Here is a 50611-nt window from a genome sequence, read left to right on the forward strand (position 1 = left end):
GACCAAGCCGCCGTACGATCTGTGGTATTGGCCCGGCATTCAGGGGCGCGGCGAATTCGTCCGCCTGTTCCTCGCCGCTATGGACCTTCGCTGGCGCGACCGTGCGCGCGATGCCGATGCGCAGGCGCTGGTCGAGGATATGGAAGCGCGCGCCGAAAACGGCTTCGCCCCTTATGCCCCCCCCCCTATCTCGTCGAGCGGGAGAGCGATTTCGCCATCGCGCAGGTCGCCCATATCGTAACCTGGTTGAACGAGAAGCATGGCCGCAGCACCGGCGATGCGGCGACCGACCTGCACCTCGTCCAGCTGCAGCTGACCATCACCGACATCGTCGCCGAAGTGCATGACGTTCACCATCCGATTGCGGGCAGCCTCTACTACGACGACCAGAAGGACGCGGCCAAAATCGCAGCGGAGAAATTCCGCGCGGAACGCATTCCCAAATATTTCGACCATTTCGAACAGGCCTTGGGCGTGATGGACGGCCCCTTCATGGCGGGCGAGAGCTGGAGCCATGTCGATACCTCGCTGTTCCAGCTGATCGAGGGACTGCGCTACGCTTTTCCTCAGCGGATGAAGGCGATCGAGGCCGATTATCCACGCCTTGTCGCCTGCCGCGACGCAGTCGCCAAGATCGAAGGCGTCGCCCGCTATCTGGACAGCGAGCGCCGGATCGCCTTCAACGAAGACGGTATCTTCCGTCACTATCCGGAGCTCGACGCCTCATGAGCAATATCGTCCAGACCCTCACACCGACCACTCACGATCTGGGCCAGTTTCAGGTGCGCCGCGTGCTTCCGTCGCGGGCGCGGAGCATGGTGGGGCCGTTCATCTTCGTCGACCAGTTCGGCCCCGCACAGCTCGACCTGGGATCGGGAATGGACGTGCGCCCGCACCCGCATATCGACCTCGCCACAGTGACCTGGCTGTTCGAAGGAGCGATCGACCATCGCGACAGTCTGGGCAGTTTTTCCACCATCCGGCCCGGCCAGGTCAATCTGATGACCGCCGGGCGCGGGATCGTGCATTCGGAACGCTCCCCTCAGGAAGAGCGCGATGCCGGGCCGAAGCTTTACGGCATGCAGACCTGGCTGGCCCTGCCCGATGGCCGCGAAGAAATCGACCCCGCGTTCGAAGCGATCAGCGACCTGCCCGTGATCGAAGACGGGCGCAGCAAGGCGATCGTGATCATGGGTGAATTATGGGGCGAACGGGCTGCAACCACCACTCACGCGGCCACGATCTACGCCAAAATCCTGCTGCAACCGGGCGGGGCGATCCCGATCGAAGACGAAGCGGACGAGCGTGCCGTAATGCTGGTCGGCGGCGAGGCGCGGATCGACGGTATCGCGCTGAAACTCTATGAATTGTCCGTGCTGAAGCCGGGCCGCGAGATGACGCTGGAAAGCGCTGGCGGAGCGCGGGTCATGCTGCTCGGCGGAGAGGCTTTCGCCACACGTCGTCATGCCTGGTGGAATTTCGTCAGTTCCAGCCGGGAGCGGATCGAACAGGCGAAGCAGGACTGGCGCGAAGGCCGCTTTCCGGCGGTTCCGGGCGATGCCGAGGAATTCATTCCGTTGCCCGAGGGCGCCCCCAAGACCGTGACCTATCCCTGAGGACGAATTTATGAGTTTCGACGACAAGACCGTGTGGATCACCGGCGCGAGCAGCGGCATCGGCGCGGCGCTGGCGCGCGACTGGGCCGGACGCGGGGCGCGGCTGATCCTGTCGGGGCGCGACGAGGCGCGGCTTGGCGAGGTCGCCCAATCGCTGGACACGGAAACACTCGTGCTTCCCTTCGACGTACGCGACGAGGCCGCGATGCAGCGGGCGAGCGAAGAAGCGGTGGCATGGCACGGCGTCGATATCTTCGTCGCCAATGCGGGGATTTCCCAGCGCAGCCCTGCCGTCGATACGGACTTCAAGGTCTATCGCGACATCGTCGAAATCGACCTCCTCGCTCAGATCGCCGCGACCCAGGCCTTGCTGCCCCATCTGGTCGAGCGCGGATCGGGAAAGCTGGTCTTCATTTCCAGCATCGCAGGCAAGGTCGGCGTGCCGTTGCGAACCGCCTATTGCGCCGCGAAGTTCGGCCTGATCGGCTATGCTGACGCGCTGCGGGCCGAATTGTCGCAGAGCGGTGTGGACGTCCATGTCGTGTGCCCCGGATCGGTCGCCACCGATGTCAGCCGCAATGCGCTGACGGGCCAGGGGGAACGGCGCGGCAAAAGCGACAAGGCGATCGACGACGGCATTCCGCCCAAGGAAGCAGCGAAGCGGATCGTCGATGCGATCGCATTGAACCAACGCGAGATCATCGTCGCCGAGGGAATGGAAGAAGCGATGGGCGAGTTACGCCGCACGCCGGACCAATTGCTCGATCAGGTCGCCGCGATGGTGGCGAAGGGATACATGGAGAAGATGCAGGGCGAGTGATTGCGCTCTAGGCGACCCACTCCACCCATTCCCCGTGCGGATGGGCGGTGGCAAGCTTCACCCAGGCATCGCCACCCGGCCAATACCGCACCCACAATTCGTGGCGGTGCGTGTCGCGATTGGCCTCGAGCGAAATCCATGCCAGCGGAGCCTCTGCGGTCGCCGAGGCGCCAGCCTCCACAATCGTCGCTTCGATCCGCTCGCGCTCTTCCTGCGGCACGTATTGCCATACCACCGAGTGCACCAGCGCGCGCGTGACACCGGGCTGCGTTTCGCCCGAGAGCATGTCCGCGACGAAGTCGCGGCCGCGCTGCCTTGCGATCTCGGGCGGGAAGCGGTTGGCCGCCTCGATCGCAGCGTCCATCCGCATGAACCGCGTGGTGAATTCGGGCCAGATATAGGCCTTGAGACGCAGGGCCTGGTCCGGGTCGGTCAAATCGACCGGCGCCAAGTCGCACCCCTTGGAACCGACGATGTCGAAATGCGCGTCGGGAGGGGGCGCGCCGCGCCATTCGGGCTTCAACTGCATGCCGGAGGTCGCCGGTCCCACGGTCACTCCGCCAAGGTCGAAACGATAGCGGCGCATCATCAGATTGATTCCCGCGCTGGAGCCGATCTCGAACAGGGAGAAATCTGCCGGCAATCCCTTGTCGGCGAGCCACAGCATCGCCGCAGCGTAGCCCCAACTGCGGCCCGCTTCGTTCGTCTGCGGCGGCCCGTCCAGCCATGGCAGCAGGAAGGCCTCGTTCCGCTCGATCGCATCGGCAACCAATGCGGTCGCATCGTTGGGGCCGAGCCCGTCGTAAATCGGGGCGAGCGCGGGTTCCTCCCCCGTAAGGTGCAAGGCGTGAAGCCCGCCAGCCAGCCGCAGCGGCAGCGCATCGGCAAGCGGCGGCCCGGCCCATTTACGCACGCGCAGCATCACCGTGCCGCCGCGATCCGTCTCGATCAGTTCGCGTAAGGCCTGATTGACGCTGGCAGTGATCGGCGCGCCGTTGTCGCGGCAATAGGCCACCTGGTTTTCGAAGGCGCGCTCGATTGCCTCCGGTCCGCGCGCCTGCGGATCCATCACTTTGTATTCCGCGTCGGCCATTCGTGTTGCCCTTTGTCCCACCGCTGCCTATCTGCCCGCACCATGCCGCAAAAGCTTACCTTCGCCGTGCCCAAAGGGCGCATCCTCGACGAGGCGCTGCCCGTTATGGCGCGCGCAGGCGTGGTGCCGGAAGACGCCTTCCACGACAAGGCGAACCGGTCGCTTACCTTCGCGACCACGCGGGAGGACATGCGCCTGATCCGCGTGCGCGCCTTCGACGTGGCGACCTTCGTGGCGCATGGCGCGGCGCAATTGGGCATTGTGGGATCGGACGTGATCGAGGAGTTCGACTATGCGGAGCTATACGCTCCGGTCGACCTCGATTTCGGCCATTGCCATCTTGCCGTCGCGGAACCGAAGGATGGCGCGCGCGATGTGTCGGGCGCGAGCCATCTGCGCGTAGCCACCAAATACCCCAACCTCACCCGCCGCCATTTCGAGCGTCAGGGTATCCAGGCCGAATGCGTCAAGCTGAACGGAGCCATGGAGATCGCGCCGGAGCTGGGCCTTGCCGGGCGCATCGTGGACCTGGTCTCGACCGGCACCACCCTGCGCGAAAACGGCCTGGTCGAGACCAGCCGCATTCTCGACATCTCCGCCCGCCTGATTGTCAATCGCGCCGCACTCAAGACCGACAGCCGCGTCGGCGCGCTGGTCGAAGCGTTCCGCGCCGATGCCGCGAAAAGGAAAGCCGCCTGATGCAATTCCTGACCCATGGAGAAGACGGCTTCGAGCGGGCGTTCGAACGCGTGGTGCGCGACCGGCGCGAAAGCGATGCCGACGTGGCGCGCGATGTCGGCCGCATCCTCAACGAAGTGCGCGAGCGGGGTGACAAGGCGCTGGTGGAATACACCATGCGCTTCGACGACCATCGCCTGACCGAGGATTCCGACTGGCGGATCACGGCGGAAGAATGCGCCGCGGCCCACGCCGCGCTGGACCCCGACCTGCGCGATGCGCTCCAGCTCGCCGCCGATCGCATCCGCGCCTATCACGAAGGCCAGCTGCCCCAGAACCGCGACTATACCGACGATATCGGGATGCGGATCGGCGCGCGCTGGAACGCAGTCGAGGCGGCAGGGCTTTACGTGCCCGGAGGCCGCGCGGCCTATCCCTCCTCGCTGCTGATGAACGCCATTCCCGCCAAGGTCGCGGGCGTCGACCGGCTGGTCGTGACGACGCCCACGCCCAAGGGCGAAAGCAATCCGCTGGTGCTCGCTGCGGCGCATATCGCCGGGGTGGACGAGATTTGGCGGGTCGGCGGGGCGCAGGCCGTGGCCTCACTCGCCTACGGGACGGACAGGATCGCCCGCGTCGACGTCGTGACCGGACCCGGCAATGCCTGGGTCGCGGAGGCCAAGCGCCAGCTCTACGGCGTGGTCGGCATCGACATGGTCGCGGGCCCAAGCGAAATCCTCGTCATCGCCGACAAGGACAACGATCCCGACTGGATCGCCGCCGATCTTTTGAGTCAGGCGGAACACGATCCCACCAGCCAGTCGATCCTCATCACCGACGACCGCAGCTTCGCGAAACTGGTCGAAGATGCAGTGGACCTGCAATTGATGAGCTTGCCGACTGCAAAGACCGCGCGAACGAGTTGGGAGGCGAACGGGTTGATCGTGGTGGTCGACACGCTCGACGATGCGATCCCGCTCGCCGATCGCCTCGCCGCCGAACACGTTCAGCTCGCCGTGGCCGATCCCGAACCGCTATTCGCGAAGCTGCGCCATGCGGGCAGCGTGTTCCTGGGGCGGACCACGCCAGAAGCCGTCGGCGATTACGTTGCCGGGCCAAATCACGTCCTTCCCACCGGGCGCCGCGCGCGCTTTGCCAGCGGATTGTCGGTGCTCGACTTCATGAAGCGCACCAGCTTCATCGACGCGAACCCCGAGGCACTCGCTGCGATCGGGCCGGCAGCCGTCGCGCTCGCCCATGCCGAGGGCCTGCCCGCCCACGCCAAATCCATCGAATTGAGACTGAAATGAGCCGCAACTCCCGCTCTCAGGCCCGCAGCGCCGCGCGCCTTGCCGCCGTCCAGGCGCTGTATCAGCGCCACATGGAAAAGACCCCGCTTCCCCGCCTGCTCGACGAATTCCATCAGCATCGGCTTGGACGAGAAATCGAAGGCGACGAATATGCCGATGCCGAGGTCGCCTTTTTCGACGATATCGTCGGCGGCGTGGACGCGCGGCGCGAGGAGATCGACGACAAGCTGACCGCGCGACTGGCGCAAGGGTGGACGCTCGCCCGGCTCGACAAGACCATGCTCCAGATCCTGCGCGCGGGCACATACGAACTGATCGCGCGCCCGGACATCAGCAAAGCCACCGCGATCAGCGAATATGTCGATGTGGCCAAGGCCTTCTTCGACGATCGCGAGGCGAAATTCGTCAACGGCGTGCTGGATGCGGTCGCCAAGGATGCCGGGCGCTGACGGAAGGCGATTTCATCGCCGCGCTCGGCTCGCTCGCCAGCCATCCGGCGGCGCGCGAGTTCAGGGACGACGCGGCGATCATCGCTGTCGGAGGCGAGCGCCTGATCTTCACGCACGATACGCTCGTCCAAGGTGTGCATGTTCGCGAAGGCGAAGATCCGGCGGATATCGCCTGGAAGCTTATCGCCGTGAATCTGTCCGATCTGGCGGCCAAGGGCGCGGAGCCGGTGGGTGTTCTCGTCGGCCACATGCTCGGCGAAGGCGATGACCGTTTCGTCGAAGGCCTAAGCCAGATACTTACCGAATACGACGTGCCCCTGCTTGGCGGAGACACAGTCCGCGCGGAGGGGCGCAGAGTGTGGGGCTGCACCGCGATCGGGCGCGCAACGTCGGACCCGGTGCCAGACCGGCGCGGCGCGCAGGTGGGCGATGCGGTCTATGTCACCGGCACCCTCGGGTGTGCCATGCTCGGCTTCGAGAGACCCGAAGGAGAGCACGATCTCGCCTATCGCCGCCCGCGCCCACGGCTGTGCGAAGGGCGCGCTCTCGCGCCGATCGTCACCGCGATGATGGACGTCTCCGACGGGTTGCTGCTCGATTGCTGGCGGCTGGCCGAAGCGAGCGGGACGCGCATCGAAGTCGACAGCTCAACAATACCCGTCGCCAATCCGACGCGCCGCGACGAGTGCCTGCGCTGGGGCGACGATTACGAATTGCTGTTCACCGCGCCCGCCGATGTCGAGCTTCCGATCGCAGCCAGCCGGATCGGCACGGTCGTGGCGGAGGGGCCGGCCCTCATCCTCGACGGAGAGGCGCTCTCCCGCTCCGACGGGCTCGGGTACAGCCATTAGGAAAATTGCGCGGCGCGGGCCCGACGACGCATAAAAGCCCGCGCGATTGCGCCTTGCCACGCAATCCTCCCCGCTTATACCTTTCCCCTATGTGCACCGGCGTTCCCTCGCCGGGAGACACGATAAAAACAAATGTGGGAGGGGAACTTGGAACTCATCTGGATAGCCATCGTGCTTGGCCTGCTCGCGGTCGTGTACGGTTTCGTCACCAGCCGACAGGTGCTGGCATCGGGTACGGGCAATGCCCGTATGCAGGAAATCGCCGCCGCCATTCAGGAAGGGGCGCAAGCCTATCTGAAGCGGCAATATATCACGATCGCCTTCGTCGGCGTGGTCGTGGCCATTCTCGTCGGCGTGTTTCTGGGCGCGATCCCGGCGGTCGGCTTCGTCATCGGAGCCATCCTGTCGGGCGTGGCGGGCTTTATCGGGATGAACATCTCGGTGCGGTCCAACGTCCGCACCGCCGCCGCCGCGCAAAGCGGGCTGCAACAGGGCCTCACCCTCGCCTTCCGTGCGGGCGCGATCACCGGCATGCTCGTGGCGGGCCTAGCCCTCCTCGCGATCGCGGTGTTTTTCTGGTATCTCGTCGGTCCGGCGGGCTACGCCGCGAACGACCGTGCGGTGATCGACGGGCTGGTCGGGCTCGCCTTCGGCGCTTCGCTGATTTCGATCTTCGCGCGCCTCGGCGGCGGAATCTTCACCAAGGCCGCCGATGTCGGCGCCGACCTCGTTGGCAAGGTCGAGGCCGGTATTCCGGAGGACGATCCCCGCAACCCCGCCGTCATCGCGGACAATGTCGGCGACAATGTGGGCGATTGCGCAGGCATGGCCGCCGATCTGTTCGAAACCTACGTCGTCACGGTGGGCGCCACCATGGTCTTGACCGCGCTGCTGTTCGGCGAGCGGCTGGGCGATGCGCTGCTGCCGATGATGGCCCTGCCGCTGCTCATCGGGGGTGCCTGCATCCTCACCAGCATCATCGGCACCTATTTCGTCAAGCTCGGCAAGAGCCAGAACGTGATGGGCGCGATGTACAAGGGCTTCACCGTCACCGCCGTGCTTTCGATCCCGCTGATCTGGCTGGTCATGAATTACGCACTGGGCGGGATGGACGCCGTCATCGGGGCGGAGGCAACCGGAGTCGATCCGGGCGCGCCGTTGGCCGAAGAGGGAGTCACCGAACAGGTCGTGACGCTGACCGGCTGGGCGCTGTTCTGGTGCTCGGTCATCGGGCTCGCCATCACCGGGCTCATCATCTGGATCACCGAATATTACACCGGCACCAATTACCGCCCGGTGAAATCGATCGCCAAGGCTTCGGAAACGGGCCACGGCACCAATGTGATCCAAGGCCTGGCCATCAGCCTGGAATCGACCGCGCTGCCCACTCTGCTGATCGTGGCGGGAATCATCTCCACCTTCCAGCTCGCCGGCCTGATGGGCATCGCCTATGCGGCCACCGCGATGCTGGCGCTGGCAGGTATGGTCGTGGCGCTCGATGCATACGGGCCGGTCACGGACAATGCCGGGGGCATCGCCGAAATGGCGGGCCTCGACGACAGCGTGCGTGAAAAGACCGACCTGCTCGATGCAGTGGGCAACACGACCAAGGCGGTGACCAAGGGGTATGCGATCGGATCGGCGGGCCTCGCCGCTCTCGTCCTGTTCGCCGCCTACACCACCGATTTGGCCGAGTTCTTCCCGAATGCGGACGTCGATTTCTCTCTTGAGAACCCATACGTCATCGTCGGGCTGCTGCTCGGCGCGCTACTGCCCTATCTGTTCGGGGCGATGGGGATGACCGCCGTGGGCCGCGCGGCGGGCGATGTGGTCAAGGACGTGCGCGAACAGTTCGCGGGCGACTCCGGCATCATGGCGGGCACCAGCAAGCCCGATTACGCCCGCACGGTGGACCTGGTGACGAAGGCCGCGATCAAGGAGATGATCGTGCCCTCGATGCTGCCGGTTTTGGCGCCGATCGTGGTCTATTTCGTCATCACACTGATCGCGGGGCAGGAAAACGGCTTCGCGGCTCTCGGCGCCCTGCTGCTCGGCGTAATCGTGGGCGGCCTGTTCGTCGCGCTGTCGATGACGGCAGGCGGCGGCGCGTGGGACAACGCCAAGAAATACATCGAGGACGGCAATCACGGCGGCAAGGGCTCCGAAGCCCACAAGGCCGCGGTGACGGGCGATACGGTCGGCGATCCCTACAAGGATACGGCCGGTCCGGCGGTCAATCCGATGATCAAGATTACCAATATCGTCGCTCTGCTTTTGCTGGCAGCCTTGGCTGCCGGCTGATCGTCTCAATTCGCAGTGAAAGCGAACCCCGTCGGAAGCGATTCCGGCGGGGTTTTTCCTTGCAAGAGGTCCTCGTATCCGTATTATTTCGCTCCGGAGCGGGGCCTTTAAGAAAAACATTGTGTTTGTTTCAGTTCGCCCCGTGGCAGCGCCTTTGTTGGCGCGCCTTGGACAAGACGGATTTCGACTGGAGGGACGCATATGACTATTTTTGGAAAAGCCGCACGACGGGGTTCTAGCCGCCTCGCCATGGCGCTCGCGATCGGGGCGCTGGGTACTGTAGGCATCGCGAATTCGGCACCGGCGGTGGCGCAGGCCGCTGCGCAGGAACACAAGCGCATGCCGATTTCGGAGATCGGCACCCTGCCGAATACGCAGCAGGTTCGCATTTCGCCCGAAGGCAATCGCCTCGCGATGACCATCAACAATGACGGTCAGGAAGTCTACGCGGTCCTCAATCTGGATGAAGCAAATCCGACGCCGAAGATCTTCGCTTCGTCCGGCGAATTCATGGAAGCCGGGGATCGTACCGTGGGCTTCTATCGCTGGATCGGGAACGATCATATCGTCTTCCAGCTGGTCAGCCGCGAAAATTTCGGCGGCCAGCGGGGCGACATGGCGCGCCTCGTGTCGTTCAACGTAAACACTGGCAAGATGGAACCGCTGGTCTGGCGGGACAGTGGCGGTAATGCCAGCACCATCCTCCATGTCGATCATTCGACCGGCAAGTTCCTGCTCGAACGACAGAATCTGAGCTACGATAGCGGCGCGGACCGGAATCGCCCCGAAGTGGTCGAAGTCGATGTCGCGACCGGCAAGTTCCAGCGCGTGCAGCGCCCCAACCTCGCCGTTTACGGCTGGTTCGCTGATGGCGACGGCAACATCCGCGGCGGATCGAGCTATGATGGCGATACCGGACAGGACCGGCTGCTTTACCGTTCCGATGGCAGCGGAAACTTCAAGACTGTCCAGAAGGTGAAGGACGAGGACTTCACCGGAGCCGGGATCAGCCCCTCGATCTTCCTCGACGAACCGGACATGGCGATCGCGACCAGCAATCACGACGGTTTTACCAAGGTCTACAAGGTCAATATGCAGACCATGGAAATCGTGGAGGAAATCTTCGGTGTCGAAGGCTACGATGTCGGCGGCACGAGCGCGAACAAGGACGGGAACGCCCTCGGAAGCGTTTCGTATGTGACCGATCGCAGCCGCGTCAAATATTTCGACCCGCAGCTGAAGGCCGTGCAGGAGCAGATCCTCGACGATTCCTTTGGCAAGGATAACGCCCGCATCATTTCGACCAGCGAAGACATGACCAAGCTGGTCATCTATGTCGCGGAAACCAATCAGGCCGGTGGATTCTACTATTACGATATCCAGTCGGGCGATTTCCGCCAGATCGGCTGGTCGAACAACGTTCTGAAGGATGCAAAGCTCAACCCGGTGGAAATGGTGCGCTATCGGGCGAGCGACGGCGAAATGATCGAAGCGGCGGTGACCATGCCGCGCCATCGGATGGGCCAGAAGAACCTGCCGGTCGTGATGATCACGCATGGCGGCCCGTTCGGCCCTCGCGACAATGCCGAGTTCGAACCCTGGGCGCAGGCGATGGCGGAACAGGGCTATGTCGTGGTGCAGCCGAACTATCGTGGCTCGGGCGGCTATGGCAGCGAATGGATCAAGAAGGGCCGTGACGATGGGTTCGGCCTGCGTATGCAGGACGATCTCAACGACGCGATCACCCACCTTGCACAGCAGGGCGTGGTGGACGCGGACCGCGCCTGCATGATGGGCTGGTCCTATGGCGGCTATGCCTCGGCTCGTGCGGCCCAGCGCGATCCCGACAAGTGGAACTGCACGATCGCCGGCGCTGGCGTCTACGATCTCGGCCTGATGCGGCGTTACGATGTTGGATATCTCGGCAAGTTCGGCTCGAATTATCTGGCAAAGGGTGCGGCAGATCTCGATTCCGTCAGCCCCGCGAAAAACGCATCGGGTGACTGGGCGCCGATCCTGATCGTCCATGGCGTGCGCGACGCGCGCGTTCCGGTCGAACAGGCTCGCACGCTCGTCAGCGCGCTCAAGAGTGCGGGCAAGCAGGAAGGCAAGGATTTCGTGTATCTCGAACAGCCGAAGAACACGCATAACCTTCCCTACGACTATACTCGCATCGAATGGCTGGGCGCGGCTGCGGCCTGGCTGGAAAAGCACAATCCGGCCTATGTTTCGTCCGATCCCGATTTCGCATCGAAACCGGCCCTGGACGCTTCGGCGGTCAAGATGGCCAAGGAGTTGGACATCACGATCTGAACTGAGCCATTCGAACTATCTTCGTAAGGGAGCGGCGGGCCGAGCGTCCGCCGCTCCCTTATTCGTTCGGCAGGGTTCGGCCTCCAGCCTTAAGCAAGTTTAAGCGCTTGGGCTGCTAAGGGCCTTGCAACTTCCATGCGGGGAGGGAGCATGGGATGGCAATGACGCAAGTCGATCGACCGGGGGCCGGCAAATGGCGAAGCGAAGGGCGCGGTGCACCGGCGCTCGGCGCGGTCGGGCATCTGGATAATGGCTTTTCCGCCCTGCCCTGGCCCGAATGCCAAGGGCAGGCCTTTATCGAACAATGGAAGGAATTGGGGCGGACCTCTGTCTCTCCCAACCCGTTCAACGAAGACTGGTTCATCCTTTCCGGCCTGCGCGCGTTCGATCCTGAAGGCCGTGTCAGGCTCGCGACGCTGGTCAGCGGCGGTCGGCTCGTTGGCCTGTTGCCGATCCTCGCTGCACGTACATATCATGGGCGGCCCCTCCCGCATCTCGCAGGCTGGCAGCACGCCAACAGCTTCTGCGGCGAACCGCTGATCCGTGTCGGTTTCGAACACGAATTCTGGACCGCGCTGCTTGCATGGGCCGACGCGCAAAGCGGCTTGTCGACCTTTCTGCATCTTGGCGGATGCCCTGCGGCCAGCCCCGCCCTCGCCACTCTGAATTCGGTCTGCGCGCGGACGAATCGTGCTCCTTCCATCGTGCATCGCGAAGAACGAGCGGTGCTGCACCATGGCCCGTCTCCCGAAGCGCATCTCGTCGCTGCCGCCAGCAAGAAACGTCGCAAGGATTGGGCACGCCGCCGCCGACGGCTCGAGGAAGAGGGCGAACTCCAATTCGGTTGTCGCGACGATGCAGAAGGCCTGGAAAGCTGGATCGACGAATTTCTCCGGCTGGAACGGGCCGGATGGAAGGGCGATGAAGGATCGGCCCTTGCCAGCGACCACCGGACCGAGGCCATGTTCCGCGCCAGCCTGACCGGTGCCGCCGGGGCCGGGCGTCTCCAGCGCCTCGCCTTTCATCTCGATGGCCGGCCCGTGGTGATGCTCGCCAATTTCCTGGCACCCCCGCACGCCTTCAGCTTCAAGACCGCTTATGACGAAGACCTCGCTCGCTTTTCGCCCGGCGTCTTGCTTCAACTCGAAAACCTTGCCCTTCTCGATCGCGACGACATCGCGCTGACCGATAGCTGCGCCGCGCCCGATCATCCCATGATCGATCACATCTGGCGCGATCGGCGGGAAATCGTCAAAGTCTCGATCCCGATCGGCGGCCGACTGCGCAGGATCGCAGGATCCATTCTGACCGGTATCGAGGGTCGCCGCCTGGAGAAACGCCCATGACCGTACACGACATGTCGCTCGCCCAGACCTTTCCGCGTTCCGCCCGCGAAACCTTTGCAAGGAATTATCCGGAAACGCCGCACAAGCTGACGCACAGCTTGACCGCCGATGCGCGCCTGTCGCTCGAAGGGCTCGCATCGCTCGCGGAAAGCCTTCCCGAAACGTCGATCGAATATAATCGCGGCGATCTTCCGGTCGGCATCGATGGGAAGCCGGGCGGGACAGGACTTTCGATCGGCGAGACCATACGCCGCATCGCCTCAAGCAATAGCTGGGCGGTGCTGAAGAATATCGAACAGGTCGCCGAATACCGATCGCTGCTGATGGAATTGCTGGAGCAGTTGCGGCCCCAGATCGAATCGGCAACCGGTGAGTTGCTTACTCCCCAGGCATTCGTCTTCATTTCCAGTCCGAACGCGGTCACGCCCTATCACTTCGATCCGGAGCACAATATTCTGCTCCAGCTGACCGGTAACAAGGCCATGACGCAATTTCCCGCAGGCGATCCGCGCTACGCCCCGGACCGCGTGCACGAAAGCTATCACCTGGGCGGTCCGCGCGAATTGCCGTGGGCCGAAGACCTGCTCGAAGGCGGCACCGAATTTTCGCTGGCGCCCGGCGAAGCGCTCTACGTGCCCGTGATGGCGCCGCATTTCGTCCGCAACGGTCCGGAAAGCTCCATCTCGCTCTCCGTTACCTGGCGTTCGGAATGGAGCTATGGTGAATCGGACGCGCGCTGTTTCAACGGGATCGCGCGGCGCTATGGCTTCAATCTCCGCGCGCCGAAACGCTGGCCGCATGCGAACCGTGCGAAATCCTTTTCCTATCGCGCCTATCGCAGCCTGTTCGGCGCGGGTTGACCGAAGCGAATCGGGGCGCGTAGGCGCGAGAGGTGACCGACCCTGCCCCAGACTCCTCGCCCCAGGCCCTGAACGACAGCCTCGTCCGTCTCCTCACTGTCGAGCGATCGGGCGAGACGGACCATTTCGACGGACCGTGCCAGCCCGGTGGCGTGGGGCGGGTCTTTGGCGGGCAGGTCATCGCACAGGCATTACAGGCCGCGCAGGCGTGTGCGCCTGACGGGTTCGAAGCGCATTCGCTGCATGCCTATTTTCTGCGAGGCGGGATCGAAGGCAGTCCGCTTGGCTACGATGTTTCCGCCGACTTCACCGGTCGCAGCTTCGCCAATCGCAGAGTGATCGCCAGCCAGCAGCGCGATGGTGCGTCCAAACCGATCCTCAATTTCACGGCCAGCTTCCAGCGTCCGCAGGATGGACTCGAGCATCAGGACGCGGCGATGCCCGACGTCCCGGCGCCCGAGGATCTGCGACCCGATAGCGAGATGCGGGCGGAAATGCTGGAGAAGATGGGCGATCGGATGAGCGAAAGCCAGCGCGCGTTGATGCTTCGCCCGCGCCCGATCGAAATGCGGACCAGTGACAAGCTGCATTGGATGAACAGCGAGCCGCGCGCGCCCCTGAACCATAGCTGGTTCCGCGCCGTGGGCACTCTGCCCCCGATCGAGGAGAACCGCGCTCTGCACCGGGCGGTGATCGCCTATGCCAGTGATTTTACGCTACTGGGTACATGCGTCCTTCCGCATGGGCTAAGCTGGATGCGCGGCGAATTGGTAGGCGCCAGCCTCGACCACGCGATCTGGTTCCATCGTCCGGCACGGGCCGACGAGTGGCTGCTTTACGTTACCGACAGCCCCTGGAGCGGCGGCAATCGTGGCTTCAACCGGGGGCGAATCTTCAACCGCGAGGGAGACCTGGTGGCAAGCGTCGCGCAGGAAGGAATGGTGCGGAAACGCGAGCGATAGCGGCGAACGTCACCGCCGCAAGCGTCTAGCGTTCAATGAAAAAGGGCCCCCATTTGGGAGCCCTTTTCACGTGTATGAATGTCGGCGATTCAAATCAACCGAGCAGCCATTTCCAGATGCTCCACATGATAGTGCCCCTTCTGTTTAAGCCACAGAAGAGTGCGTTAACCATGTTTGTTTGTCAATCGTTAACCAAGATGTCTTCGTCCGTCAGATCCTTCACCTTTCGAATTCAGTAACTTGATCAATTCGCGCGGTGGTATCGGCCGCGACAGGAAATAGCCCTGGGCACGATCGCAGCCCAGATTTTTGAGCACTTCGAGAGTCGCGTTATCCTCGATTCCCTCCGCGACCGAGACCATGCCGCTATCGCGTGCCAGAGAAATCAGATTGGCTGTGATCGCCCGCGCCTTGGAAGACTGGCGCAGATTGCCGATGAAAAGCCGGTCGATCTTGATTTCATCGAAGGGCAATTCGTAAATCGTTTCGAGATTGGCAGTCTCGATGCCGAAATCGTCGATCGAGAAACGAAGGCCGAGTTGCTTGATCCGATCGATCGTACGTCTTGCCACGTCGAAATTATCGATCCTGGCAGTTTCGGTCAGCTCGATCGTTATGCCGCTGGGGTCGATCGCGCGCGGGACGAGCTGACGCTCGATCAGATCGGCGATTGCCTCGTCGGCGAGCTGAATGGCAGAGATATTGATCGAAACCTCAGGCGCGCGCGCATGCACCGCCATCGCTTCGACCGCATCGAGCGTCTTGGAAAGGATGCGCTCGGTCAATTCGTCCAATCTACCGACCCTCTCGCACTGGCCGATAAACCGCTCTGGGGGAACCTGTCCCTGTTCGTTATCGAACCACCGCGCCAGGGCTTCGGCGGCGACAATAGTGCCGCTCTTCAAATCGAATTGTGGCTGCAGGGCGATATCGATCCGATCGTGCGACAGCGCCTGTTCGAGACGTGTCTGGAGGGAATGATCCCAATCCTCACCATCGGACTGGAAGTCGCTGATCATGAACACGGGCCGATAGGCTTCGCGTGCCCGATCCGCCCCAGCAATCGCCGAACTCAGGCGGTTCGATACGGTTCGGTCGACATCCTGATCGACGCCCAGGGTCATGGAAACGTCGAACAATCTTGCACCGACCTCGACCGATTGCGTCGCGATCGCTCGCAGCCCGCGCAGATGCGCTTCCAGGTCTTCGAATTGCGCGGTCTTCAGGCCGAATGCGAAATACTTACCGCCATCGTAATAGATGGTGCTGCCGCTCTGACCGAATGCCAGACGATCGGCGATCTGGCGCAGATAGCGTTGCTGTTCGCTCGGACTCAGAGTTGTGAAAACGGAATCGAGACGTGCCACCTTGGCCACGATGATGGCGAGTTGCGGTGCGACGGCATCGCCTCCCAAATCCCGATGCAGAGCCACGAAATTCGGCAAATTGCTGCGCGGCTCGATCAGCAGATGGCGACGCTTGTACCGTGCGAGAGCTCTTAGCCCTCCATAGATCGCCAGAAGGGCGACGGGATCCGAGAATTCGGCACGAACTCCGAACTTGGCGGCCACAACGATGGCGACCAAGATTATGAGTACGATACCGACATAGGCCTGCATGCGACCAAACGAACGAAGACGGCTGAGAGCGCTCGCAAGCAGCAGGGAAAAGATCGCAATCACAAGGACATGCCATCGGATGATCGCGCCGCTTCCCTGATTATACGTCTCGGCGGCCAGAATATGGATCAGACCCGAAGGCGTGACACCGGGGCCGGGAGCCCGGAAATCATGCTGCGAGCCGATGACGACCTTGGCGCCCGCCGGGATCTGCGGATACGTTGCGTTTCCGCCCATCAACTGCGCGCTATCGAAGCGCGAAACATCATCTAGACGGATCGCATAGTCGGGAGCGATCATTCTTCGAGACGACGTTCCGTTTTCGGTCAGTCGCGTCCACAAAGAAGGATAGCGTCGCCCGTTCTGATCGACATCAGATTCAATCAACCAGACGACATCGACGAAATCGCGCGTAAGGTGGTTGCTGGCAACCGGTAGTCCGTTTGCGAAATAAGCGTCGTTGCGGGTTTCTGTAGCGTTCAGGAGCCCGTCGGCGGCTTGATCCCGAGTAAGAAGAACATGTTCGCGGTTTCGTGTCAGCTCATTGCGCAGCGCCCGATCGACATCCGGCGAATCGCTGCGCCTGAGGGGCACGTTGACGGCAATAAGCTGAGCATCGGCGCGCTCGAACGCGCGAACGGTCGCGAGGATCTGGCGGTTCAGCGAAGCCGCAATTTCGGGTTCGGTATCTCCTCGCGGTTCAAGATCGACATACACCATGTCGCTCGCCACCGGTTTTTCGAACATCTTGGTCTGAAGCGACCAGATGGTGATGTCAATCGGTGCCAGAAAGCGCAAAGGCGCCAGTGCCAGCACCAATATCAAGGCGATGGCCGCGTGGCGGAGCCTTTCGGAGGCAAAAAGAGGACGGGTCCGGGTTTTCAAGGGTTCTTTCCAGTCCCCCTGCCCCTAATCCAACGTCGTAAATAACCCGTTTAAGCCATAACGGATGTTATTCGGCTTCCCTCGCTGCCGGGCTAGAAAACCTAACCGCCCGCATGGTAAAAATCATAGATCTGCCGGGCCACGCCCTCGCTGATTCCCGGCGCGCGCTGAAGGTCTTCGAGCGCAGCGGCCCGGACTTTCCCGGCAGTGCCGAAATGCAGCAAAAGCGCACGCTTACGGGCCGGGCCGATACCGGGAATCTCGTCCAGCGGACTGGCCGTGATCGCCCGGCTGCGCTTGGCGCGATGAGCGCCGATGGCGTAGCGATGCACCTCGTCGCGAAGGGTCTGGAGATAGAACAGCAATGGTGAATTGACCGGTAAGGTTTTTTCGCGCCCGTCGGGAAAATGGAAGACCTCCCGCCCTTCGCGCCCGTGATGCGGCCCCTTGGCGATGGCGATCAGCGGTACGCGTTCGATTCCCATTTCTTCCAGCGTATCGCGCACGCTGGACATCTGGCCCTTGCCGCCGTCGATCAGGACGAGGTCGGGCCACACGGTTTCGTGGCTGCCCTTCTTCCCTTCCTCACCTTCGGGGTGTTCGGATAGATTACGGAAGCGGCGCCCCATCACTTCGCGCATCATTCCGAAATCGTCATTGGTCTGCGCGCTCTTGATGTTAAATTTGCGGTACTGGCCCTTCTCGAACCCCTCGGGCGAGGCGACCACCATCGCGCCGACCGCCTTCGATCCCTGGATATGGCTGTTGTCGTAAACCTCGATGCGCTGCGGCACTTCGTCCAATTCGAGGAATTCGGCGAGTTCGCGCAGGATCTTGGCCTTGGTCCCGCTTTCCGCCAGCCGCCGCTCCAGCGCCTCGACCGCATTGCGGGTGGCCTGCTGCATCAGCTTGCGCCGATCGCCACGCTGGGGGATCGAGATGGCGACAACGTGTCCCGCCTTTTCGGCCAGCGCCTCGGCGATCAGATCCTGTTCGGGCAATTCCCGATCGGCGAGGATCGTGCGCGGCGGCGGCACTTCCTCGTAGAACTGGAGCAGAACGTCGGCGAGCACTTCGGCTTCTTCGACATCGCCGGTGTTCTTGGGAAAGATCGCCCGATGGCCCCAGTTCTGCCCACCCCGGATGAAGAAAGCCTGGACCCCCATCTGCCCGCCCTTGGCCGACAGCGCGAACACGTCCGCATCGCCCACGCCGCTCGCATTGATCGCCTGGCTGCCCTGGATGAAGGTCGCCGCGCGTAAACGATCGCGCAGGATCGCCGCCGTCTCGAAATCCAGGTCCTGCGCGGCTTTGGCCATCTGTTTCTCGATGCTCGCCTGCACCGCGCCCGACTTGCCGCCGAGGAAGTCCTTCGCCTCGCGCATCAGGCTGGCATAGCCCTCCTGATCGATCCGCCCTACGCAGGGCGCGGAGCAGCGCTTGATCTGATACAGGAGGCAGGGCCGATCGCGGTTCGAGAAGAAACTGTCGGTACAACTGCGCAGCAGAAACAGCTTCTGCAGCGCATTCAACGTCTTGTTGACCGATCCGGCGCTGGCAAAGGGACCGTAATAATCGCCCTTCGCGCGGCGGGCGCCGCGATGCTTCTGGATGCGCGGAAAGGCGTGATCGGCGCGCAGAAGGATGAAGGGGAAGCTCTTGTCGTCGCGCAGCAGGACGTTGAAGGGCGGGCGATACCGCTTGATCAACTGCGCTTCCAGAAGCAGCGCCTCGGCCTCCGAATTGGTGACCACGATCTCCATCGCGCGGCACTGGCTGACCATCCGCTTGAGCCGGTTCGAGAGCCCTTTGACCTGCGTGTAATTCGCCACCCGCGCCTTCAGGCTGCGCGCCTTGCCGACATACAGGACATCGCCGCGCGTATCGAGCATGCGATAGACGCCGGGGCGCGGTTTCAATGTCTTCACCGTGTCGCGAATGACCCCCACGCCCGTCTCCAGATCGGGCTGCGCGCTCGCGACCGTGTAGGTCGCGCGTTCTTCGTTGAAACGCCCGCTGCCTCGGGGATCGTGGGGAGAACCGGCTTTCGTTCGCGACATGACGTGGGAGATAGTGCGCGCGCACGTTTTTCTCAAACTCTTGTGCGCGCCCGAGAGCGCTTGTCTAACACCCTGTTTCACGCCATCCGGCGGCGATGGACGTCCTTCCCACCAGCAATGCTTCCGCACCGCCGCGCATGATCGGCTTCTGGGGCACCGCCCTGTTCCCGATCAACGGGATGATCGGCGCGGGCATTTTCGCTCTGCCCGCCGTGCTGGCGGCGGGTGTCGGCAGCTTCGCGCCTTGGCTGATGCTGCTGGGCGGAACCGCCTTCATGCCTCTGGCGCTGTGTTACGCCTGGCTGGCGGGTAAGTTCGAGAACAGCGGCGGGCCGGTCCTGTACGGAGAGGCCGCCTTCGGTCGCTTCGTCGGCTTTCAGTCCGGCTGGGCGCGCTATGCCAGCGCCATCGTGACCGCCGCGGCGAATACCAGCGTCATGGTCGCCTATATGGCGGCGCTGTGGCCCGCCATGGCCGATCCGGTGATCGAGATGGGCGCCATCGCCACGATCCTTGGCATCATCACTGCAGTCAACCTGGTGGGCATGAGCCGGGCAGTCGGCGCGCTGGGTGTGATGACGGTGATCAAGGTCGTACCGCTCATTGCGCTCGTCGTCTCCGCGCTGTTCGCGGGCGATCCGGCGATCGGCTTCGCCCTGCCCGAATTCAGCGCAGTGGAAACGGTCGTGCTGCTGACCTTCTACGCCTTCATGGGGTTCGAAGCGGTGGTGGAACCGGCTGGCGAGATGCGCGAACCACGCCGGGACATTCCGCGCGCCATCGTGACCATGGTGGCGGGCGTCACCGCGCTCTACATGGCAGTGATCTGGGCCTATCTCGCGATTGCTCCTGCCGTCGCCAACGAGGAGAACGCGCTGGCCGGGGCCGCGCTGGAAACGATGGGACAGGTCGGATCGCTCGCCATCGTCGTCGCCGCAGCGTTCAGCATCGGGGCGAACAATTTCAACGGCGCCACCACCCAGCCCCGCATTCTCTACGGCATGGCGCAGCGGGGCATGCTGCCGCGCTGGTTCATGGGCGTATCCAAGCGATACGGTACGCCCGCCAACGCCATCCTGTTCACAGGCGGCGCGTCGATCGCATTCGGCATGTGGGAAGGATTTGCCGTGCTGGCCGTAGCGGGCACGCTGATCCGGCTTGTTACGTATTCGATCTGCGCAGCGGCCCTGCCGGTGATCGAACACCGCGAGGGGCGGATAAACCCCGTGCACGCCGTCTGCGCCCTGCTGGCGATGTTGGTCAGCCTCTACGTCGCGCTTCAGGTCGATACGCAGGCGGTGCTGGTGTTTTTGAGCCTGATCGTCCTCGGCACCGTGTTCTACTTCGTCGCGGGACGACAGGACGCGAAGACCAGCCTTCCGGTCGGATGATGACCGAGAACTTCGATGCGATAATCCTGGGTGCGGGTGCTGCCGGCCTGATGGCGGCGGCCCGCGCCGGGCAGCGCGGGCGGCGTGTCGCAGTGCTGGAACGCGCGGACCGACCGGGCAAGAAAATCCTGATTTCGGGCGGCGGGCGCTGCAATTTCACCAATCTGGGCGCGGGCCCTGCAAACTATCTGTCCGCCAACCCGCATTTCGCCAAGTCGGCGCTGGCCCGCTATACCGCGCGCGATTTCCTCGATCTGGTCGAACGCTACGCGATCGCGTGGCATGAAAAGACGCTCGGCCAGTTGTTCTGCGACGGGTCGGCGCAGCAGATCGTCGACATGCTGCTGGAAGAGTGCGCGAAAGGCGGTGTAACGATCCGATGTGGGCAGAACGTGACGGCGGTTTCGCGTGATGATGATCGCTTCACGGTCGAGACCGATGATGGGTCGATTGCCGCTCCTGCCTTGGTCATCGCCACCGGGGGCCCTTCGATCCCCAAGATGGGTGCGACGGGATTCGCTTACGATCTGGCGCGGCAGTTCGGGCTGAAGATCGTGGAGCCGCGCCCCGCCCTCGTCCCGCTGACGCTGGGCGGCGAGGAAGTGCTGTTCCGCGAAATTTCGGGCGTTTCCGCGCCGGTCGTGGCGAAAGCGGGCAAGGCCAGTTTCCCCGAAGCGGCCCTGTTCACGCATCGCGGGCTGTCCGGCCCGGCCATTCTGCAGGCCAGCTCCTATTGGAAGCCCGGCGACACCGTGACGGTCGATTTCCTGCCCGATCGGGAGCCCGGCTGGCTGTTGGCGCTGAAGCGTGAGAGCCCGCGCATTACTTTGCGGACCGTGCTGCGCGAACGCCTTCCCCAGCGCCTCGCCGATATCCTGGCCGAGCGGATCGACATCGCCAGCGAGCTTGGCAACGCCCCCGACAAAAAGCTGGCCGATGCGGAACGACGCCTGTCGGCATGGACCTTCACGCCCAATGGCAGCGAGGGATACGCCAAGGCGGAAGTGACGGTTGGCGGGATCGCCACGAGCGAGCTTTCCTCCAAGACCATGGAAGCGCGCCGCGTTTCCGGCCTTTATGCCGTGGGCGAAGCGGTCGATGTCACCGGCTGGCTCGGTGGCTACAATTTTCAGTGGGCCTGGGCGAGCGGGAAGGCCGCAGGCGAGGCGATCTAGGCCGGTCAGAACGCCTTGCGCAGGTCCACCCCGATATAGCGACCGGTCGGATCGATGCGGAAGGGCTGGAAGGCATCCGGCACGACCCCGTTCTCATCCTCCACCCGGCGGCGCGCATCGAACACATTGTCGACGCGGAACGAGACGCGGAAGCTGTCGAGCCAGCCCTCTTCCTTCTTCAGCACCTGACCGAGATCGGCGAACACGCGGATGTCGAATGTTGCCAGATCGCCATAGAACAAGTCGCTCGATCCCGGCAGGCCGGAGCCGTTGAGACGCGCTTCGCCGATGTAATTGCCCGACAGGCGCAAGCCGTATCCCTGCTTGAAGATGCCGCCTTCGAGCCGCGCGGTATGGCGCGGGATCGCGCCGCCCGCCAGGACGTCACCGTCGAGCTGGTCGAACAGCGGGCCGCCCTGCGACAGCAGCACTTCGTTTTCGAGCGTGATGTTGTGATTGAGGCTGAGGAAATAGCGCGCGCGGGTATCCTCGGGATTGCCGCCGAACATGCCGCCACCCCGGCGACGGCCACCGCTGCCGCGCCCAGATCCTTCACCCGAAGCCTGCGCCCCTTCCGCCGAACACATGCGGGCGCGCAGCGCGGCCAGCTTTTCGGGATCGATCTCGCCCGCCTCGTTCTTGAGGCGCGCCAGCATCTGTTCGGGCAGCCCTTCCAGATTGGGAGGATCGGCACAGATCGCCGTCCGCATGGCGGCGAAGCGTTCGCTGGTCTGTTCGGCCTGCTCCCCACAGAAACGTGAGCGGGCCTGCGCGATCTTCTCTGGGTCGGGATTGCCATCCGCATCGAGGAGGCGGGCGCGGAACGGTTCCGGAATTTGCGACAGGTCCGGCATTTCGCCTTCGGGCACGGTGCAGAACGCCTTGCGGATCGCTTCCATGCGCGCCGGATCCATCATCATGCCGCCGCCTTGGCCACTGGCCTGCCCGCCGCCCTGGCCGCTGGACTGGCCGCTCGATTGGCCTGGCGCAGTTCGCGCGGGCGGACCCCCACGCTCTTCGCGCGGCTCGGGCGCCTTGCCGATCTCGCCGCGCGTGTTGATCCCGAAAGACAATACCCGGCTGCGCGTTTCGAATAGGGTCAGCGGCCGCCGATCGATCGCCAGCAAGGTGCCGTCGCCATCGCGTTGCACCCGATCGGGGAAAGCCTGTTCGAACGCCGCACCGAAGCCCGGCGTGGAGGTCACATCGCTCGACCGGTTGATGCCGTAATCGACATTGATGCGCGTATTTTCCCAGAAGGGCAGCTCGTAATTGGCGCTGACCTTCCAGTCCTTCTGGGTCTCGGCGCGCAGATTCGGATTGCCGCCGGTAATCAGCGTCACGAACTCCGTATCGCCGCGCGCATAATCGAACACCGGCACGTTGAATTCGTCGATCCGGGGGCTGCCCAGCTCGGTCAGGCTCGGCGCGACTTCGCGGACGATCCGCGTCGCGGTGAGCGAAAGATTGTCGGTTAGCGACCATGTCAGTCCCGCGCTCCAATTGGTGAGCGCGCCGAAATCGGACAGATCCTGGATTCCTGCGGTCAGATTGGCGCTGAGGCCGCCGATCGCTCCCAGAAACCCGTCGCGCTCGGCGATGGGGACCGACAGGTTCACGCCGCCGTTCAAACGCCGCCGCGTCAGTTCGAGGTCGCTGTCGGCGCGGGTGTCGCTGCTCTCGATGCGTCTCCAGTCGAAGCCGAGATCCAGCGTCGTCGTCACCTCGCCCGCAGGCAGTTCCAGCGGATTGCCGATGAAAGTGGCCTTGTTGACGAAGGACCAGGTGCGGCTGTCCGCCACATCGAAGCCCGTCCCGTCGCGTCGGTCGATTTCGGTCTGCCCGTCCGCCACCACCGCGTCCGCCGTGAAAGTCGATCGCCAATCGCCCAGAACGCCGCTCAGCGTGCTGCCGAAGGATGCGGTGTCCGTATCGCTGCGGCGCTCGATCGGAGTATCAGTCCCCGGCACGAGACCTGAAAGGCTCAGACTTTCGCTGTGATTGAAAGCGCCATTGAGGCTCAAAGAAGCGCCGCTGTCCATGAAGGCGCGGACGTAATTCGCCGTCGCCTCTGCGCTCATGCTGTCGGCGATCAGACTGCGGAAGAAGGCCTCGTCCTCGCGCCCCTCGATCGTCAGGCCGCGCTCGCCTTCGGTCAGGAGGGTGGTGTCCTCGAATTCGACATTGAAATTGAGCCGCCCCTTCTCGCCGATGCGCAGAAAAGTCGCTTCCTGCTCGTTACGGGAGAACCCGCCGCGTGTCGGCTGGGCGTATTCGACCTCCGCCGTCACGGACTTGAAATTGGGCTTGAGGATAATGTTCACGACGCGCTGATCCGCAGAATAGCCAAAGCGCTGGGCGACTTCCTCGGGGAAGACCTCGACCTTCTGAATCGCTTCGGGGGGATAGTTCGAAAACTCGCGAAAGCTCGACACCCGGATGCCGTTGATGAGAAACACCGGCCGCCCGCCTCCGCGCCCGCCGCGCGCGCCGCTCTCGGTCGCGGGCGCGATCGCTTCCAGCACGTCGGCGATGGAGCCCGCCCCGAAAGCGGCGATATCTTCCTCGCTGAATTCCGCGATCGGTGGCTGATCCACGTCGAGCTGTCCGCGCAGCCGCGTGCCGGTGACGACGATGGTGTTCGCCGCGTCGACTACCGGTTCGGCCTGCGGTTCATCCTGCGCCCCGGCAGGTTCCTCGTCCTGAGACGGAGCCGTGTCCTGCGCCATCACGGGCTGCGGCGCGGTGGCTGCGAGCGACGCGACAACCAGAGCCAGGATCGAACCATGTGTCGTGAAGTGCAATGAACGAGCCTTCGATAAAAATCTGTCCGCCCCCCGGCGCCCACGCCTGTTGCAGCATGCGGCGTGAACCGACCATAACGAAAACAGCTTGCACTCGACGCCGGTCGAACCATATCGACACTTGGTCGGACTTGCGCCGACCCTCTTCCCTTTTATCCCGCGCGCGGCTAAAGCGCGCGCCCAGCCGGGCAAGCGTGCCCGGCGCATACGACCCATTCGGCTTTGCCCGAGATATTTCCCGAGACAAGGATACACATGGCCAAAGAAGAACTCCTCGAAATGCGCGGCCGGGTTGTGGAGTTGCTCCCGAACGCGATGTTCCGGGTAGAGCTCGAAAACGGTCACGAAGTGTTGGGCCACACCGCGGGCAAGATGCGCAAGAACCGCATTCGCGTGCTGGTGGGTGACGAAGTGCTGTGCGAATTGACGCCGTACGACCTCACCAAGGCGCGCATCACTTATCGCTTCATGCCGGGCCGTGGCGGTCCGGGCCCGCAATAAGTCGACACAGTCGGAGGCTCGTTCGATGAGCGCGCCGCGCCTGATTCTCGCTTCCGCCAGCCCGCGCCGCCGCGAATTGCTCGCGCGGCTGGGCGTGACGCCGGATGCGATCGCTCCCGCCGATATCGACGAAACGCCTGCCAAGGCGGAGCTTCCGCGCGACTATGCCAAACGCATGGCACGCGAAAAGGCCGAGGCCGCTGCGAGCGAAGACGCCCATGTCCTTGCAGGCGACACGGTGGTCGCCGCCGGGCGCCGCATCCTGCCCAAGGCCGAAGACGAGGCGACCGCGCGGCGCTGCCTCGAACTCCTTTCCGGTCGGCGCCACACGGTCCTATCCGCCATCGCCCTGCGCGCGCCGGACGGCACGATCCGCGAACGGTTGAGCGAGACGGCAGTCAAGTTCAAGCGCCTCTCCGAAGAGGAGATTGCCGCCTATCTCGCAAGCGGGGAATGGGACGGGAAAGCCGGGGGTTACGCCATTCAGGGCGCGGCGGAAGGGCTCGTCTCTTGGTTGCAGGGCAGCCATTCGGGCGTCGTCGGCCTGCCGCTTTACGAAACGCGCGCCCTTCTCAAATCGGCGGGATTCCGGCTTGGCTGAGTGGCTGGTCGAAGAGGGAATCGGCGAAGAACGCGCGGTTCTTATCGACAAGGGCGAGATCGTTGCGGCACGGCTGTTGTGGCCGGGTCGGCTGGCGGCTGGCCAGGTCGAGGATGCCGTGCTCGCTTCGCGCCATCAGGGCAGCAGACGGGGGACGGTGCGCTTTTCGAACGGCGAAGACGCGCTGGTCGATCGCCTGCCACGCGCCGCACAGGAAGGCGCGCCGATCCGTGTCGAAATAACCCGTGAAGCGCTGCGAGAGCGCGACCGGACGAAGCTCGCCCATGCGCGCCCGAGTGAATCCCCGCCCCGCCCAGCCCCGGGACTGGTCGAGCAATTGCGCGGCGAAGGGTTCGAGGCCCGATCCGTGCGCGGCTTCGACGGGAGCGCGTGGGAGGATCTTTGGCTCGAAGCCTGGCAGGGGGCGACCGCGTTCGACGACGGCGAGCTCGCTTTCTTCGACACCAGCGCCATGACGCTGATCGACGTCGATGGCGCGGGCGATCCGCGCTCTCTCGCGCTCTCAGCGGTTCCGGCCATCGGCACCGCGTTAAGACGCTTCGACATGGGGGGATCGATCGGGGTCGATTTCCCGACCCTCGCCGCGAAAGCCGATCGCAAGGCCGCGGACGATGCGCTCGACCGGGCACTTTCCGGCTGGGCGCACGAGCGCACCGCGATGAACGGGTTCGGTTTCGTCCAATTGGTCGCTCGATTTGCGCGACCTTCGCTGCTGCAACGCATCCAGCGCGGGCGGACAGGTGCAGCGGCACGTCTGGCATTGCGCCGGGCCGAGCGGGTCGAGGGGCCGGGCATCACGCTGCTGACGGTCCATCCGGCCTTGAAGGCGAAGCTGCGCCCGGAATGGCTGGCCGAACTGGAGCGCCGCACCGGGCGACCGACACGGTTGGCGATCGAACCCGCACTTGCGCTCGAGGCTGCCGCCGCCCAGATCGTACCGCATGACTAACGCCGCCAAACCCTGCCCCATCTGCCGCAAGCCCAGGACGTCCGAACACGCGCCCTTCTGCTCCGAACGCTGCCGCGACCGCGATCTGGCACGCTGGTTCGGCGATGGCTATGCCGTGCCGGGGCGCCCTGCCCTGCCGGAAGAAATCGCCGCCGAGGTGACCGGCGGGCAAGACGACTGAATCGCGCGCCGAAAACCCCTTGCCAAGCTCTCATGGCTTCGCCATAGGGCGGCGCTCCAACCGCTCGCCGGTTCCTTTCGAGGGCCGCCGCAAGAGTGCAAGCCTCGGTAGCTCAGTTGGTAGAGCACACGATTGAAAATCGTGGTGTCGGTGGTTCGAATCCGCCCCGAGGCACCATTTTCCCGATCAGGTCGCCCACCGTAATTCGGCATCGCAATCGCGATGAACGAACCATGCAGCTTTGTGGAAACCAAGGTGGCCGCCGATTGGTTGATCGGACGAACCTCCCTTCTCCAACAGACAGGACGACCGATCCATGACCAAGATTCTGGTGCTCTATTATTCCTCCTACGGCCACACAGCGAAAATGGCGGAGGCGGTGGCCGAAGGCATTCGCGAAGGCGGTGCGGAGGCGGTTATCCGCCACGTCGCCGAAACCGCGCCGCAGGAGGTGGTGGAAAGCGCCGGCTTCCAGCAGATGGAAGGCCATACCTGCATCGGCGGGCCGGACGAGCTGGCCGAGTATGACGGCATCGTCGTCGGTTCGCCCACGCGCTATGGCCGGATGACCAGCCAGATGGCCGCGTTCTGGGACCAGACCGGCGGCCTGTGGCAAAAGGGCGCGCTGATCGGCAAGGTCGGGGCTGCCTTCACCTCCACAGCCAGCCAGCATGGCGGGCAGGAGACGACGCTGTGGTCGATCCTCAACAATCTGCTCCACATGGGCATGACCGTGGTGGGGCTCGACTATGGCTTTCAGGATCAGATGGGCACGGACGAGGTAAAAGGCGGCGCGCCCTACGGCGCCACCACCATCGCCGGGGGCGACGGTTCGCGCCAGCCTTCCGAGACCGATCTTGCCGGTGCCCGCTATCTCGGCAAGCGCGTGGCGCAGACGGCCGCCAAGCTGGGCGCGTAAAAAGGATTACCCTTCGCCGCCATCGCTCGTAAGGCGGATCGCATGCATGAGACTGCCTCCGCATCGCTTTCCGCCTTCGACATGGCGGCGATCCTGGTGGTCGCCTCGGCCCTGCTGGGCTGGTTCAATCATCACTTTCTGAAGCTGCCGCACGTCATCGGCCTGACCGTGATGGGCGCGCTGGGCGCAATCGGGCTGATGGTGGCGAACACCGTCATCCCCGGCATCACGCTGGACGACACGGTGGCCCGCCTGCTCCAGCAGTTGAATTTCACCGATACGCTTTTGCAGGGCATGCTCAGCTTCCTGCTGTTTGCAGGCGCATTGCATGTCGATCTCGAACGCTTACGCAGCGCCTGGCTGCCGGTGCTGCTGCTCTCCACTGTCGGCGTGATCGTATCGACCGTGCTGGTCGGCCTTGCCGTATGGGGCGTCGGGCTGCTGCTCGGCCTTTCGATCGCACCGATCTGGTATTTCGTCTTCGGCGCACTGATCGCACCGACCGATCCGGTTTCCGTGCTCGGCGTGCTGAAGGAAGAAAACGTCCCCCTCTCGCTCCAGAGCGCGGTGGCGGGCGAGAGCCTGTTCAACGACGGGGTCGGCATCGTCGTCTTCACCATCCTGCTCGGCGCGGCGGTTACGGGCGCGGACTTCTCCCTTTCGGAAGGCGCACGCCTGTTCGCGATCGAGGCGGGCGGCGGCGTTCTGGTCGGCCTCGCGGCAGGCTATGTCGGCTATCGTGCACTCGCAGGGATGGACGAATATGCGATCGAGGTGCTGATCACCCTCGCCGTGGTGATGGGCGGCTATGCGCTGTGCAGCGCGCTCCATATCTCGGGCCCGCTGGCGATGGCCGTCGCGGGCCTCCTGATCGGCAATCACGGCGTCACTTACGCGATGAGCGACGTGACCCGCGATTACGTCATCAAGTTCTGGGAGCTGGTCGACGAGCTCCTAAACTCGGTCCTGTTCCTGCTCATCGGGCTGGAGCTGATTGCGCTGGTTCCAGGCACCAACGAGGTCATCATGGCGATCGTCGCCATTCCCCTGACGCTGGCGGCACGGGCCGTGGCGGTCGCCAGCTCGACCAAGCTCATCCCCGCTGCCCGCCTTCAGCAACAGGGTGCGGCGCGGGTGCTGTGGTGGGGCGGCCTGCGCGGCGGCATCTCGATCGCGCTCGCCCTGTCGCTGCCCGCCGGGCCGGTGCGCGATCTCGTCCTTGCCGCCACCTTCGGCGCGGTGCTCTTCAGCGTGCTCGTCCAGCGCGCGACGCTCGGTCGGCTGATCGAGCATCTCAAGGGCCAGCGAGCCGAAGCGGTGGAAGAGACGGACGGAAGCCCAACTGTGCGCGGGCATTGATTGCCTCCACCTGCCGGCTGATGTAAGGCAACCCGCTCTTGCCCCGGCACGCGATTCCACCGCGCCGGGGCGTCTTCTATTCGGCTTCCGGGGGTTTCCCAATATGGCACGTCGCCGCCAGATCTACGAAGGCAAGGCCAAGATCCTCTACGAAGGGCCCGAGCCTGGCACGATCATCCAGTATTTCAAGGATGATGCCACCGCCTTCAACGCCGAGAAGAAGGGCACGATCAACGGCAAGGGCGTGATCAACAACCGGGTGAGCGAATACGTCTTCACGCGCCTGTCCCATATCGGCGTGCCCACCCATTTCATCCGCCGCCTCAACATGCGCGAACAATTGGTGCGCCAGGTCGAGATCGTGCCGATCGAAGTCGTGGTCCGTAACGTCGCAGCCGGATCGATCTGCAAGCGTCTGGGCCTGGAAGAGGGCGAGCCCCTGCCCCACACGCTGATCGAATATTATTTCAAGGACGATGCGCTGGGCGATCCGCTGATCGCGGAAGAGCATATCGCCTGCTTCAACTGGGCCTCGAACGAGGAGATGCAGGACATCTCCAGCATGGCGATCCGCATCAACGATTTCCTGTGCGGCATGTTCGCCGCGATCGATATCCGGCTGGTCGATTTCAAGCTCGAATTCGGACGCTTGTGGGATCAGGATTACAGCCGGATCATCCTGGCCGACGAGATTTCGCCCGATGGCTGCCGGTTGTGGGACATCAACACCGGCGAAAAGCTCGACAAGGACCGCTTCCGCCGCGATCTGGGCGGCGAGGAAGAGGCCTATCGCGAGGTCGCACGCCGCCTCGGCCTGTTGAAGGAAGAGGATAGCGGCCCGGGCGAAGTGTTCGACCTTTCCGCCCATCGCGGCCGCCTGCGGAGCGGGAAGCCCAAGAAAAAGGGCTGACCCTTCGACAGATCGGCGGGATACGGTTACCACGGGGCATGCCTATCCTGCGTCGCGCCGTGCTTCCTATCATCCTGCTGTCCTCACCCTTGGCCGCACAGGATGCTGCGGGGGAGAATGGCCTTGCGGAGGTGGCAGAGCCTGCCGCCAGTTGGGATCCGGCGCTGTGGGATCTTGCCGATAGCGAATTCGCGCCCGAAGCCGCCTGGCGCTTCGGGAAGCTCGACAATGGCCTTCGCTACATAATCCGCCGCAACGACCGGCCCGAAAATACGGCGCTGGTCCGCATGGAGATCGCCGCCGGATCGCTGGACGAGCGCGAGGAAGAGCTCGGCTTCGCGCATTTCGTCGAACATATGGCGTTCAACGGATCGACCAATGTGCCCGAGGGCGAGATGGTCAAACTGCTCGAAAGACTGGGCCTCGCCTTCGGAGCGGACACGAACGCGTCGACCGGAATGGAGCGCACGCAGTATAAATTGGACCTGCCACGCGCCGATCCCGAACTGCTCGACACCGCGCTGATGCTGATGCGCGAAACGGCGGGCGAACTGACCTTCGACGAGGAAGCGGTGGCGCGCGAACGCGGGGTGATCCTGGCAGAGCGCCGCACGCGCAACACCTATGCGCTGCGCAATTCTATCGATTCGCTCGAATTCTTCTATCCCGGCTCGCGCGCTGCACGGCGCATCCCGATCGGAACAGAAGAGACGCTCGCGGCCGCAGACGCTGCAGGCCTGCGCGCCTTCTGGGAACGCGAATACGTACCGAGCGACACGGTGCTGGTGGTTGTCGGTGATTTCGACCCCGATCTGGTCGAGGCCGCCATCACGGACCACTTCGCCGATTGGCAGGCGGCATCATCGCCCGACCAGCCTTCCGCCGGGCCAGTGGAGAGCGCGGATCGCGGGCGCGAGGCCATCTATCTCGACCCGGCGCTGACAGAGCAGGTCACGATCGGGCGCACCGGCGTATGGATTGACCGCCCCGACACCGAAACGAATCGGCGCGACACACTTTTGCGCGCGGTCGGCAACCGCATATTGGGCCGTCGTCTCCAACGGCTGCAACGAAGCGAAGACCCGCCCTTTCGCGGTGTTTCGGCAGCCACGTCGAATTTCTTCGAAGCGGCTCGCAGCACGCAGCTCATGGCGGCAAGCGAGGAAGGGCGATGGCCGCGCGCGATTTCAACGGTGATCGAGGAATATCGCCGCATGCTGGAACACGGGCCGACGGCGGGCGAGATCGCGGAGCAGACCGCCAATCTGCGTACCGCCTTCGACAATGCGCGCGCCAACGCGGCCACCCGCAGCAACGCGGCCTTCACCGCCGAAGCGTTCCGGATCGCGCGCGGCGAGAGCGTGCCGACCGGTCCCGCGCAAGACTACGCGCTGTACGAGCGCTACGAATCGGAGATCACGCCCGCAGCTGTCCTAGCCGCGATGCGCGCCGATGCGATTGCTCTCGACGATCCCCTGATCCGCTTTTCGGGCCGGGTCGCGCCGGAAGGCGGGCTTGGCGCGGTGCGCGCAGCAGTCGATGCCGCTCTCCAAAAGCCCGTGTCCGCGCCGGCTGAGGGCGATGTCGGCCAATTCGCCTACACCGATTTCGGCCCGCCGGGCACAATCGTGGAGGATGAACGGATCGCCGATCTCGGTATCCGCACGCTGCGTTTTGCCAACGGGACGATGCTCAATCTGAAGACCACCGACCTGTCGGACGACCGGGTAATGGTGCGCCTGACGCTCGACGGCGGCAAATTGCTGGAAAGCCGCGCCGAACCGCTCGCGGTCGAATTGACGCCTCTGCTGTCGGCAGGCGGGCTCGGGCGTCATAGCCGGGACGAATTGCAGTCGATCCTTGCCGGGCGTTCGGTCGGGGCCTCGTTCGGCGCGGGCGATGAAGTCTTCGTGAGCAACGCCACGACCACGCCCGGCGATCTGGAGCTGCAATTGCAGCTGATGGCCGCCTACCTCACCGATCCGGGCTATCGCGCCGAAGGATTGGGGCCGTGGAAACGGTCGCTGGACGATTTCTTCGCGCAGCTGGGGCGCACGCCGCAATCGGCCCTGTCCGAAGGGCTCGGCCCGATCCTGTCGGACAGCGATCCGCGCTTCACCCGCCAGCCGATCGAGGCCTATCGCGCGCTCGATTACGAAGTCTTGCGCGAAGCGATCGCGGACCGGCTCGAAAACGGCGCGCTCGAAATCGCGATGGTCGGCGATTTCGACGAGGAGGAAGCGATCCGTCTGGTGGCGCGGACCTTCGGCGCCTTGCCGCAGCGCGAGGCGCAATTCCGCCCCTACGATCAGGGACAGCGCCAGCGCAGCTTCACCGACCGGCGCGAGACTTTCACTCTCACTCATGGCGGCGAGCCGGATCAGGCGCTGCTCCGCTTCTACTGGCCGACCGCCGATCAAAGCGACTGGGAGCTGTCGAGCCGTCTCACCCTGCTGGCGCGAGTGGTCGATCTGGCCCTGACCGAGACATTGCGCGAGGAACTGGGCCAGACCTATTCCGCGCTGTCCGCCAGCAGCCAGTCCGACGCCTATACCGGGTACGGTACTTTCGGAATCGGTGCCGAGGTCGACGTGGCGCAAATCGCCGAAGCGCGCGCGGCCATGGTCGCGACGATCGAGCGGATCATTGCCGAAGGGCCGGACGAAGACACGCTCGAACGCGCGCGCCGCCCCCTGCTCGAAGGGCTCGCCAATCGCTTCAAGACAAATGGCGGCTGGATGGCATTCACCGCGCGCGCCCAGAGCGAGGAGGATCAGCGCGAGCGTATGCTGATGGCGCCCGAGCGACAGGAGGCGATCACCGCTGCCGAGCTTCAGGCGCTCGCCGCGCGCTATCTCGATCCGGCGCGGGCCGTCGTGATCGAGGTCTTGCCGGACGCGCCCGCATCCTGACGCCTTGCTCTTGTCCGCGCAGGGCGGCATAGGCGCGCTCGATCCCGACCATACGGCCAGACCCCACGAAAGGCAGGTCCTCCCGATGAAAGTCCGCATTCTCGTCAGTCTGAAACCCGGCGTGCTCGACCCGCAGGGCCGCGCCGTCCACCACGCGCTGGAAGGCATGGGCTTCGAAGGTGTCGATGATGTGCGCATCGGGCGCACGGTGGAACTCGACGTCGCCGATTCGACCAGCGACGAAGCGCTCGAGAAGATGTGCGAACAGCTGCTCGCCAACACCGTGATCGAGAATTATCGCATCGAAAGGCTCGGCTGATGAGCTGGCGCGCGGCGGTCGTCACCTTCCCCGGTTCCAATTGCGACCGCGACATGGCGGTCGCGCTCGAACGCGCGAGCGGCACGCCTGCGCTGCGCGTGTGGCATGGCGATAGCGACCTGCCAGAGCGGCTGGATTTCATCGCCCTGCCCGGCGGTTTTTCTTATGGCGATTATCTGCGCAGCGGCGCGATGGCCGCGAACAGCCCGATCATGCGCGCGGTCAAGCGCGAGGCGGAGCGCGGCGTGCCGGTGCTGGGCGTGTGCAACGGTTTCCAGGTGATCGCGGAAGCGGGCCTGTTGCCGGGAGCGCTGATGCGCAATGCCGGGCAGACCTTTATCTGCCGCACCGCCGATCTGACGGTCGACAACACCGAATCGGTCTTCACGCGCGGCTACGAACAGGGCGCGTCGATCCGCATCCCGGTGGCCCATCACGACGGGAATTATTTTGCCGACGCGGACACTCTGGATCGCCTGGAAGGCGAAGGCCGCGTCGCGTTCCGCTATGGGGAAAACTACAACGGATCGCAGCGCGCGATCGCGGGTATCCTCAATGAAAGTGGCAATGTGCTCGGCATGATGCCCCATCCCGAACGCGCGGTCGATCCGGCGCATGGCGGAACAGACGGGCTAGTTCTGTTTGAAAGCGCCGTGAAAGCGCTCGCCGAAGCCTGAGGCTGCTCAGGCGGAGCGGATCGCTTCCGCACGCGAGAACACCGCGCGAGCATCTTCGGACGGCATCGGCCTGCCGAAATGATAGCCCTGGATCTTGGTGCAGCCCATGTCGCGGATCATCGCCGCTTCCTCGGCCGTCTCCACGCCTTCCGCCGTCGTCGTCATGCCGAGGCTGCCCGCCATGGCCACGACTGCATTGATGATCGCCAGGCTTTCCGCGCTGTTCTGCGAAGCACCTTGGACGAAAGTGCGGTCGATCTTGATGGTCGAGAATCTGAGCTTGCGCAGATAGCCGAGCGAAGAATAGCCGGTGCCGAAATCGTCGAGCGCCACCGAACAGCCCAGCGCCATCACCTGTTCCAGCGCGCGCCGCGCGACATCGGCATCGCGCAGGAAGATGCTTTCGGTCACTTCTATTTCGAGCCGGTTCGGTGTCAGGCCGCTGCGCGAAAGGGCCTGGACGACCGTGGTGGCGAAATCGGGCTCCAGCAATTGCTCGGGTGAGACGTTGACGTTTATCTTGACGTATTCCGGCCAGTTCGCCGCTTCGATGCAGGCCTGCTGCATCACCCATTGGCCGATCGGCACGATCAGGCGCGTATCCTCGGCCAGCGGGATGAATTTGGCCGGGCTGACGAAGCCATGCTCTGCACTGTTCCAGCGCACGAGCGCTTCGAAACTGACGAGATTTTCGCTACGCGCGTTCACGACCGGCTGATAGTTCAGATACAATTCGTTGTTGGCCAGAGCCGAACGCAGCGAAAGTTCGAGCTGGCGCCGCTCCTCGGCCGTGGCGTGAAGCGATGGTTCGTATTCATGATACTGCCCGCCGCCCTCGTCCTTGACGCGATAGAGCGAAAGATCGGCGTTGCGCATCAGTTCTTCGACGGTGCGTCCGTCGCGCGGACCGAACGCGGCCCCGATGCTGGCCCCGACATACAGGACATGATGATCGATCTGATAGGGTTCGGACAGATGTTCGATGATCGAACGCGCGACCTTCTCGACATAGGCGCGGTCCCCGGCGTCGCGGATCACGACGGCGAATTCGTCACCGCCCAGCCGGCCGCACATTTCGTTTTCGCCCATCAGCGAATTCAGGCGCTTGGCGACTTCCGCCAGCATCCGGTCCCCGATCAGGTGGCCGAGCGAATCGTTGACCGCCTTGAACCGGTCCAGATCGATCATCAGAAACGCGCAGCGCGTGCGCCATTTCTCGGAATACCGCAGAGCCGCCCCCAGGCTTTCGTTGAGCATCAGGCGGTTCGGAAGTGCCGTGAGCGTATCGTAGCGCGCGAGATAGGCGATCTTGGCCGAGGATTCCTGCTGTTCCGTCACGTCGGATCCTACGCCGCGGAAGCCCGCATAGCTCCCATCCGCTGCAGTGATCGCCGTGCCCGACAGTTCCCACCAACGCCGTTTGCCCGCAATCGAGACTTCGACCACAAGATCGGAAAAACTTTCGCGCCGCTTCAGCTTGTCGGCAAGGACGTGGAGGCTGGGCGGAAAATCTCCCGTTTCCCAGGCTTCGCCAGCAATCAGCTGAATGAAGGATACGCCCTCGATCTCGTCGAGCTCGCGCGAGAGAGCGAAAGCGAGGCGCGGCGTCACCGATCGCAGCCGCCGCGCGGGATCGAGCTCGAAGAGCCAATCCGCGTCGGAATCTTCATATTCGCGCAGCAGGAAGGATACGACCTTGCTCTTCTCGTCCATACCGGACTGAGCGACCTGGGCACTCATCGAAATCCAGGCTGTCTCGATTGAGGCACCTGCCCCGAGCAAAGCGGTGAGGAAAGCCAATGCGGCCGGAACCAGGGCGCCGACGAATGCGAAAGCGATCGTAGAAATCAGACCGATCGCGCAACAGAACGCGATCGCGCCGAGCGGAGCGCTGAACCGGCTGGCCGAGGAGGTCACGACCAGCATAGCCGTCACGCCCCAGACGATCATGGCTCCGAGAACGTCGCCCCTGACCGCCAGATACGCGATCATACTGGCCCATACGATGCCTTTCAGCGCCAGGAGAGCGGTATGCCGCCAGTATTCGCTGCGGGTGAAGACCCGTTTGTCGGCATCGGAAAGCTGGCGATCGAGTACCGTTCCATAAGCGATGACGCCAAAAAGCGCCGCCGCCCACGCGCCGAGGACCGCCCAGGAAACGCTGCTGTGCAACTGGCTGATGACCAGCACCATCCCCGCCAGATGCAAGACCTGCCGTGCGAAAATCCGTTTCGACAGAAGGGCGTATCGGGCCCCTTGCACCGCCGACCAGTCATCCGCGCCGGACTGCGAGAGCCCGATCACCGCAGCAACGCTCAGGCGGTCCGGTTCCGTGTCTGGATCTTTCATTTCGCTCACGCCGGCGCAATAGCCGGAAAAAGGTTATTTCGAAGTAAACCAGGGCTTTCCCGGCATCGGCAGGAACCGGCGATATGCCGATCCCTACCCATCGAAAATCCTCATTCGACCGTGACGGATTTCGCCAGATTGCGCGGCTGATCGACGTCGGTGCCTTTGACGCAGGCCACATGATAGGCGAGCAGCTGAACCGGGACGGCGTAGACGAGCGGCGCGATCAGCGGATGGACGCGCGGCATTTCGATCGTCGCCAGGCATCCCTCGCCTGCATCCTCCAGCCCTTTCGCATCCGAGATCAGCACGATCTGTCCCCCGCGAGCGCGGACTTCCTCCATGTTCGAAATGGTCTTTTCGAACAGGGGGCCGGACGGCGCGATCACGATCACGGGCACTTTTTCGTCGATCAGGGCGATCGGGCCGTGCTTCATTTCGCCAGCGGCATAACCTTCGGCGTGGATATAGCTGATTTCCTTCAGCTTGAGCGCCCCTTCGAGCGCGAGTGGATAATCCGGTCCGCGCCCCAGATACAGCACGTCGCGCGCCGGGGCGATCAGATGCGCCATCGCGGCGATATCGTCGTCGTGATCGAGCGCGGCATTGAGGCAGGCCGGCGCTTCGAGCAGGTGGGCGACCACATCCTCTTCCTCGGCGCGGTCCATCAGCCCCTTTTTCACGGCCATGTGTGCGGCCAGAGCGGCCAGCACGGCGAGCTGGCAGGTGAACGCCTTGGTGGAGGCGACGCCGATTTCGGGACCGGCATGGGTCGGCAGCAGCAGGTCCGCTTCGCGCGCCATCGAGCTGGTCGGCACGTTGACGACGACGGCGATGGTCTGGCCGTTCGCCTTGCAGTGACGCAGGGCCGCCAGCGTATCGGCGGTCTCTCCGCTCTGGCTGATGAAAAGCGCCAGCCCGCCATCTTCCAGCACGGGTTCGCGATAGCGGAATTCCGATGCGACATCGATATCGACCGGCACGCGCGCGAAATGTTCGAACCAGTATTTCGCCACGAGGCCGGCATAGAAGGATGTGCCGCAGGCGACGATCGTCACCCGGCGCACGCTCGACAGGTCGAAATCGAACTGGGGTAGCGCCACCGAATTGTCCGCGCGGTGGATGTAAGAGGAAAGCGTCTGCGCCACCACGGTCGGCTGCTCGAAGATTTCCTTCTGCATGAAGTGGCGGTAATTCCCCTTCTCCGTCGCCGCGGCGGACGCACCGGAGGTGGTGATCTCGCGCTCCACGGGATTGTTTTCCTGGTCGAAGACCTGCGCGCCATCGCGGCGCACCACCACCCAATCGCCTTCCTCGAGATAGGATATCTGCTGCGTCAGCGGTGCGAGCGCCAGCGCATCGGAACCGAGAAAGGTCTCTCCCTCGCCATAGCCGACCACCAGAGGCGAGCCGAGCCGCGCGCCGATCAGCATGTCGGGATGTGCGCGGAATGCGATCGCCAGCGCGAAGGCGCCGCGCAGGCGCGGAAGGACAGTCTTTACCGCGTCTTCGGGAGCAGCACCGTTCTCGACCTCGCGCGAGAGCAGGTGCGCGACCACTTCGGTGTCGGTGTCGCTTTCCAGCGTACGGCCTTCGCCGCGCAATTCGGCGCGCAATTCCTTGTAATTCTCGATGATGCCGTTGTGGACGACGGCGAGGTGTTCGGTCGCATGCGGATGGGCGTTGGTCTCGTTCGGTGCGCCATGCGTCGCCCAGCGGGTGTGCGCGATCCCAATTTCACCCGGTGCGGGTTGCCGCTTCAGCTCTTCGACCAGATTGGAAAGCTTGCCTTCGGCGCGGCGGCGGATCAGGTCTCCATCGTGGATGGTGCAGACGCCGGAGCTGTCATAGCCGCGATATTCCATCCGCTTGAGGCCGTCGACAAGCCGATCCGCGACCGCGCTGTCGCTGACGATACCGATGATTCCGCACATGGTAGAAAAGGTCCTGAATTCACAAAGTTCGAGATTTCCCTCGCTCTAGCGTGAATCCCCAAAGGATCAATGAACCGGATCGATCACTTCGGCCCGGTCAGCCCGGACGGTTCCCTCGACGGAGCGCGTGCAGCGGTGCGCGACCACAGGAGAAGCCCTGCTCCGATGATGATGCCCGCGCCTGCAAATGTCGCCAGATCGGGCACATCGCCGAACATGACATAGCCCAGCGTTGTCGCGACCAGCATCTGGACATAGGTGACAGGCGCGATGGTCGCCGCACCGGCGCGCATCGTCCCGAGATAGGCGAGCCAGTGGGCGCTACTGGCGGTCAGCGCTACCAGAGCGCACCGCGCGACGACGCTCCAGTCGGGCACGCCCACGGCGAGGCTCGGCAGCCCGCTCGCATGGCCGATCGCCGCCGCCGCGATCAGGAATGGCGTCGCCCACAGGGCGATGAATGCCTGCATGGAAAGCGAACTGCCCTGCCCGGCGCTGGCCCGGTTCATGATCACCATCAGGGCGAAGAAGGCTGCGGAGGCGAGCGGCAACAGCGCCACCATGCCCAGGGCCGCAAGATTGGGCCGCAGGATCAATGCCACGCCGCACAAAGCGATCGCCGAGACCACCCAGACGAGAGGACGCACCTTTTCGCCCAAAAGCGGCCCGCTCAGGATCGCGACGAAGACGGGCGAGACGAAGGCCAGCGCCATCGCAGTCGCCAGCGGCATGGCGAAGATCGCAGAGAAGAAACACAGCGTCGCACCGGCCAGGCACGCCCCACGCCCGACCTGGAGCCAGGGATTGCTCGGCCGAAAGCCTGAGCGCCCCTCCTTGATAAACAGCAAGAACGCCAGCCCCATCGCACCGATCGAAAAGCGCAAGGCCGCCACGGCAAGCGGGGACCATTCGCCCGCCATCGTCTTGACGATCGCATCGCCGACCGAAAGCGAGGCGAAGCCCGAGGCGGCAAGCAGCAATCCGCTTCTGTCATCCTGTTGCATGATGATTGCAGGGCCTTTGCGATAGCGAAGCAATCGCCCTTAACCATGCCACTCCGCTTTGGCGACAGCGCACGGTACGCCCTAGCGGGGTGAGAACATCGGCTTAGGAAAAATTAAGGTTTCCAAACTATTCACCTTCTCTCGAAAGAGAGCGCCGGAAACCGCGCCTCTAAGCATGCCGGAAAATACAGTCGCGCCTGGGGGTTGTCGGGAATGAGTGCATTCGGACGAAAGAACGGACCGGGCGGAATGTCCTCCGGCGCACGTCCGCAATTCGGAGTCGCCAAGCCGATGCGCGGCGGAGGCCCGCCCGCCCCGCCGAAATTCGAACCCGAAAGCGACGGAGGCGAGCAGTTCCCACCGCTTCCCGACGACGCACTCTCGCCGCAGACCGGCGGCGGCGCGCAGAAATCCGAAGCGATGGCGCGTCTAGAAGACCGCATGAACGCGGTCCACGACACCAGTTCGCAGGTCGGCGGGTTCGAAGCGAGCGTCCACAAGATCAAGGAACAGGTGCTTCCCCGCCTGCTCGAACGCGTCGATCCGGAAGCCGCCGCCACGCTGACCAAGGACGAGCTGTCCGAAGAATTCCGCCCGATCATTCTGGAAGTGCTGGCCGAGCTCAAGGTCACGCTCAACCGGCGCGAACAGTTCGCGCTCGAAAAGGTGCTGGTCGACGAGCTGCTGGGCTTCGGTCCGCTCGAGGAATTGCTCGCCGATCCCGACGTGTCGGACATCATGGTCAATGGGCCGCAGCAGACCTATATCGAAAAGAAGGGCAAGCTGGTGCTCGCCCCGATCCAGTTCCGCGACGAACAGCACCTGTTCCAGATCGCGCAGCGGATCGTGAACCAGGTCGGCCGCCGTGTCGACCAGACCACCCCGCTTGCCGACGCGCGCCTCAAGGATGGCAGCCGCGTCAACGTGATCGTCCCGCCGCTCTCGCTGCGCGGCACTGCGATCTCGATTCGTAAATTCTCCGAGAAGCCGATCACGATCGACATGCTCCAAGGCTTCGGCTCGATGAGCGAGAAGATGGCCACCGCGCTCAAGATCGCGGGCGCGTGCCGCATGAACGTCGTGATCTCCGGCGGTACCGGCTCGGGCAAGACGACCATGCTCAACGCCCTGTCGAAGATGATCGACCCGGGCGAACGCGTGCTGACGATCGAAGACGCGGCGGAACTTCGCTTGCAGCAGCCGCACTGGTTGCCGCTCGAAACGCGCCCGCCAAACCTCGAAGGCCAGGGCGCGATCACCATCGGCGACCTCGTTAAGAACGCCCTGCGTATGCGCCCCGACCGGATCATTCTGGGCGAAATTCGCGGCGCGGAGTGTTTCGATCTCCTCGCCGCGATGAACACCGGCCATGACGGCTCGATGTGTACGCTCCACGCCAATTCCCCGCGCGAGTGCCTCGGCCGTATGGAAAACATGATCCTGATGGGCGACATCAAGATTCCCAAGGAAGCCATCAGCCGCCAGATCGCGGAAAGCGTCGATCTGATCGTTCAGGTCAAGCGCCTGCGCGACGGTTCGCGCCGCACGACCAACATCACCGAAGTGATCGGGATGGAAGGCGACGTGATCGTGACGCAGGAATTGTTCAAATTCGAATATCTGGACGAAGGCGACGATGGCAAGATCATGGGCGAATACCGCTCCAGCGGCTTGCGACCCTATACGCTCGAAAAGGCGCGCCAGTTCGGCTTCGACCAGGCCTATCTCGAAGCCTGCCTCTGACCGCTTCTATCCCGCGATAACCACCGGCAGGGCAAGCGCCAGCATCCCGCCGCCAAGCACAGCCAGCATCAGGAACAGCCCGGTCCACGGCACCCAGCCGACCCGGTCGATATCCTTGCGCCGCGACCGACGGCGATCCATCGCCAGCGCGATCACTGCCAGCAGAACGAGCAATCCGCCGCCCATTGCCAGCAATTGCGCATCGTTGGCGAAGAGCAGGAAATCGGGTTCGGTCACAGCACGGCCATATGGTTCAGCCGCGCGAAACGGCAAGACCGCTAGCGCGACGACTTGGAATAGCCGACTGGCTCGGAGAGATCGCCCCGGCTAGTCTGAGCGCGAGCCGGGATCGGCTTCAATCATGAAGAGTGGATTTATCGCCATGCGCAAGATCATCATCGCCCTCGGCCTCGCAGCCATGACCATCTCGACCGCTGCGTGCAACACGGTGCGCGGCATCGGGCAGGATCTCGAATCGGTCGCGAACGACGTCGATAACGCCACCTGATTCAGGTAGCATTCCGCCCTTTCCGGCGGGTGCTCCGCAGTCCGCCAGTCAGCCTTCGGTCTGTCGGTAGACGAGAACCAGATTGTTGGCGGGCATGGCGTGGCGCTCGGTGCGTACGAAACGATGCTTCGCAGCCAGGCGATCGAGATCGTCCAGCCTGCGCAAACCCCAGCGCGAATCCCGGTCTTTCAGGCTTCGGTCGAATGCCAGATTGGAAGCGGCGGTCTCGACGCCGTCTTCGATGAAGGGCCCATAGAGGATCAGGGGCGCCCCCCGCCCCAAAACCTCTGCCGCGCCCGCGAACAATCCCTCGGTAGCCTCCCACGGGCTGATATGGACCATGTTGACGCAAAGCAGCGCGTCGGCATGCTCGATCGGCCATTCGATGCTCGCCGTGTCGAGGAGGATCGGATCGGCGATGTTTTCCAGCGCCGCCTCGCTGGCCCAGGCGCGGATCGAATCCAGTGCCCCTTCGTCCCGGTCGCTCGGCTGCCAGCGCAATTGCGGGAAACGTCGTGCGAGGAAGACCGCGTGCTCTCCCGTCCCGCTGGCGATCTCCAGAACCAGACCCTTTTCGGGCAGTTCGCTTGCGAGAACGTTCGCGAGCGGCTCGGCATTGCGCGCGGTGGCAGGCGCGTGGCGCTTCACTGCCAGCGTCCGCCCTGCCGCGCTCGCCGTTCCCGCACCGCCAGCCAGACCAGCAGGCCGAGCGGGCCCGCCAGGAAGGTCGCGAGCAGGATCGGCGCCTGAAGCAGGCGGGAGAAGTTTTTCGCATCCGCATCCCGCGCGATCCACAGGCCGACGAACAGGTCGAAGGCGAGATAGTGGATCCAGCCGACCACCGCCCCGCCCTTGCTGGCGAAGATCGCCTGCACGCCGGAAATCGTGGTGAAATCGGCCCCGCCACTCGCCCCGACGGGATCGACCGTACCGCTCACAATCAGGCCGAGCAGGATGGCGTAAGCGAGGCAGAGCAGTCCTATCCCGGCGAACAGCACGCCCGACAGCAAGGCCGCCCAGCGCGGGGCCAGGATCAGTCCGGCCCACCAAATCATCGCCCAGACATTGGCGATCCCGAATACGGTTTGCCAGGCCATCTGCGCTCTCCTAGTCCAGTTCCGCCGTCGGCAGGGGCAGGCTACGCGCGGCGCGCTCGATGCCCGAATTGGAATGGGCGAAGCGTCCCCGCGCCGGTTTCAGGGCCAGAGCCAAGCATGCCTGCGCGACCGTTTCGGCTTCGATGGCACGGTATTGCGCGTATTTGCCGTGCAGTAGCAGGTTGAACAGCGGGCTCGCCGCGATCGCCAGCCTTTCCGCCGGGCGCCGGTCTCCGCCCCTGTCGCCGCGCAGCAGGCCGGGGCGCAGAATGTCGAGACGGTGAAATCCCACGCGGCCAAGTTCCCGTTCGACTTCGCCTTTCACGCGCAGGTAGAACTGCTTGGCGTGCGGATCGGCCCCGACCGAACTGACCACCACCATCCGGTCGCACCCTTGCGCCTTTGCCGCGCGCGCCGTTTCCAGCACCAGATCGTAATCCACCGCGCGAAACGCCGCTTCGTCCTCGCCTGCCTGTTTCCAGGTGGTCCCGAGCGCGCAGATCAGCGCGCGCGGGCGCAGGGCTTCGAAGACGCCCCCCCAATGAGAAGCCTCGGCCACGAACATTTCCATGGTCGCGCCCTTGGGCAGAGCCATTTCGCGGCGCGCGACCGCGGCGAGGCGAAGATCGCGTCGCCCCACGCAGGCTTCGACCACATGCCGCCCGACCAGCCCGGTCGCGCCCACCAGCGCCAGGCGCATTGCATCAGACATTGCGCAGGCCTTCGGGCACCCGGCCATGGATGCGGGCATATTGGTCGATGGCGAAGCGATCGGTCATGCCCGCGATGAAATCCGCGATATGCCGGCTGCGTTCGGGCTCCCGCTCGGGCAGGCTGACACGCCAGCTTTCGGGCAGCGCGCCCGCATCCTCGGTATAGGCCGCGAACAGCGCCGCGATCACGTCGCTTGCGCGTTCGGCGGTCTGCTTCTGATCGGGATGATAATAGAGGCGCTCGTACATGAAGGCTTTCAGGCGGCGTTCCTGGGCCTGCATGGCGGTTGAGAATCCTGCGAGGGCCCGGCCCGCAGCCCGCACGTCATCGACGCTGCCGACATCTGCAAGCTGCGACCCGCTATGCTCCAGCACGTCATTGACCATGATCCCGATCTGCCCACGCACCAGTTCGCGCAGCTTGCGCTCGTGCTCGGCGTGGGGGAAGCGCGCCTCGACCCGCTTCCACTGATCGGCGACGAAATCGAGCGTCAGCAGATCGTCGAGCTGGAGGAAACCGGCGCGCAGCCCATCGTCGATATCGTGATTGTCGTAGGCGATATCGTCCGCGACATTGGCGATCTGCGCTTCCGCCGAAGGCCAGCTGGCAAGATCGAGCGGAAACGCGGCGTCGATTTCGGCCAGCGCCCAGTTCGGCGAAGCGACCGGGCCATTATGCTTGGCGAGGCCTTCGAGCGTCTCGAATGTCAGGTTGAGTCCGTCATGCGTCGGATAGGGGCTTTCCAGCCGCGCCAGCGTGCGCAGCGAATGCGCGTTGTGATCGTATCCGCCCGCCTGCGCCATCGCGGCTGACAAAGCCGTCTCCCCCGCATGGCCGAAGGGCGGATGGCCGATATCGTGGGCGAGGCACAGCGCCTCGGTCAGATCTTCGTCCAGACACAGGGCGCGGGCCAGGACACGGCCGATCTGCGCGACTTCGATGCTGTGCGTCAGGCGGGTGCGGTAATGATCGCCATCGGGCGCGACGAAGACCTGCGTCTTGGAGCGCAGGCGGCGGAAGGCGATCGAATGGACGATCCGGTCCCGGTCGCGCTGGAACTCGCTGCGCGGTCCGCGCACTTCGCCGCGCGCGATGTCGTTCGCTACGGGAAATTCCCGCCCGCGCGAGAAGGCCGGGTCCGAGGCGTATGCTGCGCGATCCATCGAGCGGAGCGCCTAGGTCAGCTACGCCCGAGCGGCAACGTGAACAGATTGGCAACCTCAAGTCAGGCGCCGATAAAAAAGGGGCCGCGCGTCGCGAACGACGCACGGCCCCCAAAGCTAGATCGAAAAATCAGCGAATGCCGATGGTATCCGGATTGCCGTCCGGATCGCCCTTGACGGTTCCGCCCGACCGCACCGGGCCGAGCAGCAGCAGGCCCGCAAGGTGCGGGGCCGCCATCGAGGTGCCCGACAGAGTGGCGTAACCGCCGCCCTTATAGGTCGAGTAGATCGAGGAGCCCGGCTCAGCGTAATCGACCGGCGGATTGCCGAAGTTCGAGAAGCTGGACCAATTATCGCCCTGCGCGAAGCTGGACACGGTGTAGACGTTCGGCCCGTTGGCGCGTGCGGGCGAGTGGTTGTCCGCATTGTCGCTTTCATTGCCCGCCGCAAGGATGAACTTCACCCCGCCGGCTGCGGCATTGATCACTGCATTGTCGAGCGTGGTGGATACCCCGCCGCCAAGGCTCATATTGGCGACATCGCCCGGACGGCCGACCTGTGCGACATAGTCCACGCCCGCAATCACGCCGCTGTTCGATCCCGAACCGCTGCGCGTCAGCACCTTGACCGCGACGATTTCCGCACCGGCAGCTACACCGACCACGCCGATATTGTTGTTCGCGATGGCGGCGATCGTCCCGGCGACATGCGTGCCGTGGCCGTTGCCATCATCCCCGTTCTTTTCGCGCGTGAAGCTGCGCGACATGGCGGTGTTGACGTTGAGATCGGGGTGATCGAGGTCCACCCCGCTATCGATCACGAAAGCGCGACCCGTGGCGCCCGTCTGCCCCCCGCCGACGCGCGCGATGCCCCAGGGCGTGGTTTCGGAAGCGCTACCCGTGCTGCCGCCGCCCTTGTTGGGCTTGCCCTGCACGATCTTCACCACCTGATCCTGCTCGCAATAGGCGATGCGCGGGTTCGAAGCCTGCATCTGCGCAGCGCCGCGGGCAGACATGTTCGCAGCGAAACCGCGAATGGCGCGGGTGTAGACGTGATTGACGTTTCCGCCCGCATTTGCGGCAGCGGCGTTCGCCTGGGCCCTCTCCTGCCCACGCGCCACCGTGCCTTCCTTGAAGACGCAGATATAGCTGTTGTCGATCTTCTGCGCTGCCGCCGGCGCGGCGATGCCCGCCGCTGCGAGCGCCATTGCGCTCACCATGGCGAGGCGACCCAAAGTACCTGATTTCATGTGTAACGTCCCTTCCCGAGTTACGAGAAGGGCAGCATGCCGCCTGCGGACCGGCGTGCAAGAGCGGACGTCGAGTTTTCGCTAAAATCGTAATAGTGTTACAAGATTACGACGCTTTTCTTTTCAGTCCTTCGCCAGGATCCAGTCGGCAGCCGCCTGGCAGTGCGTGTCGGTAGTATCGAACACCGGCAGCACATTCGCGTCGGTATCCACGACCAGGCCCAGTTCGGTGCAGGCCAAGATCACCGCACCCGCGCCGCGCTGTTCCTTGCGAGTGATGATAGTCTTGAGCGCGCGTTCGGCATCGCGGCTGACCTTGCCCAGCATCAGCTCCTTGTAGATGATCGAATCGACCATCTCGACATCGTCCTCGTCGGGAGGAAGCAGGTCCACGCCATGGCCGATGATGCGCTGGCGATAGAAGCTTTCGGTCATCACAGGCCGCGTGCCGAGCAGCAGCACCTCGCCGATATCGTGCCCTTCCAGCGCCTTGCCGACCGTGTCCGCGATATGGATGATCTCGATCCCGATCGCTTCCGCCACCCGGTCATAAACCCGGTGCATGGAATTGGCCGCGATCACGATGGCGCCTGCGCCCGCATCTTCCAGCCGCCGCGCGCTGTCGATCAGCGTGCGTGCCGCTTCGTCCCAGCTTTCTTCCTCGCGCAGGGCATAAAGCGGTGCGTATTCGAGGCTTTCGATCAACAGCGGTGCACTGTGCACCGGCGTCTTCGCCTTTTGCACGAGGCGATTGATCCGTTCGTAATAGGCGCGGGTCGAGACCCAGCTCATCCCCCCTATGAGGCCTAGCTTACGCAATGCACCGTCCTTCCTGTGGCACCCGCCATCTATCGGGCGAGGTCGTTCGTTTCGGGCACAACGATCCGGGTAGCGGGGGGTTCCGACACCCGGGCCCGCGACAGGTCAGTCGGCGAAGCCGGTGGCGCAGAGCGCGGCGGAGGACGAGGTCACGGCCACCACTTCGGCATCGCCCACTCTGGCGACCCGACCGAGATAATCTCTCACCGTGACGGGATCGCGCTCCGCGGCGCGGGTCTTCAGGCGTTCGAGCTTCCTGAGCTGTTCTATGGTCAGCCGATCGACCATGCGCCCGGCCATGCAATCGGACACCCGGTCGTTAAGGCCTGCCTCGCTCAACGCGCTGCGCACGCGGCTTTCGGCGATGGCCTGGACGCATCCGGCCAGAAGGAGCGGCGCGAGGAAAAGCGCCGCATATCTCACAGCGAAATCCCCAGCGAACAGCCCGCCGCCGCCCGCACCGTCACTTCGATGGCCTGCGGATCGTCCACCCGCTCCAATCTCGCGATCACGTCGCCGGGCGCAAGCGGGATGCCCGGTTCGCCTTCCAGCGGAGCGAGCCGTTCGAGGCTGCGCAATTGCCCGATCGTCAGCTGGTCGGTCATCCGCCCCGCCATGCATTCGGCGAGCCGGGGCGGGACGCCCTGTTCGGTCAGCGCAGTGCGCACGCGGGTCTCCGTCACGCGCTCCACGCCGCCGAAATAAAGCCAGGCGGCGGTTCCGGCGAGTGCCAGGACGACTATCAGGATGAGGGCCTTCCGCATGACTGGATCGCCTCTTCGCTCAATCGAGCGCCTTGACGATTTCCTCCACCATCTTCTTCGCGTCCGCCAGCAGCATCATGGTCTGGTCCATGTAGAAGACATCGTTATCGACGCCTGCATAGCCGACCCCGCCCATCGAACGCTTGATGAAGAAAACCTGTTTGGCCTTGTCCACGTCGAACACGGGCATGCCGTAGATGGGCGAGCTCTTGTCGGTCTTGGCCGCCGGGTTCACCACGTCGTTCGCCCCGATGATGAAGGCGACATCGGCCTGCGCGAATTCGCTGTTGATGTCCTCGAGCTCGAACACCTTGTCGTAGGACACGTTCGCTTCGGCCAGCAGGACGTTCATATGCCCCGGCATCCGCCCGGCGACGGGGTGGATGGCGAACTTCACCTCTACACCCTTTTCTTCGAGAATGTCGGTCATCTCGCGCAGCGTGTGCTGCGCCTGCGCGACCGCCATGCCGTAACCGGGGATGACGATGACCTTCTCCGCCTGTTCGAGCATGAAGGCCGCATCGTCGGCGCTGCCCTGCTTGTAGGGGCGCTGTTCGCGGGCTTCGCCGTCTCCGCCACCGCCCGCATCCGCGCCGAAGCCGCCCGCGATCACGCTGAGGAAGCTGCGGTTCATAGCGCGGCACATGATGTAGCTCAGGATCGCACCCGACGATCCGACCAGCGCGCCGGTGATGATCATCGCCGAATTGCCGAGCGTGAAGCCCATCGCCGCCGCCGCCCAGCCCGAATAGCTGTTCAGCATCGACACCACGACCGGCATGTCCGCGCCCCCGATGGGGATGATCAGCAGGAAGCCGATCGCGAAGGCCGCGACGGTCAGCGCGACGATAAAAGGCAGGTTTGCCTCCGCCCCCGGCGTATGCGCGAAGAAAGCCGTCAGGACGAGAATGGCCGCCAGAGTACCGAGATTGATGATGTGCCGCGCGGGCAGGAGGATCGGCGATCCGCTCATCCGCCCGGAGAGCTTCAAGAAGGCGATGACCGAGCCCGAAAAGGTGATCGCCCCGATGGCGATGCCGAGGCCCATCTCGACTTTGCTGACCGGATCGATCGCCCCGCCCGGATCGAGCAGATCGAACGCGCCGGGATTAAGATAGGCAGCCCAACCCACCAGCACCGCGGCAAGACCGACCAGCGAGTGGAAGCCCGCCACCAGTTCGGGCATCGCCGTCATCGCGATGCGTCGGGCGATGGTGACGCCGATCAAGCCGCCGATAGCGATGGCGATCAGAATTTCGACCAGATTTGCGATGTCGTGCGTCACCAGCGTCGTCACGACGGCGATCAGCATTCCGACCATGCCGAAGCGGTTGCCCGTTCGGCTCGTCGCAGGGCTGGACAGGCCGCGCAGCGCGAGGATGAAAAATACGCCCGCTACGAGATAGGCGAGCGCGACCCACGGGTTTACGGTCTCTCCTGTGGCGGCATGGGCGGGCATGGCCAGGACCGCGAACGGCGCGGCAAGCAGAAGGCGAAGCATCACTTCTTCTCCTTCTTCTTATACATCGCCAGCATTCGCGCCGTCACCGCGAAGCCGCCGAAAATGTTCACGCTGGCGAGCACGATCCCGAGCAGCCCGAGCCATTTCGCCCCCGGCACGTCCGCTGCCGCCGCCGCGATCAGCGCGCCGACGATGATGACGCTGGAAATCGCATTGGTCACTGCCATCAGCGGCGTGTGCAGCGCGGGCGTGACCGACCAGACCACGTAATAGCCGACGAAGCAGGCCAGCACGAAGATCGACAGGATGGTGATGAAGTCCAAGTGAGCCCCCTCCCGAAGCAGGAGCCCTTTATTGCAAGCACCCGGAGACAAGTCGAGCGCGGAAAATCGGCTATCCCTCAAACGAAAAGGGCCGCGAACGTCATGTGACGCTCGCGGCCCCGAACCTTTAGAGGGTTCGCCTTACATCGAAGGCGTCAGCACCCCGTCGATCACATGCACGATGCCGTTCGACTGGCGCACATCGCCCTGGGTGACATGCGCGCTCGAACCGGCTTGGCCGTTGATCATGATCTGGTTGCCCATCATGCTGAAGCGAAGGGTCTGGCCCTGCACCGTGGTCAGCGTGGCGGTGCCGTTACCGGCGCGGATGCGCTGCATCAGGTCGGCGGCGGTCAGCGTGCCGGGCACGACGTGATAGGTCAGCACGCCGCGCAGCATGTCGCGATTGGCGGGCTGCATCAGCGCGGTACGCGTGGCCGCAGGCACCTTGTCGAAGGCCGCATTGGTCGGCGCGAACACGGTGAAGGGGCCCGGCCCGCTCAGCGTGTCGACGAGGCCAGCCGCCTTCACGGCCGCGACCAGAGTGGTGAGGTTCGATGCGGCGGACGCATTCTGGACGATGGTGCGGTTCGGATACATCGCGGCACCGCCGACCATCACGCTGGTCCCGGCGGACATACCGGCGGCATCGACGTCGGCATCCGCGCCGACAGTGGTCTGACACGCGGTGAGCGCGAGCGCGGCGGCCGAAATGGCCGCGAGTTTCAAAGTGGTTTTCATGATTAAACTTTCGTTCCTATCCCCGTCCCCATTGCAACGGGCGGTAGGAGCGCAAGTTCCGAAACCCGCCTAGGAAGCCAGTTTGGGGTGCACGACAGCGCCATCGCGCGTCAGGCGGATCGCATCGCCGATCTCTTCGTCGAGCACCGGGCGCCCCTCGTCCTTGTCCCAGAAGGCGTTGAGGAAATTGAACAGGTTGCGCGCAAACAGCGCGCTGGCATCGGCTGCCAGATGGCCTGCGGTATTGGTATAGCCGACGATCTTGACGCCGTGCCGCTCCACCACCTCGTCGGGCGAAGAGCCTTCGACATTGCCGCCCTGCGCGACTGCCAGATCGAAAATCACGCTGCCCGGTTTCATGCTGGCGATCTGTTCGTCGCTGATCAGGCGCGGCGCCGCACGACCGGGAATCAGCGCGGTGGTGATCACGATGTCCTGCTTGGCGATATGGCTGGAAACCAGTTCGGCCTGCGCCTTCTGGTACTCCTCGCTCATTTCGGTGGCATAGCCGCCTGCACCCTCGCCTTCGATCCCGGCGACATTCTCCACGAAGACCGGTTTCGCGCCGAGCGACTGGATCTGTTCCTTCGTCGCGCTGCGCACGTCGGTGGCGGAAACCTGCGCGCCCAGTCGCTTGGCCGTGGCGATCGCCTGAAGCCCGGCGACACCCACGCCCATCACGAAAACGCGCGCCGCCTGCACCGTGCCGGCAGCGGTCATCATCATCGGAAAGGCGCGGCCATAGACGTTGGCGGCAGTCAGCACCGCCTTGTACCCGGCGAGGTTGGACTGGCTGGACAGGACATCCATGCTCTGCGCGCGGGTGATGCGCGGCATCAGCTCCATCGCCAATCTGAAA

47 protein-coding genes and 1 tRNA gene (1 of these 48 cut by a window edge) are annotated in these 50611 nt (G+C 64.1%); 28 read left to right on the forward strand and 20 right to left on the reverse strand.

Annotated features, from left to right (window positions below):
* The 4 genes in view from A3736_RS17990 to A3736_RS09150 are tightly spaced (at most 10 nt apart) and all read left to right on the forward strand, a layout consistent with a single transcriptional unit that may run on beyond the window.
* Positions 1 to 241: the 3' portion of a hypothetical protein gene (locus A3736_RS17990; RefSeq protein ID WP_233999333.1), read on the forward strand. 26 nt of this gene lie to the left of the window's left edge; only the last 241 of its 267 coding nucleotides appear in the window; its start codon lies beyond the left edge, outside the window; the stop codon is at positions 239 to 241.
* A 5-nt stretch (positions 242 to 246) separates the two neighbouring features.
* Complete coding sequence (locus A3736_RS17995) at positions 247 to 729, forward strand: glutathione S-transferase C-terminal domain-containing protein (protein WP_233999334.1); 483 nt, start codon at positions 247 to 249, stop codon at positions 727 to 729.
* Positions 726 to 1616 carry a pirin family protein gene (locus A3736_RS09145; RefSeq protein ID WP_067681998.1) on the forward strand — a complete coding sequence of 297 codons (891 nt, stop codon included), beginning with the start codon at positions 726 to 728 and terminating at the stop codon, positions 1614 to 1616. Before A3736_RS17995 ends, A3736_RS09145 begins: the two co-directional genes overlap by 4 nt.
* A 10-nt stretch (positions 1617 to 1626) precedes the next feature.
* Positions 1627 to 2436 (forward strand): SDR family NAD(P)-dependent oxidoreductase, encoded by an 810-nt coding sequence (locus A3736_RS09150; protein ID WP_067682001.1) that lies wholly within the window; start codon positions 1627 to 1629, stop codon positions 2434 to 2436.
* Between the two features lie 7 nt (positions 2437 to 2443).
* Here the strand turns inward: A3736_RS09150 and A3736_RS09155 are convergent, their stop codons facing one another.
* Entirely contained in the window at positions 2444 to 3529 is a 1086-nt protein-coding gene (locus A3736_RS09155) for a DUF2332 domain-containing protein (RefSeq protein WP_082851410.1), read from the reverse strand.
* Positions 3530 to 3571: 42 nt separating this feature from the next.
* Between A3736_RS09155 and hisG the strand changes: the two genes are divergently transcribed.
* The 9 genes from hisG (at position 3572) to A3736_RS09200 (ending at position 14599) form a co-directional block, all read left to right on the forward strand.
* Positions 3572 to 4228 carry an ATP phosphoribosyltransferase gene (gene hisG / locus A3736_RS09160; RefSeq protein ID WP_067682004.1) on the forward strand — a complete coding sequence of 219 codons (657 nt, stop codon included), beginning with the start codon at positions 3572 to 3574 and terminating at the stop codon, positions 4226 to 4228.
* Positions 4228 to 5517 (forward strand): histidinol dehydrogenase, encoded by a 1290-nt coding sequence (gene hisD / locus A3736_RS09165; RefSeq protein WP_197465564.1) that lies wholly within the window; start codon positions 4228 to 4230, stop codon positions 5515 to 5517. Before hisG ends, hisD begins: the two co-directional genes overlap by 1 nt.
* Positions 5514 to 5966, forward strand: coding sequence for a transcription antitermination factor NusB (gene nusB, locus A3736_RS09170; RefSeq protein ID WP_067682007.1), 453 nt, complete (start codon positions 5514 to 5516; stop codon positions 5964 to 5966). Before hisD ends, nusB begins: the two co-directional genes overlap by 4 nt.
* Complete coding sequence (thiL, locus tag A3736_RS09175) at positions 5963 to 6817, forward strand: thiamine-phosphate kinase (RefSeq protein ID WP_067682125.1); 855 nt, start codon at positions 5963 to 5965, stop codon at positions 6815 to 6817. The genes nusB and thiL overlap by 4 nt, the downstream gene beginning before the upstream one ends.
* Before the next feature lie 147 nt (positions 6818 to 6964).
* The gene (locus A3736_RS09180; protein ID WP_067682128.1) at positions 6965 to 9118 is read left to right on the forward strand and encodes a sodium-translocating pyrophosphatase; all 2154 of its coding nucleotides are present in this window, start codon (positions 6965 to 6967) and stop codon (positions 9116 to 9118) included.
* Between the two features lie 201 nt (positions 9119 to 9319).
* Entirely contained in the window at positions 9320 to 11431 is a 2112-nt protein-coding gene (locus A3736_RS09185) for a S9 family peptidase (protein ID WP_082851411.1), read from the forward strand.
* Between the two features lie 155 nt (positions 11432 to 11586).
* Positions 11587 to 12777, forward strand: a complete 1191-nt coding sequence (locus tag A3736_RS09190) for a GNAT family N-acetyltransferase (protein ID WP_156502057.1) — start codon at positions 11587 to 11589, stop codon at positions 12775 to 12777.
* Positions 12774 to 13637 carry a cupin-like domain-containing protein gene (locus A3736_RS09195; protein WP_082851412.1) on the forward strand — a complete coding sequence of 288 codons (864 nt, stop codon included), beginning with the start codon at positions 12774 to 12776 and terminating at the stop codon, positions 13635 to 13637. The genes A3736_RS09190 and A3736_RS09195 overlap by 4 nt, the downstream gene beginning before the upstream one ends.
* Before the next feature lie 32 nt (positions 13638 to 13669).
* Entirely contained in the window at positions 13670 to 14599 is a 930-nt protein-coding gene (locus A3736_RS09200; protein WP_067682011.1) for an acyl-CoA thioesterase II, read from the forward strand.
* 188 nt (positions 14600 to 14787) lie between these two features.
* On the opposite strand, the gene A3736_RS09205 is transcribed toward A3736_RS09200, so the two are convergent.
* Positions 14788 to 17103 carry an EAL domain-containing protein gene (locus A3736_RS09205; RefSeq protein ID WP_067682014.1) on the reverse strand — a complete coding sequence of 772 codons (2316 nt, stop codon included), beginning with the start codon at positions 17101 to 17103 and terminating at the stop codon, positions 14788 to 14790.
* Positions 17104 to 17204: 101 nt separating this feature from the next.
* Entirely contained in the window at positions 17205 to 19163 is a 1959-nt protein-coding gene (uvrC, locus tag A3736_RS09210) for an excinuclease ABC subunit UvrC (RefSeq protein ID WP_197465565.1), read from the reverse strand.
* 95 nt (positions 19164 to 19258) lie between these two features.
* Here uvrC and A3736_RS09215 point away from each other — a divergent pair, with 95 nt between their 5' ends.
* Together A3736_RS09215 and A3736_RS09220 are read left to right on the forward strand one after the other, a co-directional pair.
* On the forward strand, positions 19259 to 20554 hold the full coding sequence (locus A3736_RS09215) for an APC family permease (RefSeq protein ID WP_067682015.1): 1296 nt from the start codon (positions 19259 to 19261) through the stop codon (positions 20552 to 20554).
* Positions 20554 to 21729 carry an NAD(P)/FAD-dependent oxidoreductase gene (locus tag A3736_RS09220; protein WP_067682140.1) on the forward strand — a complete coding sequence of 392 codons (1176 nt, stop codon included), beginning with the start codon at positions 20554 to 20556 and terminating at the stop codon, positions 21727 to 21729. The genes A3736_RS09215 and A3736_RS09220 overlap by 1 nt, the downstream gene beginning before the upstream one ends.
* A 5-nt stretch (positions 21730 to 21734) precedes the next feature.
* Here A3736_RS09220 and A3736_RS09225 read toward each other — a convergent pair whose 3' ends face one another.
* Positions 21735 to 24533 carry a TonB-dependent siderophore receptor gene (locus A3736_RS09225; protein WP_067682019.1) on the reverse strand — a complete coding sequence of 933 codons (2799 nt, stop codon included), beginning with the start codon at positions 24531 to 24533 and terminating at the stop codon, positions 21735 to 21737.
* A gap of 255 nt (positions 24534 to 24788) precedes the next feature.
* On the opposite strand from A3736_RS09225, the gene infA reads away from it, so the two are divergent.
* The 11 genes from infA to purQ all read left to right on the forward strand — a co-directional run bounded on the left by infA (position 24789) and on the right by purQ (position 33882).
* Positions 24789 to 25034 (forward strand): translation initiation factor IF-1, encoded by a 246-nt coding sequence (infA, locus tag A3736_RS09230; RefSeq protein WP_007163491.1) that lies wholly within the window; start codon positions 24789 to 24791, stop codon positions 25032 to 25034.
* 25 nt (positions 25035 to 25059) lie between these two features.
* A complete protein-coding gene (locus A3736_RS09235) occupies positions 25060 to 25635 on the forward strand; it encodes a nucleoside triphosphate pyrophosphatase (RefSeq protein ID WP_067682024.1) in 576 nt (191 codons plus the stop codon).
* The gene (locus tag A3736_RS09240; protein ID WP_067682026.1) at positions 25628 to 26605 is read left to right on the forward strand and encodes a ribonuclease; all 978 of its coding nucleotides are present in this window, start codon (positions 25628 to 25630) and stop codon (positions 26603 to 26605) included. The genes A3736_RS09235 and A3736_RS09240 overlap by 8 nt, the downstream gene beginning before the upstream one ends.
* Positions 26598 to 26786, forward strand: coding sequence for a DNA gyrase inhibitor YacG (locus A3736_RS09245; RefSeq protein WP_067682029.1), 189 nt, complete (start codon positions 26598 to 26600; stop codon positions 26784 to 26786). Before A3736_RS09240 ends, A3736_RS09245 begins: the two co-directional genes overlap by 8 nt.
* A 101-nt stretch (positions 26787 to 26887) precedes the next feature.
* Positions 26888 to 26963, forward strand: a tRNA-Phe gene (locus A3736_RS09250).
* A 139-nt stretch (positions 26964 to 27102) separates the two neighbouring features.
* Positions 27103 to 27705, forward strand: coding sequence for an NAD(P)H:quinone oxidoreductase (gene wrbA, locus A3736_RS09255; RefSeq protein ID WP_067682032.1), 603 nt, complete (start codon positions 27103 to 27105; stop codon positions 27703 to 27705).
* Between the two features lie 42 nt (positions 27706 to 27747).
* Complete coding sequence (locus A3736_RS09260) at positions 27748 to 29064, forward strand: sodium:proton antiporter (protein WP_067682035.1); 1317 nt, start codon at positions 27748 to 27750, stop codon at positions 29062 to 29064.
* 103 nt (positions 29065 to 29167) lie between these two features.
* Positions 29168 to 29974 (forward strand): phosphoribosylaminoimidazolesuccinocarboxamide synthase, encoded by an 807-nt coding sequence (purC, locus tag A3736_RS09265; protein WP_067682038.1) that lies wholly within the window; start codon positions 29168 to 29170, stop codon positions 29972 to 29974.
* Positions 29975 to 30012: 38 nt separating this feature from the next.
* A complete protein-coding gene (locus A3736_RS09270) occupies positions 30013 to 32886 on the forward strand; it encodes a pitrilysin family protein (protein WP_067682042.1) in 2874 nt (957 codons plus the stop codon).
* Positions 32887 to 32971: 85 nt separating this feature from the next.
* Positions 32972 to 33205, forward strand: coding sequence for a phosphoribosylformylglycinamidine synthase subunit PurS (gene purS, locus A3736_RS09275; protein WP_067682044.1), 234 nt, complete (start codon positions 32972 to 32974; stop codon positions 33203 to 33205).
* Positions 33205 to 33882, forward strand: coding sequence for a phosphoribosylformylglycinamidine synthase subunit PurQ (purQ, locus tag A3736_RS09280; protein ID WP_067682047.1), 678 nt, complete (start codon positions 33205 to 33207; stop codon positions 33880 to 33882). Before purS ends, purQ begins: the two co-directional genes overlap by 1 nt.
* 6 nt (positions 33883 to 33888) lie before the next feature.
* Here the strand turns inward: purQ and A3736_RS09285 are convergent, their stop codons facing one another.
* The 3 genes from A3736_RS09285 to A3736_RS09295 form a co-directional block, all read right to left on the reverse strand.
* Positions 33889 to 36231, reverse strand: coding sequence for a bifunctional diguanylate cyclase/phosphodiesterase (locus tag A3736_RS09285; protein ID WP_067682143.1), 2343 nt, complete (start codon positions 36229 to 36231; stop codon positions 33889 to 33891).
* Positions 36232 to 36341: 110 nt separating this feature from the next.
* Entirely contained in the window at positions 36342 to 38165 is a 1824-nt protein-coding gene (gene glmS, locus A3736_RS09290) for a glutamine--fructose-6-phosphate transaminase (isomerizing) (protein ID WP_067682050.1), read from the reverse strand.
* An 83-nt stretch (positions 38166 to 38248) separates the two neighbouring features.
* The gene (locus A3736_RS09295) at positions 38249 to 39169 is read right to left on the reverse strand and encodes a DMT family transporter (RefSeq protein WP_067682146.1); all 921 of its coding nucleotides are present in this window, start codon (positions 39167 to 39169) and stop codon (positions 38249 to 38251) included.
* A gap of 213 nt (positions 39170 to 39382) precedes the next feature.
* Here A3736_RS09295 and A3736_RS09300 point away from each other — a divergent pair, with 213 nt between their 5' ends.
* Positions 39383 to 40912 carry a CpaF family protein gene (locus A3736_RS09300; RefSeq protein WP_067682053.1) on the forward strand — a complete coding sequence of 510 codons (1530 nt, stop codon included), beginning with the start codon at positions 39383 to 39385 and terminating at the stop codon, positions 40910 to 40912.
* Positions 40913 to 40918: 6 nt separating this feature from the next.
* Here the strand turns inward: A3736_RS09300 and A3736_RS09305 are convergent, their stop codons facing one another.
* The gene (locus A3736_RS09305) at positions 40919 to 41149 is read right to left on the reverse strand and encodes a hypothetical protein (RefSeq protein ID WP_233999335.1); all 231 of its coding nucleotides are present in this window, start codon (positions 41147 to 41149) and stop codon (positions 40919 to 40921) included.
* A 124-nt stretch (positions 41150 to 41273) separates the two neighbouring features.
* Between A3736_RS09305 and A3736_RS17100 the strand changes: the two genes are divergently transcribed.
* Positions 41274 to 41420, forward strand: coding sequence for a hypothetical protein (locus tag A3736_RS17100; RefSeq protein WP_197465570.1), 147 nt, complete (start codon positions 41274 to 41276; stop codon positions 41418 to 41420).
* 48 nt (positions 41421 to 41468) lie between these two features.
* Here A3736_RS17100 and A3736_RS09310 read toward each other — a convergent pair whose 3' ends face one another.
* The 12 genes from A3736_RS09310 to A3736_RS09365 form a co-directional block, all read right to left on the reverse strand.
* The gene (locus A3736_RS09310) at positions 41469 to 42068 is read right to left on the reverse strand and encodes a DUF938 domain-containing protein (protein WP_082851413.1); all 600 of its coding nucleotides are present in this window, start codon (positions 42066 to 42068) and stop codon (positions 41469 to 41471) included.
* Positions 42065 to 42517 carry an ABA4-like family protein gene (locus A3736_RS09315; RefSeq protein ID WP_067682056.1) on the reverse strand — a complete coding sequence of 151 codons (453 nt, stop codon included), beginning with the start codon at positions 42515 to 42517 and terminating at the stop codon, positions 42065 to 42067. The genes A3736_RS09310 and A3736_RS09315 overlap by 4 nt, the downstream gene beginning before the upstream one ends.
* Positions 42518 to 42527: 10 nt before the next feature.
* Entirely contained in the window at positions 42528 to 43229 is a 702-nt protein-coding gene (locus tag A3736_RS09320) for an NAD(P)H-binding protein (RefSeq protein WP_067682059.1), read from the reverse strand.
* Positions 43222 to 44394, reverse strand: coding sequence for a deoxyguanosinetriphosphate triphosphohydrolase (locus A3736_RS09325; RefSeq protein WP_067682062.1), 1173 nt, complete (start codon positions 44392 to 44394; stop codon positions 43222 to 43224). The genes A3736_RS09320 and A3736_RS09325 overlap by 8 nt, the downstream gene beginning before the upstream one ends.
* A 130-nt stretch (positions 44395 to 44524) precedes the next feature.
* Positions 44525 to 45643, reverse strand: a complete 1119-nt coding sequence (locus tag A3736_RS09330; protein ID WP_067682065.1) for a S8 family serine peptidase — start codon at positions 45641 to 45643, stop codon at positions 44525 to 44527.
* A 123-nt stretch (positions 45644 to 45766) separates the two neighbouring features.
* Positions 45767 to 46462, reverse strand: coding sequence for an aspartate/glutamate racemase family protein (locus tag A3736_RS09335; RefSeq protein WP_067682068.1), 696 nt, complete (start codon positions 46460 to 46462; stop codon positions 45767 to 45769).
* A gap of 105 nt (positions 46463 to 46567) precedes the next feature.
* Positions 46568 to 46885: a hypothetical protein gene (locus tag A3736_RS09340; RefSeq protein ID WP_067682071.1), complete on the reverse strand. Its 318-nt coding sequence runs from the start codon at positions 46883 to 46885 to the stop codon at positions 46568 to 46570.
* The gene (locus A3736_RS09345; RefSeq protein ID WP_067682074.1) at positions 46882 to 47226 is read right to left on the reverse strand and encodes a hypothetical protein; all 345 of its coding nucleotides are present in this window, start codon (positions 47224 to 47226) and stop codon (positions 46882 to 46884) included. The genes A3736_RS09340 and A3736_RS09345 overlap by 4 nt, the downstream gene beginning before the upstream one ends.
* A 19-nt stretch (positions 47227 to 47245) precedes the next feature.
* On the reverse strand, positions 47246 to 48685 hold the full coding sequence (locus tag A3736_RS09350) for an NAD(P)(+) transhydrogenase (Re/Si-specific) subunit beta (RefSeq protein ID WP_067682155.1): 1440 nt from the start codon (positions 48683 to 48685) through the stop codon (positions 47246 to 47248).
* A gap of 41 nt (positions 48686 to 48726) precedes the next feature.
* The gene (locus A3736_RS09355) at positions 48727 to 49011 is read right to left on the reverse strand and encodes an NAD(P) transhydrogenase subunit alpha (RefSeq protein WP_067682077.1); all 285 of its coding nucleotides are present in this window, start codon (positions 49009 to 49011) and stop codon (positions 48727 to 48729) included.
* Between the two features lie 141 nt (positions 49012 to 49152).
* On the reverse strand, positions 49153 to 49752 hold the full coding sequence (locus A3736_RS09360; RefSeq protein ID WP_082851414.1) for a fasciclin domain-containing protein: 600 nt from the start codon (positions 49750 to 49752) through the stop codon (positions 49153 to 49155).
* 69 nt (positions 49753 to 49821) lie between these two features.
* The coding region (locus A3736_RS09365; RefSeq protein ID WP_067682161.1) for an NAD(P) transhydrogenase subunit alpha at positions 49822 to 50611 on the reverse strand (790 nt) is incomplete at its 5' end.

It is taken from the genome of Erythrobacter sp. HI0063 (assembly GCF_001635685.1).
Classification (GTDB): domain Bacteria; phylum Pseudomonadota; class Alphaproteobacteria; order Sphingomonadales; family Sphingomonadaceae; genus Qipengyuania.

Coding starts and splice junctions, on each gene's coding strand:
- A3736_RS09145 (WP_067681998.1), top strand. CDS start 726: ATGAGCAATATCGTCCAGACCCTCACACCGACCACTCACGATCTGGGC.
- A3736_RS09150 (WP_067682001.1), top strand. CDS start 1,627: ATGAGTTTCGACGACAAGACCGTGTGGATCACCGGCGCGAGCAGCGGC.
- A3736_RS09155 (WP_082851410.1), bottom strand. CDS start 3,529: ATGGCCGACGCGGAATACAAAGTGATGGATCCGCAGGCGCGCGGACCG.
- hisG (WP_067682004.1), top strand. CDS start 3,572: ATGCCGCAAAAGCTTACCTTCGCCGTGCCCAAAGGGCGCATCCTCGAC.
- hisD (WP_197465564.1), top strand. CDS start 4,228: ATGCAATTCCTGACCCATGGAGAAGACGGCTTCGAGCGGGCGTTCGAA.
- nusB (WP_067682007.1), top strand. CDS start 5,514: ATGAGCCGCAACTCCCGCTCTCAGGCCCGCAGCGCCGCGCGCCTTGCC.
- A3736_RS09185 (WP_082851411.1), top strand. CDS start 9,320: ATGACTATTTTTGGAAAAGCCGCACGACGGGGTTCTAGCCGCCTCGCC.
- A3736_RS09190 (WP_156502057.1), top strand. CDS start 11,587: ATGGCAATGACGCAAGTCGATCGACCGGGGGCCGGCAAATGGCGAAGC.
- A3736_RS09195 (WP_082851412.1), top strand. CDS start 12,774: ATGACCGTACACGACATGTCGCTCGCCCAGACCTTTCCGCGTTCCGCC.
- uvrC (WP_197465565.1), bottom strand. CDS start 19,163: ATGTCGCGAACGAAAGCCGGTTCTCCCCACGATCCCCGAGGCAGCGGG.
- A3736_RS09215 (WP_067682015.1), top strand. CDS start 19,259: ATGGACGTCCTTCCCACCAGCAATGCTTCCGCACCGCCGCGCATGATC.
- A3736_RS09220 (WP_067682140.1), top strand. CDS start 20,554: ATGACCGAGAACTTCGATGCGATAATCCTGGGTGCGGGTGCTGCCGGC.
- infA (WP_007163491.1), top strand. CDS start 24,789: ATGGCCAAAGAAGAACTCCTCGAAATGCGCGGCCGGGTTGTGGAGTTG.
- A3736_RS09235 (WP_067682024.1), top strand. CDS start 25,060: ATGAGCGCGCCGCGCCTGATTCTCGCTTCCGCCAGCCCGCGCCGCCGC.
- A3736_RS09245 (WP_067682029.1), top strand. CDS start 26,598: ATGACTAACGCCGCCAAACCCTGCCCCATCTGCCGCAAGCCCAGGACG.
- wrbA (WP_067682032.1), top strand. CDS start 27,103: ATGACCAAGATTCTGGTGCTCTATTATTCCTCCTACGGCCACACAGCG.
- A3736_RS09260 (WP_067682035.1), top strand. CDS start 27,748: ATGCATGAGACTGCCTCCGCATCGCTTTCCGCCTTCGACATGGCGGCG.
- purC (WP_067682038.1), top strand. CDS start 29,168: ATGGCACGTCGCCGCCAGATCTACGAAGGCAAGGCCAAGATCCTCTAC.
- A3736_RS09270 (WP_067682042.1), top strand. CDS start 30,013: ATGCCTATCCTGCGTCGCGCCGTGCTTCCTATCATCCTGCTGTCCTCA.
- purS (WP_067682044.1), top strand. CDS start 32,972: ATGAAAGTCCGCATTCTCGTCAGTCTGAAACCCGGCGTGCTCGACCCG.
- purQ (WP_067682047.1), top strand. CDS start 33,205: ATGAGCTGGCGCGCGGCGGTCGTCACCTTCCCCGGTTCCAATTGCGAC.
- A3736_RS09285 (WP_067682143.1), bottom strand. CDS start 36,231: ATGAAAGATCCAGACACGGAACCGGACCGCCTGAGCGTTGCTGCGGTG.
- glmS (WP_067682050.1), bottom strand. CDS start 38,165: ATGTGCGGAATCATCGGTATCGTCAGCGACAGCGCGGTCGCGGATCGG.
- A3736_RS09295 (WP_067682146.1), bottom strand. CDS start 39,169: ATGCAACAGGATGACAGAAGCGGATTGCTGCTTGCCGCCTCGGGCTTC.
- A3736_RS09300 (WP_067682053.1), top strand. CDS start 39,383: ATGAGTGCATTCGGACGAAAGAACGGACCGGGCGGAATGTCCTCCGGC.
- A3736_RS17100 (WP_197465570.1), top strand. CDS start 41,274: ATGAAGAGTGGATTTATCGCCATGCGCAAGATCATCATCGCCCTCGGC.
- A3736_RS09315 (WP_067682056.1), bottom strand. CDS start 42,517: ATGGCCTGGCAAACCGTATTCGGGATCGCCAATGTCTGGGCGATGATT.
- A3736_RS09320 (WP_067682059.1), bottom strand. CDS start 43,229: ATGTCTGATGCAATGCGCCTGGCGCTGGTGGGCGCGACCGGGCTGGTC.
- A3736_RS09325 (WP_067682062.1), bottom strand. CDS start 44,394: ATGGATCGCGCAGCATACGCCTCGGACCCGGCCTTCTCGCGCGGGCGG.
- A3736_RS09330 (WP_067682065.1), bottom strand. CDS start 45,643: ATGAAATCAGGTACTTTGGGTCGCCTCGCCATGGTGAGCGCAATGGCG.
- A3736_RS09345 (WP_067682074.1), bottom strand. CDS start 47,226: ATGCGGAAGGCCCTCATCCTGATAGTCGTCCTGGCACTCGCCGGAACC.
- A3736_RS09350 (WP_067682155.1), bottom strand. CDS start 48,685: ATGCCCGCCCATGCCGCCACAGGAGAGACCGTAAACCCGTGGGTCGCG.
- A3736_RS09360 (WP_082851414.1), bottom strand. CDS start 49,752: ATGAAAACCACTTTGAAACTCGCGGCCATTTCGGCCGCCGCGCTCGCG.